Here is a 57671-nt window from a genome sequence, read left to right as displayed (position 1 = left end):
CGCTGCTGCCGGCCTTTTCCGCCAGCCAGCGGCGCAGCGTCTCCAGCGACCAGACGTTGCCGACGCCGGCCGCCTTCTCGACGGTCGCATGCACGTCTGCGATGGTTTGCAGCGTCTCCGGCGAGTACAGCGATTCACCCTTGGGGAACGTGATCAACACGTTGACCGGATTGGCGCCGGTCAGCTTGGCATCTAACCGGTTGCTGGCGGCCACCGCCTGGCGCTTGTCCGGCACCTGGTCGGCGAGCCGGTAGCGCGGCTGAAGATTGGCGTAGATGACGCCGAGGCTGCCGACGAACAGCAGCGCGATCAGGCTGAACAGACCGGGCCGGCCGACCATGCGCACCGCGATCCAGTAGCAGAAATTGCGCAGCGCCTGCACGCCGGCGTCCGCGCTCTGGAACTTGACCGCAAAAATCTTCTCGTTGCGCACGAACAGCACGCCGAACACCGGCACCAGCGACAGCACCGTGATGAGCGCGATGATGGTGGCAGCCAAGCCCGCTTCGCCGAACTTGCGGATCAGGTCGGAGTCCGAGAACTGCAGCGCGATGAAGGAAATGCCGGCGGTGCCATGCGTCAGCACGCAGGCCGGGCCCACCACCAGCACCGCGTTCCTGAACGCGGTGAACTTGTCCTGGCCTGCGATCAGCCGGTCGCGCGCGGCAAAGGTGAGCTGCATCGAGTCCGAGAACGAGATCACCATGATGAGCGGCGTCATCACGTTCAGGAACATGTTCAGATTGAAATTGGCCCAACCGAGCGCGCCAAGTGCGATCAGGATCGCGATCATCGGCGGGAATGCCGCCACCACCATGAACGAGATCTTGCGGAAGAAGATGATGGCGATGATGCAGCCGGCGAGAATGCCGAGGATGTTATAGGTGAGGCCGTCGCGCTCGACCGCGTTGCGGATCTCGAGCTGCATCACCGGAACGCCGGACAGCTGCACACTGAGCCCGGTGTCGCCGAGATCCTCCTTCATCAGCGCGCGGATGTCGCCGACGACCTTGCCGAGCTTGCTGGAGGCGACCACCTGCGGATCGAGCGAGAGCACGATCAGCGCGAGCGTGCCGTCCTCGGACAACAGCTTGCCGCGGATGATCTCGTTGTTCTTGACGGTCTCGATGAACTGGTCATAGGCCGCGCCCTCGGGCAGCTCGGCCGGGAATAGCGCCGCCGGCAGCTTGCCCGGCGCCGGCGCCTGACGCGCCGAGAACAGCGAGACGAGGCCGCGCGTGCCCTCGACCAGCTGCATGTCGGTGACGAAGTCACGGAGCTTCTCGAGGTTATTCCGCGCCAGCAGGGTCTTGCCCTCGACCACGACGAGGACGTCGAACTCCTCGGCCGGGAACTTCTTGGTCACCTCTTCGTACTGGCGGAATTCGCGGGTGTTGGAGCGGAACAGCTGCGACAGCGAATCGTCGATCTTGATCCGCTCGATGCCGAACACGGCGGCGACGATCAGCGCGAGCAGGATGACGCAGGAGACGATCGGCGCCCGGACCGCGATCAGCCCGAGACGCTCCAGCCCGAAGGCGATGGAGGACGCAGGCCCCTGCTCGACCTTGTCGACATGAACCTCATTCTCGCGGTGCTTTTCGAGCATGCCTTTGTCCAGTTCCTCAATCGACTCGGTCTTGAGAGCTTATTGCGCTCCGCGAACGGCTTGAAAACGCCATACCAATGGGAGGCTTGCCCGTTGAAAACGCGCGGAAAATCGCCGGCAGCGGTTTAGCAGGTCAAGCGCCCTTCTCGCAAGCACGCCGGGGGTCTCCGAATCGATCAAGATGCGGCGATTTTGCCGGAATGCCCGTCATTCTGGCACAGCCGTGCCGATTCGACGCGGGGCGCGGTCGGCGCTCTCGTCCTTGAGCGCCACGCCCGTGGCCTGGCGCGCCAGCCCCTCGCGGACCAGCCAGGCGATCTTGAGGGCCGCCTCGTCATAGCTCAAGCCGGCCTTGTGGATGTTCGACACGCAATTGCGCTGGGCATCGGTCAGGCCGGGCTTCGGCGCGAAGGTCAGATAGGCCCCGAGGCTATCGGGCGCTGATAGCCCCGGCCGCTCGCCGATCAGCATCACGATCATGCGGGCACCGATGATAGCCCCGATCTCGTCACCAAGGGCGACGCGCGCGCCTGAGGCGACCACGACATGGCCGATCGCGACCGCCTCCTCTTCGGCGAGGCGCGGCAGCAGGCTTTGCAGCAGCCTGGCCGCATGGGCATGGACCGCAGCAGCCGACAAGCCGTCACCGATGACGATCGCAAGCTGGCACGGCGCTGCGGCAATCCCCTCCAGCGTCGCGGCGGAGGCGGCATCGAGCTGCCGTCCAAGATCCGGCCGGCGCAGATAGTCGCCGCGATCGGCGGCCCGGCTCCGGACCTCGGTGGCGGCAAGGCCGAGCGCCCTCACTTCGGCAACCAGACGCGGCGCGTCGAAGGCGGCATGCACGGCATCGCGGGCGCGGGCATGCGCCAGCGTGAAATCGAGCAGCGGCCTGGTCGGCAGGCTCGCGCCACTGCGCCCGAGCGCAACGCGCGCAGGCGTGAACGATTTGAGGTCGATGATCGGGCGTGCCGGAACGGGCTCGTCGCTCATTCGGCGGGAACGGAAGCTTCGCGCAAGCGGATCGAATAGTTCGAGGCGTTCTGCTTGCCGCTGGTGGCCGCCCGCGCAAAGGTGATGAGATGATGCGCGATCATGGTGCAGCCGATCAGGCCCTCCATGTCACCGCGGCGGATCCGCCCCAGCGCGAATTTCCAGAACACGCGCCTGTAATCGCCGAGCACGCCGACCTTCCAGAAGATGTTGCGCAGCATGACGAGGCCGCGCCGGATGTTGGCCCAGGTCTTCATCTCGTCCGGCACCGGCATCTTGAGGCGGTGCACGTAGACGTGGTCGCATTGATACTGGAAGCGCTCGTAGACCTTCTCGGGCTCGTAGGCGACGCTCATGGCGTGCTTCCAGGACGCGACAACCTCGTCATAAGGCAGCAGGAAGTCGACGTTGGAATCGCGCCCCTCATCGTCGACCAGGCGCCCTTCCCTCTCCAGGCGGTCCCACAACGGCGTCTTCGGCAGGGCCTGAAGCAGGTTGATGGTGAGCAGCGGAATGCGTGATTCCTCGACGAAGGAGAGCAGCGCGTCGGAGGTGTTGGGCTTGTCGGTGTCGAGCCCCATGATGATGCCCGAGACCACCTCCATCCCGTAGGAATTGATGGTGCGCACGCCCTCGAGGATCGGGACCATCATGTTGTGGTCCTTGTGCATGGCCTTCAGTGCGTCCGGGTCCGGCGTTTCGATGCCGCAGAAGATGGTGATGAAATAGGCCTCGCGCATCTTCTTGAGGATCTCGGGACGCTTGGCGATGTTGAGCGTCGCCTCGCAGGCGAGCCGCATCACATAGCCGGTCTTCTTTTGCCATTCGATCAGGTGCGGCAACAGGTCCATCGCGGCCTTGCGGTTGCCGATGAAATTGTCATCGACGAAGTAGACCGTGTCGGTCATGCCGCATTCGCGCAGGCGGTCGAGCTCGGCGATGATCTGCTGCGGCGTCTTGATCCGCGGGTTGCGGCCGTAGAGGCCGGGAATGTCGCAGAACTCGCACTCATACGGACAGCCGCTGGAATATTGGATGCTGCCGAGGAAATAGCGCTTCACGTCGGCGAGCTCATAGGCCGGGATCGGAAATTCCGTCATCGGCACGCGGTCCTTGGTCGTGAGCACGACCTGCTGTTCGGGGCGCGACGTATCGCGCGAAAGAATCTCGATCAGCTGATTGGTGGCATCGCCGAGCTCGCCGACATGCAGATAGTCGAACGAGGGATAATAATCCGGGCAGGCGCTGACCGAGGGACCGCCGAGCGCCACCGGCAGGTCGAATTCATGGGCACGGCGGCAGATGTCGTTCATCTGCTGGCGCTGGATGTGCATGCCGCTGACGAAGACGGCCTCTGCCCATTCGAACTCCTCCTTGCTCGTGCGGCGGAGGTTCTCGTCGACGAATTTGACCTGCCATTCCCTGGGCAGGTAGGCCGCGAGCAGCAACAGGCCCTGCGGCGGCATGAAGGCGCGGACGCCATCGGTCAGCGGATAAGCGTGCTCGAAGGTGCCGAAGGATGAGGTGTAACGCGGAAAGACGCAGAGAATCTTTCGGCTCGTTCCGTTGCTTTCAGCGCGCATCGAACTTCCCCCAACCACGTTCTGCTGACGGTACTGACGAGGTCTCCAGAAACATAGCGTAACGCTGCGACCGGAATTCCTCAATATTGTGGCAGCGAACTAATTCGTGAGACGCGCCAGTGGTTTCCCCGGTTCACGGCGGCGGACAGGGTTTTGCCGATGTTTTCGCATCACGCGATCAGCCGCGAGGCAAAATCGGGCAAGAGGCCCGCATCGCCCGCAAGCCGGAAGTCGACGCCGGCAATGCCTGATCGCACCAGCCAGTCGTCGAACTCCGGCGCGCGGGCCACACCGAAGACGTCGCGCACATAGAGCGCGTCGTGGAAGGACGTGGACTGGTAGTTCAGCATGACGTCGTCAGCGCCGGGCACCCCCATGATGAAGGTGACGCCGGCCGCGGCGAGCAGCGTCAGGAGATTATCCATGTCGTCCTGGTCCGCCTCGGCATGGTTGGTGTAGCAGATGTCGATGCCAAGCGGCAGGCCGAGCAGCTTGCCGCAGAAATGATCCTCCAGCCCCGCCCGGATGATCTCCTTGCCGTCGTAAAGATATTCAGGGCCGATGAAGCCGACCACGCTGTTGACCAGCAGCGGGGCAAAAGCGCGTGCCACCGCATAGGCCCGCGACTCGCAGGTCTGCTGGTCGACGCCGTGATGGGCGCCCGCCGACAACGCGGAGCCCTGGCCGGTCTCGAAATACATCACGTTGCCGCCGACCGTACCGCGCTTCTGCGACAGTCCGGCTGCGTGCGCCTCCTTCAGCAGCGAAAGGTCGATGCCAAAGCTGCGGTTGGCAGCCTCGGTGCCGGCGACCGACTGGAAGACGAGGTCGACGGGCACGCCCTGCCCGATCAGCGACAGCGTCGTGGTGACATGGGTCAGCACGCAGCCTTGCGTCGGGATTTTCAGTCGCGCGATGATCTCGTCCAGCAATCGCAGCAATTGCCCGATCACGGCCGGATCGTCGCTCGCCGGATTGATGCCGATGCAGGCATCACCGGCTCCAAGCAGCAGCCCGTCGAGGATCGAGGCAGTAATGCCCCTGGCGTCGTCGAAAGGATGGTTGGGCTGCAGCCGCGTGCTCATCCGCCCCTTCAGGCCGATGGTGTTGCGGAAGGCGGTCGTGACCTCGCATTTCCGCGCTGCCAGGATCAGGTCCTGGTTGCGCATCAGCTTCGACACCGCGGCGGCCATTTCCGGCGTGATGCCCGGCGCGAGCTTGCGCAAGGTCTCGGGAGTGGCGGCGTCCGATAGCAGCCAGTCGCGGAATGCTCCGACCGTCAGCGAAGAGACCTGCGCGAAGGCCGTGGCGTCATGGCTGTCGATGATCAGGCGGGTGACCTCGTCGGCCTCATAGGGAATGACGGCCTCCTGCAAGAACCGCCCGAGGGGGACGTCGGCCAGCGTCATTCGCGCCGCGATCATCTGCTCGGCGCTCTCGGCAGCAATGCCGGCCAGCCGGTCCCCGGAGCGCGGCGGCGTCGCTTTGGCCAGGAGGTCGCGCAGGTCGGCGAAGCGATAGGTCGTGGCGTCGATGGTGTGGCGATAGACCAAAGGCCCCTCCTGAAATCGTCGGCCAGTGACCGACTCCGGTCGGCGCGAAAGGCGGCGCTGGTGTCAGGGAATACGCGCTTGACGGTCAGTATGCACGCCGATGTTTGGGGCATTCCGGGCGATGCCCGGATCAATCTGCCTGGAACCGATCGCGCGGCACCAAACCACTGAGATAGCTCGCATTTCCCTCGAGCTTCGGCGCACGCGCCGGACTTGGGCGTTAACACTGCGTCCATCTTCATTCTGCATAGTTTTGCGTCAATTTATACGACCGCGCACACCGGCCGCTCCTGGCCATCTGGGCCCGAACAGCATGCAAATCGACCGATCTGGGAATGTCGCCGGCCTCGCAGGCCGTTTCTCGCTTGCCACCAAGCTCTATGCGATCTTCGCGCTGTTCGCCCTGCTCACCGCGGCGATCGCGATGCTGTCCGACTACAACAGCCGCCGCAGTGCCGAGCTGACCAGCGCGATCGAGACGGCGAATGCGGCTGCGTTGAATGTCGAGCGCGTCAACTCGCTGGTCTATGCGGTCGTGATGGAATCGCGCGGCGTCTACATGTCGACCGAGCCGGCGGTGGTGAAGAAATACGGCGAGGGCCTGCTCAAGTTCAACGAGCAGATTCGCGGCGTCGTGAAGGGCTGGGAGAGCATCGTCAAGGCCGATGACGCCGAGCAGTTCGCGACCTTCAAGAAGCGCATCGAGCAGTTCGTCGAGTTCCGCAAGGAGCTGGTCCGCCGCGGCATCGAGATCAATGCAGCCGCGGGACGCGAATGGGGCGACAACGACGCCAACCGCGCGGTGCGCTCGGCGCTGAACAAGGACCTCGAGGCGCTCTCCAAGGTCTATGCCGAGCGCGCCAGGCAGATCACGCTTCAGACCGAGACCAACCGCACGCTGTCCTTGGTGCTGACCTGCCTCGCCGGCCTGGCGCTGGCGCTGGTCGTGATCGGCATCATCATCATCGCCCGCTCGATCGCCCGGCCGCTCGCCGCGATCACCGCGACCATCAAGCAGGTCGCCGACGGCGCCGAGAATGTCGTGGTGCCGCATTCGGGGCGTGCCGACGAGATCGGTGCGCTGGCCCGCGCCATCGAGGTGTTCCAGGACGCGATGGGCCGCAACCGCAACCTCGCCTCGCAGGTCTCGCAGGACTCCGCCGCGCGCGAAGAGCGCGCGCGCCATATCGAGCAATCGGTCGAGGCGTTCCGCGAGGCGATCGGCGCGATCATGCGCGGGCTCAGCGACAACGCCAGTGTCATGCGCGAGACCGCGCAGACCATCACACGCGTCACCGCGGATGCGAGCAACCGCGCCGGAACGGCAGCGAACGCCAGCGAGCAGGCCTCGCACAACGTCACCGCGGTCGCAGGTGCGGCCGAGGAGCTGTCGGCCTCTGTCGAGGAGATCGGCCGCCAGGTGCGTCAGAGCGCAAGCGCGGTCGAGCAGACCGGCCAGCGCACAGAGAAATCGATCGCCGAGATCGAGAGCCTTGCCGCCGCCACGCAGCGCATCGACGGCGTGCTGACCCTCATTCAGACCATCGCCGAGCAGACCAACCTGCTTGCGCTCAACGCCACCATCGAGGCCGCCCGTGCCGGCGATGCCGGCCGCGGCTTTGCCGTCGTCGCGCACGAAGTGAAGGCGCTGGCGGGACAGACGGCGAAGGCGACCGCCGACATCAGCGAGAACGTCGCGATGATCCAGGCCTCCACCCGCAACGCGGTGGAAGCGGTGCGCGAGATCGGTGGCGCGGTGCGCGAGATCAACGAGGTCACCTCGGCGATAGCAGGTGCCGTCGGCCAGCAGGACCAGGCCACGCGCGAGATCTCGTCCAATGCGCAGAGCGCAGCCCAGGGCAACGAGACGCTGGTCGCCAACATCACCTCGCTGCGTGACGCCATCGGCGAGACGGATACGGCGGCATCCTCGGTGCTGTCAGCGGCGAGCAGCCTGACCACGACCGCGGACACGCTGTCGCGGGAGGTGGAAAAATTCTTCCAGAACCTGCGTGCGGACAACCGCATCGCCAAGGCGGGATGACCGCCATCGGCATGATGCCGTCATGGTGGCGGGAAGACCGCCGAACACGATGAGGATGGGCTCGCCTGTGATGCCTCATCATCCGCCGGCGCGCCTGGATCTGCGACGCTCAGGCACCGGCGACCTCAAAGCAGCATGGAGACGATGGCTATCAAGCCGATCGCCGTCAGCCCCCACACCAGCGAATGCAAAGCCCAAGGCTGCATCATCGCACCTCGTCCGCCCGTCCTGCCGAACGCAGGAAACGCCGAGGCGCGGTGCGTCGATTGAGATAGATCAATAGCCGAAAATGAGCACGGAGGCGGCAGCCACGGTGAAAGCAGCGGCCGCAACGAGGACGACACGTATGATCAGCTCGCTGGCCATGGCCAAAGTTAACCTATGATAGCGCAGCGCGTCTGTGCAGTTTGTGCCAAAACCGCAGCTGAAGCGACTGGGACGGTGCTCTCGCGGGACTGATCGAATAGGAGAACACATACGTCAGGACCCACATGACGAGGCTCCGCACGATGCGAGCGGGAAGGCGCGATCACATCGTGCCATCCCGCGGCATTTCCTCGTTGGTCCAGATCAACGAAGCTTCAGCCCACCGGCCCCGGGGTCCAACCATCGCCGGACAGCGGCCTGACCGTGACGTCGGGAATGACGCCAAGCTTCATGCGCGGATCGAAATGGCGCATCGTCCGCTCGTTGAGGTCGATGATGCGGCCGGGCCTGAGCGGCCCCACGTCGTTGATCTTGACGATGACCTTCTTGCCGACAGCTTCGACCAGCGCAAATTTCGGTCTAGCGCCGAATTGGACCCCGCCGAACTTCCGACGCAAGCTCGTCTTGATCGCAGCGGTCCACACCTCGGGATCGTAACGCTCGCCGGAGGCCGTTTTCGGTCCACCCTCCTCCTTGCCGGGCTTGAATGGATTATAGGTCGATGCAGCGCCAACGATCGCTCCCTCGCAGGCTGCCTCGACGACGGCACTTGATTGAACCCCACTTGTTTCACCGCGAGCAACGGTTACTGAAACGACAAGCGCAACCAGGGCGCCGCAAGTTGCGGCGCTCGAGCGGAACACCATTACATCTCCTTTGATTTTCGTGCGGTTCCCGATGTCGCAGGACATGGCCAAGCGAACGCGTCAGCGTTCTTGAACTTGCGCCAGTCTCTTGCGAATTCGCGCCAACCCCTGGCCGCGGAACCGTTGCGAGAACCTAAGCGGCCCCGCGTGTTTTCATTGTCGCTGTCTAAAACAGGGAATGAGTCAGCAACATGACCTCGGTAGTGATCGCTCACATACCCCGGAGTCTTACGCGCTCAGCGGCGAGGCCCCCGCGCAGGCGCCCATGAAACCCGCAGTGGCCGGGAACTCCTGAACACCACGATGTGGCCGCGGCGACGAGGTCGCGCACGGCCTTGTTGCCGCCGCGATTCGTCGGCGGCCCGGCGTCGAGTTGCCGATTGCTATCCGCGCCGCTTCAGCGCGAGGCCGAGGCTGATCCAGCCTGCGCCCGCCATGATCAAATCGATGCCGAGGAACAGGCCGAGGATGTAGACGCTGTTGACCGGCCAGCGCGCCACGATCAACAGGCCGAGCAGCAGCGTGATGGCGCCTGATAACGCGACCCACACCCACGGACTCTCGCGCTTCATGCTGAAGGCGAGAAACAGCCTGACGGCACCGGAGGCGATCAGCGATATGCCCAGAAACAGCGTCAGCAAGACTGCCGCGAACAGCGGGTTGTCGAAGGTGAGGATGCCGGCGATGACGTAGAGCACGCCGAGCAGCACCCAGATCAGGAACTTGCCCCAGCTCTTCATCTGGAAGGCGCCGATGATCTCGACTGCACCGGCGACGATCATCATCGCACCGACCACGAGCACGCTCGCCACCGTCGCCATCACGACGCTGCCGAGCGCGACGAAGCCGGCGATGAGATAGACCGCACCCATGGCGACGATCCAGCCCCATTTGCCATGCAGCGCCGCAACGCCGGAACCGAGGCCGAGATGGGAAGAGGTATCCGAAGTGGACGTCATGACGCACCTCCTGCATGTGATGCCCCAGAGCACATCTCAGGATAGCACGGCACCGGGACCGCAGCCAGCAAATCAGCCAGGCGGCCACCGACGTTGACGCAGATCAAGCGCGCGACCGCTCCATCTCCAGCTCGGCCTTGAGATTATCGAGATCGCGATAAATCGAGGCGACGGCGAGCACCCGGCCATCCTTGCGGTACCGCAACAGGCAATCCCGGTCCTTGATGCTGCCCTCGATCGCGATGTCGTCATAGCTCTCGGCGTGGCCGACATAGTTGATGGGCACATCGTAGTGCTGGCTCCAGAAGAACGGCACGGCGTCGAAACGCTCGCGTCTGCCGAGCATGTTGCGCGCCGCGGTCTGGCCCTGCCGCTCCGCCACCACCCAGTGCTCGACGCGGATGGTCTGCCGCGAATGCGGATCCGGCCACCGCGCGATATCGCCGGCCGCGAAGATTCCAGCGACGCTGGTCTCGAGATATTCGCTCACGCTGACGCCGCGATCGACGGCAAGCCCCGCATGCTCCGCCAGCGCGAGGCGGGGCTTGACCCCGATGCCTGCTATGACGAGGTCGGCCTCGATCATGCCGCCACTCTTCAGCGCGGCACGGGTGCCATCGAGCTTCTCGACGGTGTCGTTGAGATGAAAGATCACGCCATTGTCTTCGTGCAGTGACCGGACGAAGTCACCCATCTCGGGGCCGAGCACCTTCTGCATCGGCCGCTCCTCGGGCGCGACCACGTGAACCTCGATCTTGCGCGCGCGCAAGGAGGCCGCGACCTCGAGCCCGATGAAACTGGCGCCGATCACCAGCGCGCGCTTGGCGCTGCCTGATGCCTTGATGATGGCGCGGCTGTCGGCGACGGAGCGCAAGATGTGGACATGCGGCTGGTCGGCGCCTGGTATCTGCAGCCTGACCGGCTCGGCACCGGTTGCGAGCAGCAGACGATCGAATGGCAGCTTGTCGCCATTGCCGAGCGTGACGCTGCGCGTCTTCGGGTCGATCCCCGAGACGCTGGTATTGAGCCTGAGATCGATGCCGGCGTCCTGATAATAGTCCTCGCCGCGCAGCGGCAGCCAGTCCTCCGGCGCGTTGCCGGCGAGATAGTCCTTGGAGAGGTTGGGCCGGTCGACCGGCATCGCGCCGTCATTGCTGAGCATGGTGATGGCGCCGGCAAAGCCCTCGCGGCGAAGCGTCTCGGCCGCCACGAAGCCGGCCGCACCGCCGCCGACGATGACGAATTTTTCTGACGTCGGCGCGCTGCGATGAGCGATCGAGGGCTTCGGCGCCTCGCGCTTGCGCGCAACGGTGATCCTGTCCCGATCGCGCGTGACGTCCCATACTGCCAGCGCATTCAGCGCCGGCGGCCGCGTGGCTTCGCCTGACCGCAAGGCGAAGCAGGCGTGATGCCAGGGGCAGCGGATGGTGTCGCCGACCACCAGCCCCTCGGCGAGCGGACCATGATAGTGGCTGCAAAGCGGCTCGATCGCAAAGATCTCGCTGCCGGCCTGCACCAGCAGGACGTCCTCCTCGCCGACATGGCCGAGCAGCTTGCCGTCCTTGAAATCACCAATCGCCACGCCCTTGGTCAGATCAGGTCCGCTCGGCTTCTTGTCCTCGGCCATGTGTCATCTCCCTGGCAGTCTCAGGATTGGACGACGGCGACCGCGAAAAGTTCCCGCGGTCGCGAAAATCAGGACGCCGCTTTCCGCACGTCCAGCACGGCCTGCGCCCATTCGGCGGGCCGCTCCTGCGGCAGATTGTGACCGGCGCCGGCGAAGACGCGCCGCTGGTAGAAACCCTCGAATTTCTCCGCATGATGAGCGGTACCCGGGATGACGCCGTCGCTGTCGCCGTCGATCGCGATCGTGGGGACGCGGACCTGTGGCTGCGCGGCGAGCTTCGCCTCGATCGCGGCGTAGGCGGGATCACCTTCGACCAGCGCGAAGCGGTGGCGATAGGAATGGATCACGACGTCGACGAAATCAGGATTGTCGAACGACACCGCACTTCTGTCGAAGGTCGCGTCATCGAATTGCCATTTCGGCGACCACATCGTCCAGAGCTGCCGGGCAAAGCCGCGCCGGTTACGCTCCAGTGCGCGGCGGCCGCGCTCGTTGTGGAAGAAATATTGGTACCACAGCGCGGCCTCATGCGGCGGCGAAGCCGGCTCCATCGCGCGCGCGATGTTCTGGATGTTGTAGGAATTGCCGGAGACGAGCCCGACGACGCGCTCGGGGTGGAGCACCGAGACGATGCAGGCCGCACGGCCGCCCCAATCATAGCCGCCGACGACGGCGCGTTCGATTTTGAGCGCATCCATGAAGGCCAAGAGATCGGCGCCCAGCGCCGCCTGCTCGCCGGAACGCAACGTCTGCGGGAAGCGGAACCGCGTCGGCCCATAGCCGCGCAGCCACGGCACCAGCACCCGTGCGCCCGCTTGGGCCAGGATCGGCGCGGCCTCGGCATAGGCGTTTACGTCATAGGGAAAGCCGTGGCCCATGATGCAGGGCCAGCCATCGCGCGCGCCGTAGTCGAGATAGGCAATCTCCAGAACCTCAGTCGTGACGGATTTGTATTGCATGCTGCGCACCTCGCTACCTCCCGCAGCGTAAATCGAACGCCTCCGGCAATCCATCCGTTTCGGCGCACAGCCTCATGCGGTTCAGAACGCCGAGGCTTGTCGCGCCCGGGCCCGGCCCCTAAAACAAGCCGGTTCATGGAGTGATCCGGATGGCCATGCCCGGCGTTATGGTTGGGACATGTTATCAGAGGCTCCATGACGACCGGTCTTAGCGCTGCGAGCAGGCCCCTGTGGCGCAGCAAGCCTGCAGCAGTTCCCCGGCGGGATTGGCCTCGACGAGTTTCAGGCGAAAGGCCCAAAGAAAGGCCCAAGGCGACAGTGGAATGGGCTGAATTGATCGGACGTGTCGCGGCCCATGGCGATCGGGACGCGTTCAAGCTTTTGTTCGAGCATTTTGCTCCGCGCGTGAAGGGATTCCTGGTCAAGACCGGGATGAATGCCGATGCCGCGGAGGAGATCGCGCAAATGACGCTCCTGACGGTTTGGCGGAAGGCGGCCCGGTTCGACCCGACGTCCGCAGGCGCGGCTGCGTGGATTTTCACGATCGCGCGCAATCTGCGGATCGATTCCGCCAGGGCTGCGACGCGGCTGGCCAAGGCTGCCGTGAGCGCGCAGCAAGATGAGACGCCCGAGGTCGCTGACTCGCCGGAAACCCTGATGACCAGGCGCGACGACATATCGCGCGTATCGGCGGCGCTTCAGCAATTGTCAGACGAGCAATCCACCGTGATCCGAATGTCGTTTATCGAGGAGCAGCCGCATAGCGAGATCGCGGAAAGGCTCGGTATCCCGCTCGGAACGGTGAAGTCTCGCATCAGGCTCGCCATGGCGCGGCTCAGAGATCTCTTGGACGATTGACATGACCATCAACCATCATCCACCCGAAGATCTGCTGGGCGATTTCGCCGCCGGCCGGCTCGACGAAGCCGATCGCCTCGTCATCGGCGTCCATGCCGCGCAATGTCCACGCTGCAAGCGTTTCATCGCCGCGATCGAGCAGCTTGCGGGTGCCGCGCTTGAACAGGCCGCTCCGGTCGCCATGGCGGACGATGCGTTCGCGACGATCATGGCTGCGATCGACGAGCCGGAGACGACATCAACGCATGCGCCGGCCTCTTCGCGGCCGGTGCCGCTGCTTGACGATGACCTGCCCGAGATGCTGCGCAAATGCCGGTTCGCCAAGAGTCGGCGCGTGGCACCAGGCGTCAAGATGCAGCCGATCGTTCTGCCTGGCGCGGACACCTCGCGCGCGTTCCTGCTGTGGTCCGCACCCGGCACGCGCATGCTGGAGCATTCGCATACGGGGACGGAGCTGACCCTGGTGCTCAAAGGCAGCTTCAGCCATCAGGGCGGCGATTTCAGGCCAGGCGATTTCGACTTCGGCGACGGCGAGGTCGATCACCAGCCGATCGTCGGCAGCGACATGCCGTGCCTTTGCCTTGTGGCCATGCGCGGCGACTTGCAGATGCACGGTTGGCTTGGCCGGTTGATCTCGCCCTTCGTTCGGCTTTGAGCATCCCCATGTGATCCAGTCGCATCGCGCCGCCGTTCTCCTGGCAAGCAATGATGGAGGATGAGGGAATGAGCTGCGCCAGACGGACGGCACGGGACCCGACGATCGAACGCCTGAGCGATCTTCTCGCCCGCGTCGGGCGCGGCGACCAGCGCGCCTTCGCCGAGCTTTTCGCCGCGACGCGCAACAAGCTGCGCATGACTGCACGTCCGATTGCGCCTGTGAACGCCGATCTCGATGACCTGCTCCAGGACGCCTATTTGAAGATCTGGAAACATGCGGCCCGCTTCGATCCCGCCCGTTCCTCACCGATCACCTGGATGTGTGCGATCATGCGCCACACCGCGATCGACGCTGTCAGGCTCAAGCAGGTGCCGATGGCGGATTTCGACGAAGCGCTGTCGGTGCCCGAAATCTCCGAGCACGAAAGTGCGTTCGACTACGACCTCGTTCAACCGATCGCGGCTCGCGCCATTCAGCGGCTTCCCGATCAACGCCGTCAACTGCTGTCGCGGGCTTATCTCGATGGCGAAAGCCGGAGGATGCTGGCAGAGCGCTTCGGGGTGCCGGTCGGGACGATCAAGACCTGGCTGCGGCGGACGTTGGATTCCGTTCGGCGCGATTGCATCGAAGGCGCCAGCAGTGGTGCCGTCGCGCAGACCGGTTGAGTTCTATTTCTGCGGTCCGGACAGCGAGATCTCGCGTTCGGCGCGGAACACATTGCTGTAGAGATTGGCGATCCACTGCCGGCCGATCTCGGTCTTGTTGAGATAGCCGATCTCAGTCTGGATGTGCGGTGCGACGCTGTTCCAGTAAAATTGCGGATAGCGGTTCACGATGTCGGCGGGCGAGTCGTAGCCGAGCTGGCGGTTCATGCCGACTTCCTCGAACTCGTAATAGAGCGCGTTGGCCTTGCGCAGATAGTTGGGATCGCCGAGCTGTCCGATGAAATCGGCGGCGCGCAGGATCGAGGCCTCGTGGTCGTATTCCTGGCCCTGGCGGGCCGGAAAGCGCGTCCCCTCGATGGCGCGGGCAACCCGCTCAGAGTCAACGCCACGGATCGGCGGTAACCGCCGCCGCACGAAAAGTTTCGAGCGGTCGACGTGATATATCATCAGACTGGCATCGGACGCACCGCGCGGCAATGACACTTTGGTGCCGGCCTCGTCGATGATGAAACCGTCTTCGTCGTCTTCCGGAAACAGCCCGCGGACATAGCCGATATCGTGCGCAAGGCAGGCGATCAGAACGTGAATGTAATCCTCGGCATCGATATGGGCATGGAGATTGCGGCCCAGCATGATCGCCTGGGCCGCCAGCGTCACCAGCATCGTATGCTCGATGTTGTGATAGAGCGCATCGCTGTTGCCGATGCATTCCATCGCGGTGCGTGTCGAGGCCTCCACGACCCTGGCATAGGTCTCGTCGTACCTGCGACGCATGAACGAGCCCAGCAACTTCTCCAGGGATTCAGCCGCCAGTCGCGGTAACGTCATCATGGATGCAGTCCCGTCTGTCGGTGGTGTCCCACGGCAACTCCCGAGCCTCATTCTGGTCCTCGACGCAGCCGCCAGCATAGCCCAATCTGGGGCGACTGACCAAATCCCGGAACAAAAATACGTAAATGTGTTACTCTCCCGCCGCGCAACATCACGGATGCGGTCACACTGCGATGCACGCCGCAGCAAGGCCGTGCGGCCGCTGTGCCGGCATGTGCAATGGCCGACCGTTCATCTTATGCGGAATGACGTATAGGTACCGGCGGCACCGCTGCGGCGCGGCCAGGGCGCCTCCACCGCATTGCGGACGGATCATTCCACCAGCAGCACGTCCACGGCGACGCCGAGCTTCTGCTTCGGCGAGCCGACGATGATGCCGTCGACCGGGGACACATCGGAGAAATCGCGGCCGACCGCCAGCACGATGTGGTCGTTGGCGACCAGAAGATCGTTGGTCGGATCGAAATCGATCCAGCCGAGCTCGGCCCCGCACCACAGCGACACCCAGGCATGCGTTGCGTCCGCGCCCTGCAAGCGCGCCTGGCCCGGCGGTGGAATGGTGCGCAGGTATCCGCTGACATAAGCCGCAGGCAGGCCGAGCCCGCGCAGTCCCGCGATCATGACATGAGCGAAATCCTGGCAGACGCCGTGGCGCTTGTCGAAGACCTCGTTGAGCGGCGTCGAGATCGCAGTGGCCTTGGGGTCGTAGCGAAACTCGGCGCGGATGCGGTGCATCAGATCAACCGCGCCGGCGAGGATGCCGGTGTCGGGCCTGAAGCTCTCCGCAGCGTAGGCGCTGACGGGGCGCAGAACCGGCACCAGCGGACTGGCAAAGACATAGCCCACCGGCGAGGATGGCCCGAGGCTCGTGGCCTCGAAGGCAATGTCGCGGATACTCTCCCAGCTCGGGCTCGCGGCATCGCGCGCCGGCGGCTTGCGATCGACGGAAACGCGCGAGCGCGAGTCGATGCGCAAATTGCGATGCGCGGTTTCGATGACGATGCTCTCGGTCAGCGTGCCGAAGAAGTCGCGGCGGACGTTGCGCTCGGACGGACGCGGGCGGATCTCGACCTTGTGCGAGATCAGCTCCTGACCGTGGGCGCTGTTCGGCTCGAGCCGCAGCGTGCAGCGGGCGAAGCTGACCGGGTTCTCATATTCGTAGGTGGTGACGTGCTGGATGTCGTAGATCACGCCAGCCCCGTCAGCTTTTCCGGCCGGCTCGCATTCGGACCATGCGGGAAGTAATGCAGCCCGATCGCCTCGGCGAGGCTGAGCAGGTCCTGCTCCAGCGCGAACAGCGCCTTGACCTCGAGCTTCTCGGCCTCCGCAGTCGCCAGCATCGCCTGCACCGCCACCGCAAGCCGCTGCGGCTGTTCGATCAGGCCGTGCTCCTTCAGGCTCGGCAGCGCCGCGATATGCTCGTTCAAGGTCGCGACCTGGAACGCGACCGAGCGCGGATTGTAGCTGTCGAGCACCGCGAGATCGCGCACCGGCGCCAGGATCGGCGCCAGCAGATAGCGCGAGCGATAGGTGATCTGGGAATCGACAAGCGTCAGCAGGATGTCGAGATCCTCATCGCCGGCCTCGTCATAGGCGAACTGCCTCGCGAAGCGCGCGGTGTTGATGGCGCGCTCGGTCCGGCGGCCGATATCGAGGAAGCGCCAGCCGGCGGCGCGGTTCATGTTCTCCTGCGCAAGGCCGGCGAAGCTGGCAAGTTCCTGCAGGGTCAGCTCGGCCGCGCTCAGCACGCTGTCGTCGTCCTCGACCTCGTAGGAGAGACGCTCGGCCATCTCGGTGATGACCTGCCAGGCATCGGGCGACAGCCGCTCGCGCAGGGAGGTGGCGGTGCGCAGCGCCGAGCGCACCAGCGACAGCGCCGAGCCGAAACGCGCCTCGCTCTGCAAGGCTTCTGCGACGATGCGCCCCGGTGCCGCGCGCGAGGTCTGCGAGATCGCCCCCCAGGTCACCAGCAGACGCTGGATCCGTTCGGCCGATTGCAGCGAAGCCGCGGTGCCCTTGTTTGGCCCGCTCGGCGAGCCCAGCGCGCGCACCAGCCGCAGCGTTGCTTCGGCACGTTCGAGATAGCGGCCGAGCCAGAACAGATTNGGCTCGGCAGCACGCCGGCGATGCGGCGGATGCGCACCTTGTCGGTGGCCGGCAGCAGGGATGCGGTCGAGACTTTCTTCTCGGAGACAACCCAGACGTCGGCGGCGCGCGCACCATCGCCCATCGACACCGCACGCGCGTCCGCCTGCTCGGCGATGCGGCAGAAGCCGCCGGGCATGATGGCCCAGCCCTCGGGCGTTGCGGCTGCAAAGACCCGCAGCACGAAAGGCCGCGGCGTCAGCTGGCCGTGTTCCCACACCGGCATGGTGGACAGGCGCACCACCTCCTGGCCGACATAATCCATGCCGCGCGCAGCTATGGAATCGATCAGGCGCTGACGTCCTTTGACATCGAGCTCGCTCGCGAGCACCGGACCGTTGCTATCGAAGCCCGGCACGCCGCGCTGATAGGCGCCTTCGATCGCGACCTCGTCGAGCCGCGACAACACCTCGTCGCGCGCCAATTTCTGGCCGCACCACCAGGTCGCGATATGCGGCATCTTCAGCTCTTCGCCGAGCAGGCGACGGCTCAAGGCCGGCAGGAAGCCGAGCAGCGCCCTTGCCTCCAACACGCCAGAGCCCGGCATGTTGGCGACGACGACGCCGTCCTTGCGCAGCACGTCGATCAGGCCGGGCACGCCGAGATGCGAGGACGCATCGAGCTCGAGCGGATCGAGCGAGTTGGAATCGACGCGGCGCAGGAGCACGTCGAGCCGCTTCAGCCCCGCAACAGTGCGGATGTGGACGCGGTTGTCGCTGACGGCGAGATCGTCGCCCTCGACCAAGAGGAAGCCGAGATAGCGCGCCAGCGTCGCGTGCTCGAAATAGGTCTCGCTGAAACTGCCGGGCGTGAGCACCCCGATGCGCGGCTCGTCGCGGTCTGCACGCGCGCGCAGAGATTCGCGAAATGCCTCGAAGAACGGCGCGACGCGCGGCACGTTCATCGACTTGTAAAGATCGGAGAAGGCGCGCGACAGCACGAGGCGATTCTCGAGCGCATAGCCGGCGCCCGACGGCGCCTGCGTGCGGTCGCCGAGCACCCACCAGCGGCCGTCGGGCCCGCGGCCGACATCGGCGGCATAGAGCGAGAGATAGCGGCCGCCCGGCGGCGGCACGCCGCAGACCGGACGCAGATATTCGGGGCTGCCGGCGATCGCGCCGGCAGGCAGGGCGCCCTCCGCGATCAGCCGGCCCTCGCCATAGATGTCGCGCAGCACGAGCTCCAAGAGCTCGGCGCGCTGGGTGATGCCGGCGCAGAGCTGCTGCCAGTCGGCTTCATCAATCAGCAGCGGCAGATGGCTGAGCATCCAGGGTCGGTCGGCGCTGTCGCCTGGCGCGCGATAGGTGACGCCGGCCTCGCGCAGGTGACGGTCGGCCATGCCGAAGCGCCGCTCGACCTCGTCAGGCGCCAGCGCACCAAAAGCCTCGAAGAACCGGCTCCAGACCGCGCGCGGGGCGCCATCGGGGCCCAGGAACTCGTCGGGGATGCCAGGCAGGCGGCTGTAATCGCGGACCCATTGCGCGAGGCGGCGCTGGCCGTCACGCTGGCCTTGCCCCTTACCTGTCCCCCTGTCCTCTTCGGCTGCGCCCTCGCCCATGCGCCTCTCCCTGCCCCACCATCATACTCATTGCAGGAGCGTGGTTCGCAAGTCGAGGGTCAGGGGAAATTCACTTGTGCGTTCCTCGGGCGGCGGCTGGATCGGCCCCGGCGTATGGCCGTGGTCCTGGAAGCGCGCCAGCCGCCGCGCCTCGGCCTCGTAGGTGTTGACGGGCTTGGTCTCGTAGTTGCGCCCGCCGGGATGGGCGACGTGATAGACGCAGCCACCAAGCGAGCGGCCGTTCCAGCTGTCGATCAGGTCAAAAGTCAGCGGCGCATGGACCGGGATGGTCGGGTGCAGGCCGGAGGCCGGCTGCCAGGCCTTGAAGCGAACGCCGGCCACGGCCTCGGCCGAGCGGCCGGTCGAGGTCATCGGCAGGCGGCGGCCGTTGCAGGTGATAATGTGGCGGCCTTCGACGAAGCCCTCGGCCTTGACCTGGAGCCGCTCGACCGACGAATCGACATAGCGCACCGTGCCGCCGGCCGAGCCTTCCTCACCCAGGACGTGCCAGGGCTCCAGCGCCTGCCGCAGCTCCAACGTCACGCCGCCGTGATGGACGCGGCCGAAGCCGGGGAAGCGGAATTCGAGCTGGGCCAGATACCATTCCGGCTCGAACGCATAGCCGGAGCTTTTCAGCTCGGAGAGAACGTCCTGGAAATCTTCCCAGATGAAATGCGGCAGCATGAAGCGATCATGCAGTGCGGTGCCCCAGCGCACGAACTTGCCTTGTTGCGGCTCGCGCCAGAACTTTGCGATCAGCGCGCGGATCAGCAGCTGCTGCGCCAGCGACATGCGCGGATCGGGCGGCATTTCGAGCGCGCGGAATTCGACGAGGCCGAGACGTCCGGTCGGGCCATCGGGCGAATAGAGCTTGTCGATGCAGATCTCGGAGCGGTGGGTGTTACCGGTGATGTCGACGAGGAGATGCCGGAACAGCCGGTCCACCAGCCACAGCGGCACCTGATAGCCCGGCGGCGGCACGTGCGAGAGCGCGATCTCGAGCTCGTAGATGCTGTCGTGGCGGGCTTCATCGATGCGCGGCGCCTGGCTGGTCGGGCCGATGAAGAGACCCGAGAAGAAGTACGACAGCGACGGATGCCGCTGCCAGTACAAAACGAGGCTCTTCAAGAGATCGGGCCGGCGCAGGAAGGGCGAATCCTGCGGACTCGAGCCGCCGATCACGACGTGGTTGCCGCCGCCGGTGCCGGTGTGGCGGCCGTCGAGCAGAAAACGATTGGCGCCGAGACGGACCTTGCCGGCGTCCTCATAGAGGCCCGAGGTGATCTCGACCGCATCGCGCCAGCTCTGTGCCGGCTGGATGTTGACCTCGATCACGCCGGGGTCGGGCGTCACCTTGATGACCTCGATGCGCGGATCGAACGGCGGTGCATAGCCCTCGACATGGACCTGGAGCTGCATCTCCTCGGCGGTGGCCTCGATCGCCGCGATCAGTTCGAGATAATCCTCGATGCGCTCGACCGGCGGCATGAAGGCGCAGATCACGCCGTCGCGGACTTCGATCGACAGCGCGGTGCGGACGGGAATGGATGTGTTGAGATGCTCGGGCGCGGCGCGCGGCGGCGCTTTCGGACGCTCCGGGAGCGTGAACACCGGCAGCTTGCCGCGCGCCTCCATCGGGTCCTGCTCGACGATGTAGGGATATTGATTGGGCGGGACATAGCCGAGCGAGCCGAGCGGCAACCGCAGGCCGAGCGGTGAATCGCCCGGCGAGAGAAACAGGTGGCCGCGCCGGAGTTGCCAGCGCTCGCTGCGCCAGCGCGGCGGCGCGTTCCAGCGCTGCACCGGCAGCACGAAGCCGCGCGGCGCGCGGAGGCCCTGGTTGAACACCCGCGCCATGCGGGCGCGCGCTTCGGGATCGGACAATTTCGAGTCGGACGGGTCAACGTTGATCGGAAGCTCGGCTTCCTTCTGGAGCCAGTAGACCGTGTCCTCATAGGCCGGAATGATGTAGCCGGGATCGAGCCCGAGCCGTGCCGCCGTGCCCTCGATGAAATCCTCGGCATCCTCGGTCTGGGCCCGCCTGGGATTCTCGATTTTCGCGATGAGGTCGGCGTTCTTCCAGATCGGCACGCCGTCCTTGCGCCAGTAGAGACCAAAGGCCCAGCGCGGCAGGCTCTCGCCCGGATACCATTTGCCCTGGCCGTAATGCAGCAGGCCGCCCGGTGCGAAGCGATGGCGCAGACGGCGGATCAGTTCGTCGCCGAGCGTGCGCTTGGTCGGACCGACGGCTTCCGTATTCCATTCCGCCGCTTCGAGATCGTCGACGGACACGAAGGTCGGCTCGCCGCCCATGGTGAGCCGCACGTCCTGCGCGGCGAGATCGCCGTCGACCTGCTCGCCGAGATCATTGAGGCGCGCCCAGGACTCGTCCGAGAATGGCTTTGTGATGCGCGGCGCTTCGCGGATGCGCTTCACGCTCATGTCGAAGGAGAACTCGACCTCGGCAAAGCCGGCGCCGCCCGAGATCGGCGCGGCCGAGCGGTAATGCGGCGTGGCGGCAACGGGGATGTGCCCCTCTCCGGCCAGCATGCCCGAGGTCGCGTCTAACCCGATCCAGCCCGCGCCCGGCAGATAGACCTCGGCCCAGGCGTGGAGATCGGTGAAATCGTTCTCGACCTCGGGCGGCCCCTCGATCGGATCGATGTCGGGGCGGATCTGGATCAGATAGCCGGAGACGAAGCGGGCGGCGAGGCCGAGATGGCGAAAGGTCTGGATCAGCAGCCAGGCGGAGTCGCGGCATGAGCCGGCGCAGGAGGTGAGCGTCTCCTCCGGCGTCTGCACGCCGGGCTCCATGCGGATGATGTAGCTGATCTTCTTCTGCAGCTCGCGATTGAGCTCGACCAGGAAGTTGACCGTGTTCGGCGCTTCGCGCGGGATCGAGGCCAGATATTTTGCAAAGGCCGGATCAGGCTTGATGGTCTCGAGATACGGCGCCAGTTCGGTCTTGAGATCCCTGGGATACTCGAAGGGGAAGCTGTCGGCATAGGGCTCGACGAAGAAGTCGAACGGGTTGACCGTCGTCATCTGCGCGGTGAAGTCGACCTCGAATTTCAGCTCGGTGGTCTTCTCCGGAAAGACGTAGCGTGCCAGCCAGTTGCCCTGCGGGTCCTGCTGCCAGTTCACGAAATGATTGGATGGCGTGACCTTGAGCGAATAGCTCAGGATCGGCGTCCGCGTGTGCGGCGCCGGCCGCAGGCGGATGGTCTGCGGTCCCAGATCGATCGGGCGGTCGTATTTGTAGTGCGTGACGTGGTGTAATGCGACGTAGATCGACACGGGGTACGGTGCTCCAGCAGCTTTTTTGAGCAGAACACCTGACGTCAATGCGATCAAGCACTAACAACGGGCAGAGGGTGCCTATGAAGTATCCCTCATGTCCCTGTAGCCCGGATGGAGCGAAGCGTAATCCGGGGTTCTTCAGGATGGACCGCCCCGGATTGCGCTTCGCTCCATCCGGGCTACGGGAGCCCGGCGACCTCTGCGGCCGCGCTACGCCGCCGAGGTCAGCCTTTGCAAAAACTGCGTCACCTCGCGCCGGAGAGTCTCGACCTCGCCGTGGACGCGCTCGGAGGCGCTGTTGACGCGGGCTGCGACGCGGCCGGTGTCGGCGGCGGCCTCGCTGATGCCCGTCACATTGGAGGACATCTGCGCGGTGCCGGCCGAGGCTTCCTGAACGTTGCGGGCGATCTCCCGGGTGGCGAGACCCTGCTGCTCGATCGAGGTCGCGATCGAGGCGGTGATGCCGTTGATCTCGGCGATGGTCTGCGCGATCGCCTCGACGGCCGCGACCGAGTTGGTGGTCGATTGCTGCATCTCGCCGACCTTGGCGCTGATCTCCTCGGTCGCCCTGGCGGTCTGGTTGGCGAGGCTCTTGACCTCGGAAGCCACGACCGCAAAGCCGCGGCCGGCCTCACCGGCACGCGCCGCCTCGATGGTGGCATTGAGCGCGAGCAGATTGGTCTGCGAAGCAATCTCGCTGATCAGCTTGACGACGTCGCCGATCCGCAGCGCGGCATCCGCCAGGTTTCGGATCTCGCTGCCGGCGCGGTTCGCTTCAGTCACGGCGCGGCCCGTGCTCGCGGTCGAGCCGGTGACCTGGCGGCCGATCTCGGCGATCGAGGATGCGAGCTGCTCGGCGGCACTGGCGACGGTCGCGACGTTGCGCGAGGCCTGGTCGGAGGCGCTGAGCACGCCGGAGGTCTGACGGCTGGTCTTCTCGGCTGCGGTCGCCATCTGGCCGGCGTCGGATTCGAGATCCGTTGCCGCGCCCATCAGCGTGCCGGCGACGGCGTCGAGATGAGTACCGAACTGTCGTGCGAGATCGCCGATCTCGACCACGCGGCGGCCGAGGCTGTCGGTGCCGGAATTGATGACGGCGGCCGAACGGCGGAACGAGCCGGGCAGACCGCGCGCGAGGATCTTGCGGAAATACTTGCCTCGGCTGGCATAGTCCATCGACGCCGAAGCTTCTCGGACGAAGGCGTCGGTGATGTCGAGCATGTCGTTGACCGATTTCTGGATCGATCCGATCCGGCCGGCCTGACGATCGCTCAGGATACGCGCTTCGAGATCGCCGTGCGAGGCCTTGCGGCAGACATCGGCCACCTCGGCGACGGCCACCGCCGTGCGATGCTGGCACCAGACGGCGTAGCCGAGCAGCGCGACGGTTGCGCCGAGCAATGCCGCAGCGAAAAGTCCGGTCACGCCAAGAAGCGAGAGGACGAGCGCGACCACGGCAAAAACCCACGCGAGCGCGGCCGCTCCCTGCGCCTTAGAGAGAGAGCACAAATTCATCGTAACCGACACCCTGTTGCTTTAGGAGTCCGACCATCGCATCGAAGCTCGCATGCATGCCGTCCTTGGCATTGGCGTGCCGCGCCTCCTCAGTGCACAGCGTCTTGTAGATCGGCTTGATCCGCTCGATCTGGACGGGATCGGGCTTGCGACGGTTGGAGTGATAGCCGACAATATTGCCGCGCTCGTCGAAGGTCGGCGTGACGTGCGCGAATACCCAGTAATGGCTGCCGTCCTTCGCCAGATTGACGACATAGGCGAAGATCTCCTGCCTGGATTGCAGCGTGTCCCACAGCAACTTGAAGACGGCGCGCGGCATCTCGGGATGGCGGATCAGGCTGTGGGGCGCGCCCATCAGCTCCGCGTAGCTGTACTTCGCCATGCGGACGAAGACGTCGTTGGCGTAAGTGATGCGGCCCTTCAGATCGGTCTTCGACACGATCAGCTCTTCCTCGCCGAGGAAACTCTCCACGCCGGTCGGTCGTATCGCACGCGTCATCTCGCCCAATCCCTCGCGAAGGGGCAGCGCCTTGAGGAGTCGAGCCCGCTTCGATTCAGGATTACGGCAGCAAATATTAATCAGCGGTGAGCACGGGAACCCGTGCGATCAAATGACGCCTACGTATGATTACGTAGCCGGCGGCCTGCTGTGTCCAGCTACCGCCGCGCGCGATCACATCGTTGCGCCAAGCACCCAGGGCGCGAACTCGGCGCCGCCGAAATCGAAGCTTTCGCTCTTGGTCGGCTGGCCGGAGGCGGTCTTCAGGATGAGATCGAAGATGCGCTCGCCGCATTGCTGGACGCTCTCCTCGCCTTCGAGGATGGTGCCACAATTGACGTCCATGTCCTCTTCCATGCGCTTGTACATCGGCGTGTTGGTGGCGAGCTTGATCGAGGGCGCCGGCTTGCAGCCGAACACGCTGCCGCGCCCGGTGGTGAAGCAGACGAGGTTGGCGCCGCCGGCGACCTGCCCCGTTGCTGCGACGGGGTCGTAGCCGGGCGTGTCCATGAAGACAAAGCCCTTCTTTGTGACGGGCTCGGCGTAGCGCAGCACCTCGACGAGGTTGGTGGTGCCGGCCTTGGCCATCGCGCCGAGCGACTTTTCCAGAATCGTGGTGAGGCCGCCGGCCTTGTTGCCGGGGCTCGGGTTGGCGTTCATCTCGGCGCCTTCCCGCGCGGTGTATTCGTCCCACCAGCGCATGAGATCGACCAGCTTCTCGCCAACCTCGCGGCTGACGGCGCGGCGCGTCAAGAGATGCTCGGCGCCATAGGTCTCGGGCGTCTCCGACAGGATCACGGTGCCGCCGTGGCGCACGATGAGGTCGCTGGCCGCACCCAGCGCCGGGTTGGCCGAGACACCGGAATAGCCGTCCGAGCCGCCGCATTGCAGCGCCACGGTGAGCTCGCTCGCGGGCACGCTCTCGCGCCTGACCTTGTTGGCGTCGGTCAGCGCCTCGCGCACGAAGGCAATGCCGGCTTCAACGGTCTTGCGGGTGCCGCCGACCTCCTGGATGTCCATCGCGCGCAGGCGGCCGGCGAGCTTCTGCTCTTCCATCAGGCCGCCGATCTGGTTCACCTCGCAGCCGAGGCCGAGCACGATGACGTGGGAGAAATTGACGTGCCGCGCATAGCCGCCGAGCGTGCGGCGGAGCAGCGCGAGCGGCTCGTTCTGCGTCATGCCGCAGCCGGTCTTGTGCGTCAGGGCGACGACGCCGTCGACGTTCGGAAACTCCGCCAGCGGATTGTCGCCCGTGAAGGGATTCTTCTTGAAGACGTCGGCGACGAGGCCAGCGACATGTGCGCTGCAATTCACCGAGGTGAGGATGCCGATATAATTGCGCGTGGCGACGCGGCCGTCCGGACGGCGGATGCCTTCGAAGGTCGCGGGCAGGTCGAAATTGGGCGTCGGCTTGACGTCGGCGCAATAGGCGTAGTCCTTGGCGAAATCCCCCATGCCGATGTTCTGCACGTGCACGTGCTGGCCCGGCGCGATCGCCTTCGTCGCAAAGCCGATGATCTGGCCATAGCGGATCACGGGCTCGCCCACCGCGAACGGCTTGATCGCGACCTTGTGGCCGGAGGGAATGCGCTCGACCGTGGTGACGCCGTCGGCCACCAATGTTCCCGGCGGCAGGATGGCGCGCGCGATCAGCACGCCATCATCGGGATGCAGGCGGATGACGGGGCTGATGGTCATGGGAGTCTCCTTCGGAGGCGAGTAGCGAATGTCGAGTGGCGAATGGAAAAGGGAGCAGCCGTTCGCTACTCCCCATTCGCCATTCGCGAGACTTGTCAGGCCTTGCCGCCGGAATCCTTGCGGGTGGCGTTGACCTGCATCCTTGCATAGGTGGTCATCATGCCGACCTCGTTCGACAGCGTCACGAGCTTGAAGCCCATGTTGATGGCGCGTGCTGCGCCTTCGGCGCCGCTGCAATGGATCCCGGGGTTGAGGCCGCGCTTGCCGCATTCCTTGATGATCTTGTCGTAGATCGCCAGGATCTCGGGCTCGGTGCGGTCGAGCTTCGGCTCCAGGCCGTAGGAGAAGCCGAGGTCGGACGGGCCGACATAGACGCCGTCGATGCCCTCGACGTCGAGGATCGCTTCCATGTTCTCGACCGCGGTCCTGGTCTCCATCATCGGCAGCAGGATGGTGTCGGCATTGGCGGTCTTCTGGTACGAGCCCGCGGTGCCGTACATGCCGGCGCGGATCGGGCCGTTGGAACGGACGCCCTGCGGCGGATATTTCGAATAGGAAACCAGGTTCCTGGCTTCCTGCGGCGTGTTGACCATCGGGCAGATCACGCCATAGGCGCCGCCATCGAGCACCTTGCCGATGATGCCCGGCTCGTTCCAGGGCACGCGGACCATCGGGGTGACCGGGTGCTTGTCCATGGCCTGGAAGCACTGCACCATCGACAGATAGTCCTGCACGCCGTGCTGCATGTCGACGGTGACGCTGTCGAAGCCGCATTGCGCGATCATCTCAGCCGAGAAGCCGGAGGGAATGGCGAGCCACGCGTTGACCACGGCCTTGCCCGACTTCCAGATTTCCTTGACCTTGTTCGCCACGTTGCCTTCCTTCTTGTTGCTTCGACCGCTGTTTCGATCTTCGTCACCATGACGAGCGCCGCGACAGCGCGATCCTGCCTTCCGGTGCCGATTTTGGACGGATCAGCTTGGGCGGCACTTTGAGCGAAAAACGGCGGCAATGTCCATGGCTGTTGCCGCGCTGGCACGCATATCTGGTTTCACTCCTCGGCACTTGCCTCATCGCTCGCGCCAAGCTCCGCAAGGCTCCGCTCGAGCTCTGCAAGCATCTCCTGCAATTCAGCGAGCTTGCGTGCGCCGAAGCGCCGCGTGATCTCGGCATAGATCGCTTCCGAGGATGGCGCAACGGAGGCCATCAGCTTCACGCCCTCTTTCGAGATCGAGACCATGCTGCGGCGCTGGTCGGCCTTCGCCGTCCTGCGCTCGATCAAATTGCGCGCCTCGAGATCGCGCAGGATGCGCGAGAGGCTTGGCCCCAGGAGAAAAGCGGTGCGCGCGAGTTCCGTGACCTCGGCGGCCTCGATGGCGGCCAGCGCGCGCAGGATGCGCCATTGCTGCTCGGTCAGGCCATGTTCGCGCAGCGAGGGACGGAACTGCCGCATCACCGCCTCGCGCGCTCGCAGCAGCGACATCGGCAGCGAACGCGAGAAGTCGCGCATCGGCACTTGCCGGGCGGCGGGCGCGCTTGCGCTGATCGGATCAGCCGGTCTCTTCGCCATGATACCCTTTCAGACCACCAAACGTTTGCAGTGCAGCAAGCCCGATTTGTGTTTGACGCATTCACTTAACATGTTAAGCATCTCCGGGCACCACGTTTTGTAAGATCACGGATGGCGCTTTCCAACGACGATATCCAAGCTTGCGCGGCCCGTCTGCACCAGGCGGAGAAGACCCGCGTGCAGATCCGGCAGCTGTCGCAGGATTTCCCGGAGATCACCATCGCCGATGCCTACGCGATTCAGAAGGCATGGGTCGACATCAAGATCGCCGAGGGGCGGATCGTCAAAGGCCACAAGATCGGCCTGACCTCGAAGGCGATGCAAAGCGCGCTTGACATCAACGAGCCCGATTCCGGCGTGCTGCTCGACGACATGTTCTTCACAGATGGCGGGATCGTTCCGACCGACCGCTTCATCGCGACGCGGATCGAAGCCGAGCTCGCCTTCGTCATGAGCCAACGCTTGGCGGGGCCGGACTGCACGATGTTCGACGTGCTCAACGCCACCGACTTCGTGGTGCCGGCGCTGGAGATCCTGGACACGCGGATCGAGCGCGTCGATGCCAAGACCAAGGCGACGCGCAAGATCTACGACACCATCGCCGACAATGCGGCCAATGCTGGCATCGTACTCGGCGGACGGCCAATCCGTCCGCTCGAGGCTGACCTGCGCTGGATCGGTGCGCTCTGCTTCAGGAACGGCCAGCTGGAAGAGACCGGCCTTGCCGCCGGCGTGCTCAATCATCCCGCAACCGCGGTTGCCTGGCTTGCCAACAAGATCGCGCCGCTCGGCCTTGCGCTCGAGCCCGGCCAGGTCGTGCTCGCCGGCTCCTTCATCCGCCCCATCGAGACCCGCAAGGGCGACACAATTCAAGCTGATTACGGTGCCTACGGCTCGGTCAGCTGCTACTTCGCTTAAGACGACCTAAGGAGTGAAACCGCCATGCCGCATTTCACGATCGAATATTCGGCCAATCTCGATGACCGCCTCGACATCGGCGCGGTGTGCGAGGTCGTGCGCAAAGCGGCGGTCGAAACCGGTATCTTCCCGCTCGGCGGCATCCGTGTTCGCGCCATCAAATGCGAGCATTACGCGATCGCAGATGGCAGGCACGATTACGGCTTCCTCGACATGGTGCTGCGCATCGGCGAGGGCCGCGATCTGCCGACCCGCCAGAAAGCCGGCGAGCACGTCTTCCAGGCGCTCGCAAAGCATCTCGATCCGGTCTTCGCCGCCGGCAAGTTCGCTCTGTCGTTCGACATGCAGATCAACGACAAGGACACCAGCTGGAAGCGCAACAACATCCACGACGCCCTGAAAGTGGAAGCCGCCCATGGATAAGCCCGCTCCAAAAGCCGACGTATTCCAGGCCAATCGCGACCGCGTCGCGCCGCTGCTGAAGAAACTCAGGGCGGACGGCATCGGTCACATGATCGACGGCAAGATCGTGCCGTCGATATCAGGCGAGACTTTTGAGACCAAGTCCCCGGTTGATGGCGCCGTGCTCGCCAGCGTCGCGCGCGGCAATGCCGAGGACATCGATGCCGCGGCTACAGCCGCGGCGCTTGCCTTCAAGTCCTGGCGCGACATGGGACCGGCGATGCGGCGCAAGCTGCTGCATCGCGTTGCCGATGCGATCGAGGACAATGCCGAGGACATCGCGGTGCTCGAATGCATCGACACGGGACAAGCCTATCGCTTTATGGCGAAAGCCGCGATCCGTGCCGCCGAGAACTTCCGCTTCTTCGCCGACAAATGCGCCGAAGCGCGCGACGGCCTCAACACGCCGAGCGACGAGCACTGGAACATCTCGACCCGCGTGCCGATCGGCCCGGTTGGCGTGATCACGCCGTGGAATACGCCGTTCATGCTCTCGACCTGGAAGATCGCCCCCGCGCTCGCCGCCGGCTGCACCGTCGTGCACAAGCCAGCCGAGTGGTCGCCGGTGACGGCGGCCATTCTGGCGCGGCTGGTCAAGGAAGCCGGCGTGCCCGACGGCGTGCTCAACACCGTGCACGGTTTTGGCGAAGAGGCCGGCAAGGCGTTGACCGAGCACCCCGCCATCAAGGCGATCGGCTTCGTCGGTGAGAGCGCGACGGGCTCGGCGATCATGGTGCAGGGCGCGCCGACGCTGAAGCGCGTGCATTTCGAGCTCGGCGGCAAGAACCCCGTCATCGTGTTCGACGACGCCGATCTCGACCGCGCGCTCGATGCCGTCGTGTTCATGATCTACTCCCTCAATGGCGAGCGCTGCACCTCGTCGAGCCGCCTGCTGATCCAGCAGAACATTGCCGAGAAATTCGTTGAGAAGCTGACCGCGCGCGTGAAGGCGCTGAAGGTCGGCCATCCCCTCGATCCCGCCACCGAGATCGGGCCGCTGATCCACGAGCGGCACCTCGCAAAGGTCTGCTCCTATTTCGACGTCGCGCGCCAGGACGGCGCGACCATCGCCGTCGGCGGCAAGGCTTATGACGGTCCGGGCGGCGGACATTATGTCGAGCCGACCTTGGTGACAGGCGCGCACGGCAGGATGCGCGTGGCGCAGGAGGAGGTGTTCGGCCCCTTCCTCACCGTGTTGCCGTTCACGGACGAAGTCGACGCCATCGCGATCGCCAACGACATCCGCTATGGCCTCACCGGCTATGTCTGGACCAACAATGTCGGCCGCGCCTTGCGCGTCGCCGACGCGCTGGAAGCCGGCATGATCTGGCTGAACTCGGAGAACGTCCGCCATCTGCCGACGCCGTTCGGCGGCATGAAGGCCTCAGGCATCGGCCGCGACGGCGGCGATTACTCGTTCGATTTCTACATGGAAACCAAGCATGTCTCGCTGGCGCGGGGTACGCACAGGATTCAGAAACTGGGAATTTAGAACCGCCGTCGTTCCGGGACTACGGGACCGCGCGAGCGCGGCCCGGAGGACCCGGAACCTCGAGATTCCGGGTTCGGTCCTGCGGACCGCCCCGGAATGACGGGGCCTAACGAGGGGAAACGCCAATGCCGGTACCGCAACATATCTTTGAGCCGCCGTTCAACATCATCCGCTCGAGCCACGTCGTGCTCGACGTCACCGATCTGAAGCTGAGCCGCGAGTTCTACGAGATCACCGTCGGCCTGCATGTCGAGGATGCCGACGACAACGTCGTATACATGCGCGCCGCCGAGGAGCATCAGCACCACTCGCTGGTGCTGTGGAAAGCTGCGGCGCCGGCCTGCGCCCGGCTCGGCTTCAAGGTCGGCAATGACGGCGATCTCGACAAGGCCGCGAAGTTTCTGTCCGAAAACGGCCTCGCCCATGCCTTCGTCGATCAGCCGTTCCAGGGCCGCACGCTGCAATTCACCGATCCCTTCGGCTTCCAGATCGAGCTCTATGCCTCGATGGAGCGGCGGCCGCATCTCTTGCGCCGCTACGACCTCTACCGGGGCTGCCACCCGCAGCGGCTCGATCATTTCAACGTCTTCGCCGCCGAAGTGCAGGACACAGTCGACTTCTATGCGCGGCTCGGCTTCCGCCTCACTGAATACGCCGAGGAAGATGGACCGAACGGCCGCATCGCCGCCGCCTGGATGCATCGCAAGGGCAACGTCCATGACTTTGCGATCACGAATGGCAAGGGCCCCCGCCTGCACCATTTTGCGTACTGGACGCCGACGGCGATGAACATCATCCATCTCTGCGACGTGATGGCTTCACAGGGCTTTGTGAAGAACATCGAGCGCGGCCCTGGCCGCCACGGCATCTCGAACGCGTTCTTCCTCTACGTCCGCGATCCCGATGGCCACCGCCTCGAGCTCTACACCAGCGATTATTTCACCGGGGATCACGACCACGAGCCGCTGCGCTGGTCGCTGCGCGACCCGCGCCGCCAGACGCTGTGGGGCGCACCTGCCCCCCGCTCCTGGTTCGAACAGGGCTCGCCGTTCACGGGCCAGGCCGTGCGCGAGCCGAAATTCGTGGCCGACGTGCTGGTGGCGGATTAAGCGATGAAACTCCCTCGCCTCGCTACCTATTCCGTCAAGGGTGAAACCCGCTACGGCGCCGTCCTGGAGGGCGGCATCGTCGATCTCTCGGCGCGCTACGCCAAGGATTATCCGACGCTGCGCGAGGTGATCGCCGCCGGCAAGCACGTGCCCCTCGCCGAAGAGGCCGCCAGCCGTACGCCGGTTCACGCGCTCGGCGAGATCACATGGCTGCCGCCGGTGCCCGCGCCGGAAAAGATCATCTGCATCGGGGTCAACTATCCCGACCGCAACGCCGAGTACAAGGACGGCCAGGAGGCGCCGAAATATCCCAGCATGTTCATGCGCTCGCCCCGCTCCTTCGTCGGCCACGACACGCCGCTGGTGCGCCCGCGCGCGTCCGCGCAGCTCGACTATGAAGGCGAGATCGTGCTGGTGATCGGCAAGGCCGGCCGGCACATCAAGCAGAGCGCTGCGCTCGATCACGTCGCCGCGCTGACGCTCTGCAACGAAGGCTCGGTGCGCGACTGGCTGCGCCACGCCAAGTTCAACGTCACGCAAGGCAAGAACTTTGATTCCAGCGGCAGCCTCGGGCCGTGGCTGGTGCCCTACATCAGGGAAGCGCAGATCGCCGACATCAGGCTGACCACGCATGTCAATGGCGAGCTGCGTCAAGACGACCGTACCAGCCGGCTGATGTTTCCGTTCCGCTATCTCATCAGCTATATCTCGACCTTCGCGACGCTGGTCCCCGGCGATATCATCGTCACGGGCACGCCGACCGGCGCGGGTGCGCGGTTCGATCCGCCGCGCTACCTGAAGCCCGGCGACGTCATCGAGGTCGCGGCCGAGGGTATCGGAGTTTTACGCAACGGCGTCGTCGACGAAGCCTGAGACAACAACACGAATGGAATGATGCAATGACCACCCTGACCGGCGGCGAAGCGATCGTAAGCGGGCTCGTCGCCCATGGCGTCGACACCGTGTTCGGCCTGCCGGGCGCGCAGGTCTACGGCCTGTTCGACGCCTTCCACCAGGCTCAGCTCAAGGTGATCGGCGCGCGGCACGAACAGGCCTGCGGCTACATGGCGTTTGGCTATGCGCGCGCGAGCGGCCGACCCGGCGTGTTCAGCGTCGTGCCCGGCCCCGGCGTGCTCAATGCCAGCGCGGCGCTGCTCACCGCTTACGGCTGCAACGAGCCGGTGCTGTGCGTCACCGGACAAGTGCCGACGCAGTTTCTGGGCAAGGGGCGCGGCCATCTGCACGAGATGCCGGACCAGCTCGCGACCTTGCGCAGCTATGTGAAATGGGCCGATAGAATCGAAGCTCCTGCCAATGCACCGACGACGGTGGCGCGCGCCTTCCAGGAAATGATGTCCGGCCGACGCGGCCCCGCCTCGGTGGAGATGCCCTGGGATATCTTTACGCAGCGCGCGGACACCGCCGCTGCGCAAGTGCTGGAGCCCCTGCCTGCGCCGCTCCCAGACCCCGATGCGATCAAGCAGGCCGCAGCGCTGATCAAGGCCAGCAAAGCACCGATGATCTTCGTCGGCAGCGGCGCGATCGAGGCAGGCGAGGAAATCCTCGAGCTCGCCGAGATGATCGATGCGCCCGTGGTCGCCTTCCGCAGCGGCCGCGGCATTGTCTCCAATGCACACGAGCTTGGCCTGACCATGGCCGCCGCCTACAAGCTATGGGCCAAGACGGACCTGATGATCGGCATCGGCACGCGGCTGGAATTGCCGACGATGTCGCGCTGGCCTTATCGGCCGGACGGATTGAAGAGCATCCGGATCGATATCGATCCGGTCGAGATGCGGCGCTTCATTTCGGACGCTGCCATCGTTGCCGATGCCAAGGCCGCGACCGCCGATCTCGTCGCCGCCGTCAGCAAGGTCAGCCACAGCAGGATCGCCGGCCGCCGCGGGGCGATCCGCGAGGCGACCGCGACGGCGCTGGCAGAGATCCAGCGCGTCCAGCCGCAGATGGCGTATCTCAACATTTTGCGCGAGGTGCTGCCGGCGAACGCGATCGTCACCGACGAGCTGTCGCAGTTCGGCTTTGCCTCCTGGTACGGCTTTCCGATCTACCAGCCGCGGACCTTCATCACCTCTGGCTATCAGGGCACGCTCGGTTCGGGCTTCCCGACGGCGTTAGGGGCCAAAGTCGCCAGTCCCGACAAGCCGGTGGTTGCGATTACCGGCGACGGCGGCTTCATGTTTGGCGTGCAGGAGCTGGCCACCGCCGTGCAGTTCAACATCGGCGTGGTGACGCTGGTGTTCAACAACAACGCCTATGGCAATGTCCGCCGCGACCAGCGCGAACGCTTTGACGGCCGCGTGGTGGCATCCGATCTGGTCAATCCTGACTTCGTCAAGCTCGCGGAGTCCTTTGGCGTGGCATCCGCGCGCGTCACGGCGCCGGACCAGTTCAAGTCCGCGATGGAGAAGGCGCTCGCCCATCGCGGGCCGTATCTGATCTCGATCGAGGTGACCAGGGATTCGGAAGTCAGCCCGTGGGCGTTCATTCACCCGCCGAAGCCGTAGCTCTGTCATTCCGGGCGCGCGAAAGCGCGAACCCGGAATCTCGAGGTTCCGGATTCGATGCTTCGCATCGCTCCGGAACGACCGCTCTTTCACCGCGTCCGGCGGAACGTCAAATTGATCCTGATACGTCCCAGCAGCGCGTGCTCGCCCTCGGCCAGCGGCGCGACGCCGTGATAGGCGAGCCGGCTCGGCCCGCCCCACACCACGACGTCGCCATGCACAAGNGGCTTGTCGGCGCGCGCCAGGCCGCCGAACAGGAAGGTCGCGGGCAGGCCGAGCGACACCGAGACGATCGGCGCCGAATAGTCCAGCTCGTCCTTGTCCTGATGCAGTGAGAGCCGCGTGCCGGGCTCGTAGCGATTGATCAGGCACGCGTCGGGCGCGAAGTGCCTGAAGCCGCCCTGCTCCGCCGCGCGGCGGGCGAGATCGCGAAACACCGGCGGCATCACCGGCCATGGCGCGCCGGTCTTGGGATCAATGGGATCATAGCGGTAGCCGGTGTGATCGGTGATCCAGCCGCGCTCGCCGCAATTGGTCATGGCCACCGACATCTGGTAGCCTCCGGGCGTGGTCATTCGCCGGAACGGCGACTGCAACACGAAGGCGCGCACCGCTTCGACCAGCTCGCCCTCGATCGGCCTGACGAAGCCGCGCAGCAGCACGGCGCCGTCCGCGATCTGCTCGCGCGACGGTTGGGCTTCGGCAACGCTGTCGAACAAATCAGCCGTCAATGGCTCCGCTCATTTGGCATCATGGAAGATCACACCCAGCGTGTGGCGCTGGCCGGACCTGATCCGGCTGACACCGTGGCGCAGATTAACGCGGTAGGTGCCGCGTGTCCCCTGCACCGGGCGATGGTGCACAGCAAAGGCGACGGCGTCGCCCTGCGTCAATGGAACCACCTCGGCGCGGGACTGCATGCGCGGGCGCTGCTCGGTCAGCACGAACTCGCCGCCGGTGAAATCGCCTCCCGGCTCGGACAGCAGGATCGCGACCTGGAGCGGGAACACATGCTCGCCGTAGAGGTCCTGATGCAGGCAGTTGTAATCGCCGGCCTCATACTGCAGCAGCAGCGGCGTCGGCCGGGCCTGCCCCGCCTCATGGCAGCGCTTCAGGAACGCGACGTGCGAGGTCGGATAGCGGATGTCGATCCCCATCGCCTCGTTCCAGCGGTTGGCGACGCCTTGCAGATGCCTATAGAGCGCCGGGCGCAGCTCCGCGATCGGATCGGGCAGCGGATAGGAGAAATATTTGTACTCGCCGCGGCCAAAGCCGTGGCGGCCCATGACGATACGGCTGCGGAAGTGCGCGTCGTCGGAATAGAGCGCGGCGATGGCGCGGCATTGATCGGGCGTCAGCACGTTCTTCAGGACGGCGCAGCCGTGGGAGTCGAGTTCGGCGGTGATCTGGGGCCAGTCGAGGGTGTCGACGTGGGTGGCGAGGTCGGCGGATGGCTTCTGGTGTGATTTGCGAGCGGTCATTGCCATAACAACCAACTTCGCACGCCCACGTTCATCCGACCACCCGATTTCCGATGACCCGTCTCCTCGTCATTGCGAGCGCAGCGAAGCAATCCAGAATCCCTCCGTGGAACCAGTCTGGATTGCTTCGTCGCAAGGGCTCCTCGCAATGACGCGGAGAGAGTTCAGCCCCGCACCGGCAGCGTCACCACCTCGTAGCCGTGCCTGATGGTCCGCTTCAGCACGGGATCCTCCAGCTCGAAGTCGAAGCGCTCCGCAGGGCGGATGCCGCCCTTGGCCGCAAAGGTGCCACCGAACATGGCGCAGCCGTCGGGGAACTTGCCGCCCGCGAAGCCGCGCGCGATGAGCTCGGCCACCGGCAGCATCGCGTCCAGCGTGCCCTCCTGGTAGAGCACGCGCTGGCCGTTGATGGTGGCGTAGGAGCGCAGGATCATCTTGTCCCAGTGGCCGATGACATCCTCGAGCTCCCACAGCGTGGAGGCGATCGGCTTGTCGCACATCTGCTTGGACACGGTGACGCTGTAGGCCTCGACCTTGCGGTCGGTGTGATCCGAGCCGCAGCCCACGAAGACACGGCCCTGCCAGCCGACCAGCACGAACTCGACCTCGCCTGAGGAATCGCCGCCGGTGCATTCGATGCTGTCTTCCTGGGTCAACCGGCGCGCCGAGGCGCGGTAGTAGATCGGCGTCGAGGCCGGCGGGGCGATACCCATCTCCTGCAGCTCGGCAATGTGCTTGTCGCGCGCGACAGGATCGCGGCCGGTCCATCCGGCGATGACCATCTGGTCGATCGCCAAGGTCAGCGGCGTGGTGGTGTCCTGGGCGTCGATGGTGAAAGTCAGGTCAAACACGAATGACGGCCTCCATGCCGGCAGCAAGTTCAAAAATACGGCGGTCCGAGCCGCCCGCTCCGGCAAGCATCAGGCCGACGGGAACCTCGCCCTCGCGATGCGCCGGCAGCGAGATGGCACAGCCGTCGATCACGTTGATCAGCGTGCAATTGCGCAGCGCGCGCAGGTTTTGCGTCGTGAACGCCTTGTCGTCGGCGAGATCTGCGATCTTCGGCGGCGTGTTGGCGGTAGTCGGGAGCACCAGCGCGTCATAGGGTGCAATGCGGGCATTGACGCGGGCGATCAGCGAGCGGCGCTCGTTGAGCAGATCGATGTAGTCGGCCGCGCTCTGCGCCTCGCCGCGCATGATGCGGACGAAGACGCGGGGATCGTAAACATCGCCCTTGGAGGTGATGAGATAGCGATGCCAGGCATAGCTCTCGGACGCCGCAAAGCCACCCTTGGCGTTCATCGGGCCGATGTCGTGGAATTCGGCCATCTCGATGCGCTCGATGATGGCGCCGTGATCGGCGAGCGATTTCAACGCGCGTTCGAAGGTTTCCGCGACCGGAGCGTCGAGATCGTCGAGCGCAACCGTGGTCGGCACGGCCAGCCGCATGCCCTTCACGGGACGCGGCGTGAGCGCCGTGACCGGCTCGTTCGCCAGCACCGCATCGAGAATGGCGCAGCAGCTGACCGAGCGCGCCAAGGGGCCGATGCTGTCGAGCGAGAACGACAGCGGCACGGAGCCATCCAGCGGCACGCGGCGCTGCGTCGGCTTGTAGCCGACGATGCCGTTATAGGCCGCGGGAATGCGGCAGGAGCCGCCGGTGTCGGTGCCGAGCGCGCCATGGGCCATGCCGTCGAGCACGGAGACCGCCGCGCCCGAGGACGAGCCGCCCGGCACGTGCCCCTCGGCGCGGTTCCAGGCGCCTTTAGGCGTCCCATAATGCGGATTGATACCGATGCCGGAATAGGCGAACTCGGTCATGTTGGTGCGTCCGATCACGACAAAGCCGGCCTTGCGCAGCCGCGCGACCGCCGCCGCATCGTGCTCGGCCGGATCGGAATCGTCGAGCGCACGGGAGCCGGCGCGCGTGGTCTGTCCCTTGATGTCGAACAGATCCTTGATCGAGACCGGGATACCGGCATAGCGCGAGGGCGCCGCCTTGACCTTGCGCAGGGCATCCATGGCATCTGCGGTGGTCAGCGCGGCGTCCTTGTCGACATGGATGAAGGTGCGCGGCCCCTCGCCGGCGGGATCGGCGATCCTGGCGATGCACGCCTCGACCAGTTTTCGGGAGGTGGTACGGCCGCTTTCGAGATCGTCGGCCAGTGTGGCGAGGGTCGGGGCGTTCGGCATGTCTGGTTCGCCTGCGTCGGGCGCGGCCAAAACGCTGCCGCGCTATTTCAATCCAAAATAGGCGCGCCGCAGCGCCTCGTTGTCGGTCATCTCGGCAACCGTGCCGGAAAAGCGAATGCGCCCGCCTTCCAGAACAAATACGCGGGTTGCCACTTCAAGGAAACCGATATTCTGCTCGGCGATCAAAAGCGCGATCCCGCGCCCCTGCAGGCCGTTCAGGATACGGATGACCTCCTTGACGAACAGCGGCGACAGCCCGGCCGAAGGCTCGTCCATGACGAGAAGCTTCGGCTCGGCCGCGAGCGCCTTGGCGATCCCGAGCATCTTGCGCTGCCCGCCTGACAGGCTGGAGGCAGCGTCGCGGCGCTTGTCGCGCAGCACGGGAAAGAGGCCATAGAGCTCGTCGAGGCGCCGGCGCGGGTTGGCATGTCCCAGCGCCTGGGCCCCCACCAGGATGTTCTCCTCGATCGACAGGTCAGGAAACACCGCGAGCTCCGACATGTAGGTCATGCCGAGCTTCATGCGGTCGCTGGAGCGCATATGTGCGATATTCTGGCCGCCGAGCGCGATGCTGCCGTGACGGGCCTCGACCAGGCCGACCAGCGATTTCAGGAACGTGGTCTTGCCGGCACCGTTGGCGCCGAGCAGCAGGACCGTCTCGCCGGACTTGACGTCGAGATCGACGCCCCACAGCACCTGCATGGTGCCGTAGCCCGCATCGACGCCTTGCGCCTGGAGAAGAGGCGTTGCTTCAGGCGGCATGCTCGCCTCCCAAAAACACCTCGATCACCTGCGGTTCCTTCACGGCCGCAGCGAGCTTACCCTCGAAGATTTCCCGTCCCGCATTGAGAACGATGACGCGGTCGGTGATGTGCTCGATGAAGCCCATCAGGTGCTCGACGACGATGATCGACATGCCGCCTGCCGCGAGCTGCTTGATCCGCTCGGCAATCCAGTGGAGCTCGGCGGGATTGAGCCCGGCGGCGAGCTCGTCGAGCAGCAGCAGGCGCGGTCGCGTCGCCAGGGCGCGGACCAGATCCAGCATCTTCTGCTGCGCACTGTTGAGATCGGCTGCCGGCCGATCGGCGACCGCGTCCAAACGATATTCGTCGAGCAGCGCATCGAGCGCCGGCGGCGTTCCGCCAATGTGGCCGTAGGCCAGGGCGACCCTGACGTTCTCCCGCACGGTCAGCGACATGAACGGCTTCGGCACCTGGAAAGTCCTGTTGATGCCGCGATGGACCAATTTGTGGGACGCAATGCCGCCGATGGGCTCGCCATCGAAAGCGACCTCGCCGCCATCGGGGGCGTAGAGACCCGAAATCACGTTGATCGCCGTGGTCTTGCCCGAACCATTCGGACCGACCAGCCCCAGCACCTCGCCGGGCGCGGCATGAAAGCTGAGGCCGTCGAGCGCGACGAAACCGCCGAAGCGCTTCACCAGCTTATCGACGCTGAGAATGGGTTTTGTGTCAGGGGACATGCCAGCCTCTCCGCGTCGCCAGCGAGACCAGCCCTGCCGGCAAGAACAACACCAACCCCATGATGAGAAGGCCGTAGATGAGCTGGAAATATTGCGGGGTCGTGAACCCGATCAGATTGTAGACGCCGTACAGGATCAGGACGCCGATGATCGGACCGGAGATCGTCGCGACACCTCCGAACAGCGCGAAGACGATCGCGAAGATGCTGAACTCGCCGCTGAAGACATTGTCGGGATAGAACACGGACACGTACCAGGCATAGATGCCGCCGGCGAGCCCCGCCACCAACGCCGAGGCCAGCCAGGCCGCGATGCGCATCTTGACGACGTTGACCCCCGCCATCGACGCGCTCACCGAATCCTCGCGAACGGCCTGCAGTGCAAGTCCGAAGCTCGAATTCTTCAGGAAGACGACACCGCCCACCGTCAATGTCAGCACCACCAGCGCCGCATCATAGGCGTGCGAGGGGTTGAACGTGCCCGTCAGCGACACGCCATACGGCCCCTTGGTGATGCCCTCCAATGCGGGATTGGCGACCAGGTGCAGCACAGCCAGCGACGCGGCGAGATTGGCAATGGCAAAATAGGCGCCGGAGAGCCGCAACAGCGGTGTCAGCAGCAGGCCGAGCAGCACGCCGACCAGCCCCGCCGCCAGCACGGCCACCAGCGCCGGCGACTGATAATGCATCACCAGCACCGCAAATCCGTAGGCGCCGGCCCCGAAGAAGCCGACATAGCCGAACGGCAGATAGCCGGTGAAGCCGTAGATGATGTTGACGCCCTGCGCGAGGATCAGGAACGTGACGAAATTGAACAACAGCAGATGGTTCTGGTAGAGGCCCGGCAACACCGCAAACACGGCGATCAACGGCACCAGAATGAACAGCACATGCTTGATGGCATTAGGCAACGCGCACCCGCCTTCCGAGCAGGCCGCTCGGACGTAGCAAGAGGATCAGGATCAGCAGCACATAGGGCAGAAGGTCCGCCCATGAGCTGAGATAGGTCTGCACCAGCATGTAGCAGACACCATAGACAACACCGCCGAGGGCCGTGCCGAGCGGATTGCCGAGCGAACCCAGCACGACGATCGCAAATGACGTCACCGTGGCGTCCGCGCCGAAGGCCGGCGTGATCGAGCCGAACATGAACGGCGCAAACACGCCCGCAACGGCAGCAAGCCCGAGTCCGATTCCGAACGCCGCGGCCGAGACACGATCGACATCGATGCCCGAGGCCAGCGCCTCGTCGCGTCGCGACATCACGGCGCGCGTCAAGGTGCCGAGCCGCGTGCGATAGAGATAGACGTAAACGAGACCGATCGCGACCAGGCTGATTCCGGCAGCAATCACCCACGGCGCGGGAAATCCCTGGCCGAGGATGCGGATCGGACCGTTCTGCGGCTTGCCGCCGAACAGCTGGACCTTGATGGTCGAGAACACCGTGCCGAGCAGCCGGCTCTGGATCGAGCGCTCGCTGGTGCCGGCGAAGATCGTGGTGATGGCTTCGACCACCTGCGACAGGCCGAAGAACAGGATGATCGACAGCATCTCGGGATTTGCCGATCCCTGCAGACGCGGCACCAGCACCCAATAAAGCAGCGTGCCGACCAGCAGAAACAGCACGAATGCCAGCGGCACCGCAAACAGCGGGTCGATTCCGGCCAGGGTGACGACGCCCAGCGCCACGAAGGCGCCGAGCATCAAGACGTCGCCATGCGCAAGGTTGACGATGCGCATGACGCCGAAGACGAGATTGAGCCCCATACCGACCAGGCTGAAATACAGCCCGAACAGGACGCCGGCGACCAACGCGTAGGTCAACATCAGCAGCCGACTCCCAGCACTTGCTCAGCGGGGTTTCCCGTCATGGACGCGGATAGACCGGCTTTCCGGTCGCCGTCTCATGGGGATAGATCGAGATGAACTTGAGATGCCCGTGATCGCCAAGCTCGAGCTGGCCGAGCGGCGTGAGCTCACCGATCTGACCGCCCATCTCGTCGAGCGCGAACGTGCCGTCCAGCGTTTGCAGCTGGTTGGACAGGCTGAAGGTTGCCTTGCGCAGCTCGAGCTGATCGAGGCTGGTCGCGACCGACAGGGTCTTTTCGATCACCAGAGCCGTGGTGTAGCCGGCGACCGAGTTGAAGCCGAACTCGACCTTGCCGTCAGGATATTTCTTGTTCCAGGCCGCTTTGTACTCGTCGATGTTCATGCCGAAATTCACCGGATATTTCAGCTCTTGCGGCGGCACGTAGGTGAAGACGTGCTCCAGTCCCTTCTCGCCGACGTTCTTCTCGAGCAGCTCGGTCTCCAGACCGGCGTAGATCGAGAACAGCATCTTGAAATTGACCCCGACGTCCTGAACGTTGCGAAGGAAGGCGATGTCGTTCGGCGCATAGCCGAAGTGAATCACCGCGTCCGGGTTGGTGTTGGCGATGTTGTTGATGATGACGGTGTAGTTGGTCGTCTCGGTGGGAACGCCCTGATCGTAGACGATCTCGATCGGCGCGCCCGATTCCTTGACGAACTTCCGGAAGGCATTGGCCTGCGTGCCCGTGAACTCGTTGGTCGCATAGAGGATCGCGACCTTCTTGATGCCGAGGCCAGGTCCATCATGCGAGACGAAATCGGCGACCGGTTTCGGCCAGACGGTCGACACCGGGTCTGCCATCAGGGCGATGTAGGGATTGTCCTTGGAGAAGAAGCTGGCGCCCGTGCCGGTCTGGTCGAACAGGAACATCTTGTGGTCGCGAGCAATCGCAACCGCAGGCGCGGTCAGCACCGAGCCGGAATCGGCAACCAGAAGATCGACCTTATCCTGGGTGATGAGCTGATTGTACAATGTCGCCGCGGTCGCCGTGTTGCTCTGGTCGTCATAGGCAACGAGCCTGATCGGGATCTTCTTGTCGAACGCCTTCACATAGACGCCGCCTTCGGCGTTCTTCTGTTCGACCCACAGCTTCAGCCCATAGTGAACCGGCATCGAGATCGAGGCATAGCGCCCGCTCGAGGCGTAGAGCGTTCCGATCTTGATCTCGGCCGGCGCATCCGCAGCAAGGGACGGCGCAGCGAAGGTCAGACCTGCAACCAGCGCAACGCCTACTGATCTTAACATGGAATCCTCCCGATCTCTTCTTGTCTCGGCACTTATGTACCGTGCGAACTTACTGGCACACAAGCACGCCGTCAGCAATTGTGCGCATGGTGGAATACGGGGCGTGCAGAGCTCAGTGCTGGACCGTTGACGCGCGATAGTCAATTGGCGCATCAAGATTGAAACACACGAGCATCGAGTTCTCGCCTTTGGGAGGAGCTGCCGACATGGCCGAACCGCAGCGCGCACGACCGAAACCAACGCCGGAGACCCAGCATTTCTGGGACGGCACCAAAGCGGGCGAGCTGCGCCTGCAACGCTGTGATGCCTGTGCGCATGTCTACTTTCCGCCGCGCCCGTTCTGCCCGTCCTGCGCCTCGCGCAAGGTCTCCATCTTCAAGGCGAGCGGCAAGGGTTTCCTCTACAGCTACGTCATCAACCACCGCCCTGCCGCGCCGGGCTTCACGCCGCCTTACGCGATCGCCGTCGTTGAGCTCGACGAGGGACCGCGGATGATGAGCAACATCATCGACTGCCCGCAGACGCCGGAGGCGCTCGCGCTCGACATGAAGCTTGAGGTCGCGTTCCAGCAGCTGGACGACAAGATCACCCTTCCCGTGTTCCGTCCGGCGAAGGGGTAAGCCATGCGCAAGAACCAGGTTGCCGTCGTCGGCGCGGCCGAGACCACCGAACTCGGAATCATCCCCAACGCCTCGCAGCTCCAGCTCCACGCGGATGCAGCACTCAATGCGATCGCCGATGCCGGACTGAAGCTCTCCGACATCGACGGCTTTGCCACCGCGGTCGAAACGCCACAGCAGGTCTGCCACTATCTCGGCATCAAGCCGACCTGGGTGGACGGCACGTCCGTCGGCGGCTGCTCGTTCATGCTGCACGTCCGCCATGCGGCCGCCGCGATCGAGGCTGGTCTTTGCAAGACCGTGCTGATCACCCATGCCGAGAGCGGAAAGTCGATGATCGGCAAGGCGCCGCGCTCGATCCCAGCCGACAGTCTGCAGGGCCAGTTCGAGGCGCCCCATGGCGTCTACGGCCCGCCCAGCATGTTCCCGATCCCCGTGCTGCGCTTCATGAAGACCTACGGCATCACCCATGAACAGCTCGCGTCGGTCGCCGTCGTGCAGCGCGAATGGGCAGCCAGGAATCCGCGGGCGATGATGAAGGATCCGATCACGGTCGCCGACGTGCTGAACTCGCGCATGATCGCCTATCCGTTCCGGCTGCTGCAGTGTTGCCTCGTCACCGACGGCGGCGGCGCGCTGATCCTGACCTCGGCCGACCGCGCCAGGGATTTTCCGCGCAAGCCCGTTTATATCATGGGCACCGGCGAGAGCGTGGAAACGCCGATGGTGAGCCAGATGGAGACGTTCAACTCCTCGCGCGCATTCAAGACCGCGGGACCGCTCGCGTTCAGGGAGGCCGGCATCGCGCACAAGGACGTCGATCACCTCATGATCTACGACGCCTTTGCGCATCTGCCGCTGTTCGGGCTCGGCGATCTCGGCTTCATGCCGTATGAGGAGACTGGCAAATTCATCGCTGATGGCAACACGCGACCCGGGGCTAAGCTTCCGCTCAACACCAATGGCGGCGGCCTCTCCTACATGCATTCGGGCATGTACGGCATGTACGCGCTGCAGGAGAGCGTGCGCCAGATGCGCGGCATCGCACCGGCGCAGGTAGCGAATGCGAAGATTTCCGTGTGCCATGGCGTCGGCGGCATGTTCGCGGCGTCAGGCACGATCGTGTTTACGAATGAGAGGTAACAGCCCGTCATTCCGGGGCGCGATTAGCGCGAACTATGGTGCGCGGTTGCGCACCTGAGAATCTCGAGATTCCGGGTCCTGTGCTTCGCACCATCCCGGAATGACGGACAAAACAGGAGGCACCACATGAGCAAATCACTGCAGGACAAGGTCATCATCGTCACCGGCGCAGGCCGCGGCATCGGGCGCGAGATCGCGCTGCTCTGTGCGGCTGAGGGCGCCAAGGTCGTCGTCAATGATCCAGGCGCCGCCGCCGACGGCGCCGGGTCGAGCGCGACGCCTGCTGAGGAAGTCGTCGAGGAGATCAAGAAGCGCGGCGGCACGGCGGTCGCCAATTTCGAGTCGGTCGCCGAAGCGATCCCCGCCAGCAAGATCGTGAAGACCGCGACCGATGCCTTCGGCAGGCTCGACGGTGTCGTCAACAATGCCGGCATCCTGCGCGACATGATCTTCCACAAGATGAGCGTTGAAGCGTTCGAGGCCGTCATCAAGGTGCATCTGATGGGCTCGTTCTATGTCAGCCACGCCGCGGCACGCATCTTCCGCGAGCAGGAAAGCGGCTCCTTCGTGCACTTCACCTCGACCTCGGGCCTGATCGGCAATTTCGGCCAAGCCAATTACGCCGCCGCCAAACTCGGCATCATCGGGCTGTCGAAATCCATCGCGCTCGACATGGGCCGCTTCAACGTGCGCTCCAACTGCGTGTCGCCGTTCGCCTGGACCCGCATGATCGGCACCATCCCGACCGAGACCGAGGCCGAGAAGGCGCGGGTCGAGAAGATCAAGCAGATGGGCCCGGAGAAGATCGCGCCGATCTGCGCCTATCTGCTCTCGGATGCCGCCAAGGACGTCACCGGACAGATCTTTGGCGCACGCATGAACGAGTTGTTCCTGTTCAGCCAGAACCGCCCGTTGCGCTCGGTCCATCGCAGCGAAGGCTGGACGCCGCAGTCGATCGCCGAACACGGCATGCCGGCGCTGAAGGGCTCGTTCTACAAGCTGGATCGCTCTGCGGATATTTTCCCCTGGGATCCGGTGTAACGCTGCGCCACCGTCATTCCGGGATGGTCCGAAGGACCAGACCACAGGTGCGCAATTGCGCACCGGGGAATCTCGAGATTCCGGGTTCGCCCTTCGGGCGCCCCGGAATGACGGCTACCCCGTATTCCTCAGCCCCGCCGAGATCCCGTTGATCGTCAGCTGAATTCCGCGCAGCACCTGCTCGTCCGGGTTCTGCGCGCGATGCTCCCTGAGCAGCTCGACCTGCACGTGGTTGAGCGGATCGAGATAGGGGAAGCGGTGACGCACCGAGCGCTCCAGCAGCGGGTTGCCCTGCAGCAGGCGGTCCTGCCCCATGATGTCGAGCAGCGTCTCGATGCAGGAATGCCATTCGCGGCGGATGCGGCCGAAGATTTTTTCGCGCAGCGCCTCATCGGGCACCAGCTCGGCATAGCGCGAGGCGATCGCGATCGAGCTTTTCGCCAGCACCATGTCCATGTTCGACAGCAGCATGCGGAAGAACGGCCATTCCCCGTAGAGCTCTTTCAGGAACGGCATGCCCTTGTCCGGATGTTCAGTGATCCACTGCTCGACCGCGCTGCCGAAGCCGTACCAGCCCGGCAGCATCAGCCGGCATTGCGCCCAGGAGAACACCCAGGGGATCGCGCGCAAATCCTCGATCGCGCGGGTCTTCTTGCGCGAGGCCGGACGGCTGCCGATGTTCAGCGTCGCGATCTCGTTGATCACGGTCGAGGACCAGAAATAATCGACGAAGCCCTCGGTCTCGTAGACAAGCCCGCGGTATGCCTTGAAGGCGAGATTCGAAAGCTCGTCCATCGCGATCAGATATTCGCGGCGCGGCGCGCTCTCGCGCGGCCGCAACAGGCTCGCATCCAACGTCGCCGCAGCCAGGATCTCCAGATTGTTGCGTCCGACTTCGGCGTTGGAATATTTCGACGAGATGATCTCGCCCTGCTCGGTGATGCGGATCTGGCCGTTCACGGCGCCGCCCGGCTGGGCGACGATGGCGTCGTAGCTCGGCCCGCCGCCGCGGCCGACCGAGCCGCCGCGGCCGTGGAAAAGGCGCAGCCGCACATGATGACGCTCGAATACCTCGACGAGCCCGATCTCGGCCTTGTAGAGCTCCCAGCCCGAGGTGACGAAGCCGCCATCCTTGTTGCTGTCGGAATAGCCGAGCATGACTTCCTGCACGCTGCCACGGCTGTCGACGAGGCGGCGATAATCGTGCAGCGACAGCATGCGGTCCATGATGCCTGAAGAGGCCTGCAGATCCTCGATGGTCTCGAACAGCGGCACGATGTTGATGGCGCTGCGCCCGGAGGGATGGACGAGGCCGACCTCCTTGAGCAACACCGCGACCTCGAGCATGTCGGACATGCCCTTGCACATCGAGATGATGCATTGGGGAATCGCGTCCGAGCCGAACTTCGCATGCGCCTCCGCAGCGGCATGGAAGACGTTGAGCTCGCCCATGGTCTCATCGCTGTACTTGACGAAGGGCGAGACCAGCGCGCGCGTCGAGCGCAATTCGTTGGTGAGGAGCGAGATGCGCGCCTCCTCGCCGAGCGCGAGATAGGACATTCCGGGGTTGGCGGCGTCGATCAGCTCGGCAATGGTGCGTTCATGCACCGCCGAGTTCTGGCGGATGTCGAGCCGCGCCAAATGGAAGCCGAAGCAATCCACCGCGCGCCGCAGCAGCCGCAGCCGGCCGCGCGCGATGACGCGAGCGTTGTTGGAGATCAGCGAGCGATGCAGCACGTCGAGATCGGCTTGCAGCTCCTTGACGCTCTGATAGGGCGCGCCCTTGCCGACCGGCCGGCGGGTGATCTCGACCTCGAGCTTCTCGGCCGTGGCGGTCAGGCGCGCATAGATGCCTGAGACCGCAAGGCGATAGGGCTCGCCGCTCCGGTGCGGCGAGGTGTCGGGCGAGCGCTCCGCGAGGTTACGCAGCTCCTCGGAGACATCGGCGAGATGGGCGGCGATCGACAATTCCGAGCCGAGCACGTGGAGCTCGTTCAGATAGAATTGCATCACACGGCTCGACTGCAGCCGCAGCGTGCCGCGCATCACGTCGGCGGTGACGAACGGATTGCCGTCGCGGTCGCCGCCGATCCAGCTGCCCATGCGCAAGAACGAAGCGAGCTCGCTGGCGGCCTGCTCGCCGCCCTCCTCCAGCCGGTCTTCCAGCGCGTTCACCAGCCGCGGCACCTCGCGCAGGAAGGTGTAGTCGTAGAACGACAGGCCGTTGGCGACCTCGTCGAGCACGGTGAGCTTGGTGCGGCGGAGCAGATTGGTCTGCCACAGCGTCAGCACCTCGCGGCGAAGCTGCTCGTCGCTGGCGGCGGCCTCGTCCGCGGTCAGCGCGACCCGCTCGCGGCGGTCGAGCAGCGCGGCGATCTCCATCTCGCGGTCCATGGTGCTCTTGCGACGGACTTCGGTCGGATGCGCGGTCAGCACCGGGCTGACCAGCGCGGTCTTGAAGAAGCCGCGCAGCGCGTCGGCGCCGATGCCGGCGGCCTTGGCCTTGGCCAATGTTTGCGCCAGCACGCCGGAGCCGTTGGCCGCGCTGCGGCTGCGCATCTGGCGGATGTTGTTCTGGTCCTCGGCGATGTTGGCGAGGTGGGAGAAATAGCTGAAGGCGCGGACGATCCGAACCGTCTCCGAGGTCGACATGCTGTCGAGGATCTGCTCGAGCTCACGGCGGGCAATCCGGTCCTCGTCGCGGTGGAACCGGATCGAGGTCTGCCTGATGCGCTCGACCAGGTCGAACACGTCGGCACCTTCCTGGTCGCGCACCGTGTCGCCCAGGATGCGTCCGAGCAGGCGGATATCGTCGCGCAGCCGGGCATCGGCCTCCAGGGCCTGTACGTCCTCAGGCCGGTTGGGGCGAAGATCGCCAGCATCGGATGGTACAGTCTGGAGGGACATGGCTCGCTCCTTTTTCTAGAGCTCCCAATGGCTCCCCGGCGGACCGAGTGTGCGATATTTTTCTGCCGCAGTGCAAGACGAAGTTGGGGGCGGTGCACACACACCGCCGCTGGGGCCGGCGGCCCGGCAGAGTCAGGCCGGCACGATCACCTTGCCGATCGGCCACAGCGCGATGCCGGCGAGCTTCAGATGGGCCCAAGCAAAGGGAAGGCCGATGATGGTGATGGCGAAGAGCACGGCGGTCAGGAGGTGGCCGAGCGCCAGCCACCAGCCGGCCAGAACGAGCCAGATGATGTTGCCGATCACGCCGAGGGCACCGGTGCCGATGTCGCTCATGCCGGTGACCTCGTCACGGCTGACCGCGCGCGAGCCGAACGGCAGCAGCGTGTAGATGGCGATGTTGAACGCCGCCCGCGCCCAGGGCAGCCCGATGATGGTGATGGCCATGATCACTGAAGCCACCAGCCAGCCGAAGGCCATCCAGGCCCCGCCGATGAGAATCCAGATCAGGTTGAGCAGGATGGAAACTGGGGACATGAGTTTAAGAACCCTGGGATGATCCGGAGGCCAATGACCCCACTTATATAAGTGGGAAAATCGTCGCTGCGAAGGCGGCACCCACTTCATCGAATTGACGCACGCATTGCCCAGAATGGCACGGCGTTTGAAACATTCGGGGCGCAATGGCATTGCCGTCGCGGCCATCGGGGCCTAGGGGGGGCGCATGTCCGATTTCGTCATCGAGGAAGGCCTGCCCTATCCACTGGGTGCCCATTGGAGCGGCAACGGCACCAACTTCGCGGTATTTTCAGCCAATGCCACCAAGGTGGAAGTCTGCCTGTACGATGGCGATCGCGAGACGCATCGCTTCGAGCTGCCGGAATATACCGATCAAGTCTTCCATGGGTACATCAGCGGCGTCGGCCCCGGCACCTTTTATGGCTACCGCGTCCACGGGCCCTATCAGCCCGACGCCGGTCATCGCTTCAATCCCAACAAGCTGCTGCTCGATCCCTATGCCCGCGCCCATGCCGGGAGCCTGACCTGGAATCCGGCCGTGTTCGGCTACATCATGGAGACGGGCGACGACACGACCTTCGACGAACGCGACAGCGCGCCCTTCATGCCGAAATGCGTCGTGGTCGATCCTGATTTCGACTGGCAGGCCGAGGCGGCGCGCCAGAACGTCCATTGGGACGAGACCATCGTCTACGAGACCCACGTCAAGGGTTTTACGAAGAAGCATCCTGCGGTGCCCGACAACCTGCGCGGCACCTATGCCGGCTTCGCGGCGCCCGAGATGATCGCGCATCTGACATCGCTCGGCGTGACCTCGATCGAGCTGCTGCCGGTCCATTCCTTCATCAACGACGACAATCTTCTGAAGAGGAACCTGGTCAATTACTGGGGCTACAACACCATCGGCTTCTTCGCACCCGACCCGCGCTACGCCTCCGACGTGCCGAATTCCTTGCGCGAGTTCAAGGAGATGGTCTCGAAGCTGCACGGCGCAGGCCTCGAGGTGATCCTCGACGTCGTCTACAACCACACCGCCGAAGGCAACGAGCTTGGGCCGACCCTATCCTTCAAGGGCATCGACAATGCGAGCTATTATCGCCTGCTGCCCGACCGGAAGCGCTATTACATCAACGACACCGGCACCGGAAACACCGTCAACCTGTCGCATCCGCGCGTGATCCAGATGGTGATGGACAGCTTGCGCTACTGGGCCGGCCATATGCATATCGACGGCTTCCGCTTCGACCTCGGCACCATTCTCGCACGCGAGGTCTACGGCTTCGACGAGCAGAGCGGATTTCTCAAGGCAATGGATCAGGATCCGCTGCTGTCGACCGTCAAGCTGATCGCCGAGCCCTGGGACTGCGGACCCGGCGGCTACCAGGTCGGCGGCTTCCCGCCCGGCTGGGCGGAGTGGAACGACAAATATCGCGACACGGTGCGCGATTATTGGCGTGGCGAGGCGCCGCCCTCCGCCCTCGCCTCGCGGCTGCTCGGCTCCGGCGACATCTTCGGCCGCTGGGGCGGCCGTCGCTCATGGGCCAGCGTCAACTTCATCACGGCTCATGACGGTTTTACGCTGAACGATTGGGCGAGCTACAACGACAAGCACAACGAAGCCAATGGCGAGGGCAACCGCGACGGTAATTCCAGCAACCGCTCCTGGAATTGCGGCGTCGAAGGCCCGACGGACAACCAGGAGATCGTCGCCCTGCGCGAGCGGCAGAAGCGAAACATGCTGGCGACCCTTTTGCTCTCGCAGGGAACGCCGATGCTGCTCGGCGGCGACGAGTTCGGCCGCACCCAGCAGGGCAACAACAACGCCTATTGCCAGGACAGCGATATCTCCTGGTTCGACTGGACCATGGGCGAGCATGCGCAGAAGCTGCTCGCCTTCACCAAGCGGGTGATCCAGCTGAGGCGCGACTATCCGATCCTGCGCCGCAGCCGCTTCCTTACCGGCGTGCACGATGCGCAGCTCGACATCCGCGATGTCGTCTGGATCAACGCCAATGGCAGCGAGATGTCGAACGGCGAATGGGAGAGCGGCTGGCTGAAATGCTTCGGCGCCGTGCTTGACGGCCGTGCACGCAAGACGGCCATCCCGCGCCACGGCGAGGACGACAGCGTGCTGATCATCCTCAACAGCTATGAGGGCGAGGTCGACTTCAAGCTGCCGCACACCACGGCCGGACCGTGCTGGTCGCTGCTGCTCGACACCAATGCCGCCGACGGCGCATCCGGCGTCCGGTTCGACTTCGACAGCGTCTACAAGGTGCCGGGCCGGTCGTTCCTGCTGTTCGTCGGCGGAGAGCTGGTTTAGAGGTCAGCCCGTAGCCCGGATGGAGCGCAGCGAAATCCGGGCCTTTGCATCCGGAGAGTTAAGTCCCGGATTGCGCTTCGCTCCATCCGGGCTACAGGGCGTTTAAATCTTCCGCCCCGCCTGCTCCCAATAGGGATCGCGCAGGCGGCGTTTGAAGATTTTTCCGGAGTCCTCGCGCGGCAGGCCCGTGCGGATCTCGATATGCTTCGGGACCTTGTAGTCGGCGAGTGAACTCTTCAATCGCGCACGGATGTCGGCGACACCGAGCGTGACGCCCGGTTGCGGCTCGACCACCGCCATCAGCGCCTCGCCGAACTCGGCATCGGGGATGCCGAACACGGCGCAATCATGCACGCCCGGGATGGCATGCAGCACCGACTCGATCTCGGCCGGATAGATGTTGACGCCGCCTGATATCACCATGTCGCGCTTGCGGTCGCAGATGAAGACGTAACCATCTTCGTCGATATAGCCGACGTCGCCCGAGGTGATGAAACCGTCGCGGTCGATTTCGGCGCGCTTCTCCGGCTTGTTGTGGTAGGTGAAGTCGGCAAGCCCCGCCATGCGGGAATAGATCTCGCCGATCTCGCCGACGCCGAGCAGGCGGCCGTCGTCGCCGATGAAGCGCAGCTCGGCGCCGGGTGAGATCTTGCCGACCGTTCCCGGCTTCCTGAGCGCGTCCTCGGAGGTCGCGAAGGTGACGGCGCTGGATTCGGTCGAGCCGTAGAATTCATAGATCACCGGCCCCCACCACTCGATCATGGCGCGCTTGACGTCCGCCGGACAGGGCGCGGCCGCGTGAATGACGTGACGGAGCGAGGAGACGTCGTACTTCTTGCGGACCTCCTCCGGCAGTTTCATCAGGCGGATAAACATGGTCGGCACCATGAAGATGGTGTCGATCTTGTATCGCTCGATCAGCTCGAGAAACTCTTCCGCCTCGAAGCGCGGCATCAAGACCAGCGCGCCGCCGAGCTTGCCTGCGCGGATACCGAACGAGTTCGGCGCGGAGTGATAGAGCGGACCTGGCAGGATCGCGCGGGCGCCAGGTTTCAACCCGTAGATCGTCGCACGCATACGCTCGCCGGCCGCCTGCTGCTCCGGCGTCGGGGCGTTGCGACGTACACCCTTGGGATGACCTGTCGTGCCTGACGTGTAGATCATGTTCATCGGCTGCGGCACGACCGGGCCGTCATAGGGCTGATACTGCGCGAGCCAGGACTCGAAATCGATTGCGAAGTCCGGCGTCTCGAGGTGATCGGGATCGATCTTGTAGGTCTTCAGGATTTCCGGTGGCGTCGGCACACTGAGCACGGTGACGCCATCAGGAATCGCATCGCGCAAGGCATGCAGCATGTCAGCATGTCCGATCAGTACGGAGGTGCCGGTGTCACCGAGGATGTAGTTGATCTCCTCCGGCTTGAAGTGCCAGTTGATCGGCACGCCGTAGGCCCCAAGCCGCATCGCGGCGTAGGCGGCCTCGAGGAAGGCGATGTCGTTGCGCATCAGCATGCAGACGCAATCACCTTGCTTGACGCCCGACATGGCGAGCCCGGAGGCGATGCGGTCGGCGCGATCGGCGACCTCGGTGTGGGCACGGCGGCGGTCGCCGGAGACGATGCCGAGGAACTTGGACGTTTCGTTCATTCTTGTTTTCCGATCTTTCGTCGGGTTTCGACAGAGGCACAATCATGGTCGTCATTCCGGGGCGATGCGAAAGCATCGAACCCGGAATCCATGTCACGGCAGAGAATGCGGCGGGATGGATTCCGGGCCTGCGGCTGCGGCGCATCCCGGAATGACGAACTCAATCCGCATACTTCGCGGCGCGCTTCTCCAGGTTCGACCGCACCGCTTCGGTCTGGTTCGGGCTGCCGATCAGCTTCTGCTGCTCGACTGACTCCGCAAGCAGCGCAGGTCCTGGATCGACCGAGAGATTGTTCAGCAGTCGCTTGGCGGCGCGGATCGCATCGGGGCTCTTGCCGGCGATCTCACGCGCGACTTCGAGCGCCGCAGCGCGCGGATCGTCGCAGATGCGAGTGGCGAGACCGTAACTCATCGCTTCCTGCGCGGAGAAGATGCGGCCCGTGTAGGTGAGGTCGCGCAGGATGTCGTCGCGCACGAGGCTCGCCAGGATCGGCGTGCCTGCCATGTCAGGCACGAGGCCCCATTTGATTTCCATGATCGACATCCGCGCATCGGCGCTCAGGAAGCGCATGTCGGCGCCGAGCGAGAGCTGGAAGCCGCCACCGAAGGCAACGCCGTGCACGGCCGCAATCACCGGAACCGGAAGCTGGCGCCAGCCCCACACCGCTTGCTGCGGAAAGTTGGCCTGGCCATGCGTGCGCTTGGTGAGATCGCGATTTTCGCCACCCGGAATTCCGTTGCCGCCCTTCTCCTTCATGGCGGCAAAACGTCCCATGTCGAGACCAGCGCAGAAGGCGCGGCCCTCGCCTGACAGCACGACAGCGCGTACGCCTTTTTCCCTCGAAAGACGCTCGGTTGCCCCGACAAGCGCCTCGAACATGGCTTGATCCAGCGCATTCATCTTGTCGGCGCGCACCAGGCGCACGTCGGCAACGCCTTCCGAGATCGAGATCGAGACGCGCTCTTCCATGGATGAATTCTCCCTTGTTCTTGTTCGGTGCCGCTTTACAGAAAGCTGACGGCCGGATTTAGTCAATCGACCAATTAACTGACGATACGTACGGGAGAAACAGCCATGTTCAAGGAAAATCTTCTGGCTGGTCGGCGCATTCTCGTGACCGGCGGCGGCACCGGGCTCGGCAAGTCGATGACGGCGCGCTTCCTCGAACTCGGCGCCGAGGTGCACATCTGCGGCCGGCGCAAGATCGTCTGCGACGAGACGGCGATCGAGCTGATGGGTGAGTATGGCGGCCGCGTCACCAGCCACGGTGTCGATATCCGCAACGCCCTTGCGGTCGAGGAGATGGTCGACAACATCTTTCGCGAGGCGCCGCTGACCGATCTCATCAACAACGCCGCCGGCAATTTCATCTCGCGCACGGAAGAGCTGTCGCCGCGCGGCTTCGATGCGGTCGCCAACATCGTCATGCACGGCACGTTCTACGTCACCCATGCGGTCGGCAAGCGCTGGATCGCGCTGAAGCAGCCCGGCAACGTCGTCTCGATCACCACGACCTGGGTGCGCAACGGCTCGCCCTATGTGGTGCCGTCGGCCATGAGCAAGTCGGCGATCCACGCCATGACGATGTCGCTGGCCACCGAATGGGGACGCCACGGCATCCGCCTCAACACCATCGCACCCGGGGAAATTCCGACCGAAGGCATGAGCAAGCGCATCAAGCCCGGTGACGAGGCCGGCGCGCGCACCAAGGCGATGAATCCGATGGGCCGGGTCGGGACCATGGAGGAGCTGCAGAACCTCGCGGTGTTCCTGATCTCCGGCGGCTGCGACTGGATCAATGGCGAGACCATCGCCATGGACGGCGCCCAGGCGCTTGCGATGGGCGGCAATTTCTACCAGCTCCGCGACTGGAGCGACGACGACTGGAAGACCGCGCGCGAAAGCATCATGGCGCAGAACGAGAAGGACCGGGCGAAGCGGGGGTAATCCTCTCTCTCGTCGTCCTGGCGAAAGCCAGGACGATGGTGGGGCACCACCTTGTCTTCACCCGCGGATGACGCCACACTCCCCAGCCATAAAAACAAAACACCGCGGGAGAAACATGTCTACACAGCCATTGGCTGACCTCGCCGACATGGTGCGCGAGCGCGCCAGGAGCCGCGGCAACGCGATCGCCTTCGAGTTTGAGGGCCGCGTGACCAGCTTTGCCGAACTCGACGTCAACACCAACAAGGTCGCCAACGCGCTTCTCGCGATGGGCGTGAAGAAGGGCGACCGCATCGCCTATCTCGGCAAAAACAGCGATGTCTATTTCGAGCTGCTGATGGGCGCGATGAAAGCCGGCGTGGTGATGGCGCCGGTGAACTGGCGGCTCGCAGGACCCGAGGTCGCCTTCATCGTTTCCGACTGCAAAGCGCCCGTGCTGTTCGTGGGACCGGAATTCATCACGCAAATCCGTCAGATCAGGGACCAAATCCCGGGCGTGCGCACGATCATCACGACCGAGGGCGGCGCGCCGGAGTGGCAGGATTTCACGGCCTGGCGGGACGCGCAGAGCGGCGACGACCCGAAGGTTGCGATCGCTACCCGCGACATCGCGATCCAGCTCTACACGTCAGGCACCACGGGCAAGCCGAAGGGCGCGATGCTGAGCCATGCGAACTTCCTCAACCTCGTGCAGACAGGCAATGCCGAGGACAAGCCGGAATGGAACCGGTGGTCGACCGACGACGTATCGCTGGTCGCGATGCCGATCTTCCACATCGGCGGCTCGGGCTGGGGCGTGATGGGGCTCTATCACGGCGCTCGCGGCGTGATCGCGCGCGAGTTCGATCCGACCAAGGTGCTGGATTTCTTCGAGCAGTCGGGCATCACCAAACTCTTCATGGTGCCGGCAGCGATGCAGTTCGTGGTGCGGCAGCCGCGCGCCAAGACGGTGGATTTCTCCAGGCTGAAATACATGCTGTACGGCGCCTCCCCCATTCCGGCGGCGCTGCTGAAGGAATGCATCGAGGTCTTCAAATGCGGCTTCGTGCAGATGTACGGCATGACCGAGACGACAGGCACTATCGTCGCACTGCCGCCGGAGGACCATATCGAGGGCCTCGAGCGGATGCGCTCGGCCGGCAAGGCGCTGCCGGGCGTCGAGATCGCAATCCTCGATGCCGACGGCAAGCCGCTGCCGCCGCGTCAGGTCGGCGAGATCGCGACGCGCTCCGGCTCCAACATGGCCGGCTATTGGAACTTGCCGGAGGCGACCGCCGCAACACTGCGCAGTGACGGCTGGCTGCGCACGGGTGATGCCGGCTACATGGACGAGGACGGCTACCTCTACATCCACGATCGCATCAAGGACATGATCATCTCCGGCGGCGAGAACATCTACCCCGCCGAAGTCGAGAGCGCCCTGTGCGATCATCCTGACGTCGCCGAAGCCGCGGTGATCGGGGTGCCCGACGACACCTGGGGCGAGGCGGTCAAGGCCGTCGTGGTGATGAAGCCGGGCAAGCAGGCAACCGCCACCGACATCATCAATTTCACCCGGACGCGCATCGCCGGCTACAAGACGCCGAAGAGCGTGGAGTTCTTGCCGGCGCTGCCGCGCAATCCGAGCGGCAAGATCCTGCGGCGGCAGTTGAGGGAGCCGTATTGGGCGGGGAAGGATCGACGGGTGAATTGATCCACAGGAGACGAAACGATCCACGGTCCCTCAACGGTGACATTTCTGGATTGCTTCGCTTCGCTCGCGATGACGGTGTGGAGACAGAGGTGCACCTCTCTCCTCCGTCATTGCGAGGAGCCCTTGCGACGAAGCAATCCAGACTGCCTCCACAACAAGCGGTGCCGTAGGACCTCCTACCCTTCGTCAAGGGTGGGAGTCCCTGACAGATAACTATAGCACCGTGCTCGACGCTATCCAGGACGCTTCGCGCCGGCTTTGCCGGTGCCTATGGCATCCTGGACAGCGTCTGCGCGCGGCGCTCTTGCGTTCGGCAGGTCGGGACGAAGGAACGGTCGCATGCGGCCGAACAAAGGAACGGCTCAGCCTGCTGCCGAGATCTTCGCGCTGTTGTGGTCTGCGTCGTAGGGCGTCTGGTGCTTGAGCGTCGCGCACAAGGCAAAGAGCAGGCGATCTCCCACACCACGCAGCGCACGCGCATGGCCGTGTCCGCGCTGCCGCAAAGCATCATAGCGTCGCCGGGCTGCGGCGTCGTATTGAAGCGCGCCGCGCGACCAGTGATGAACGGCGCTTTGCAGCCGCCTGTTGCAGGCCAGGCGGCGGATCACGAAGCGTTGCTTGCCGCTTTGCCGCGTCACCGGTGCGACCCCTGCCAAGGCGCGCAAGGCGTGGTAGTCTCGTCTGCGCAGAGGCTCGGTGGCCTCGACGAGCAGTGTGGCAAGAACGATCCTGCCGATTCCCGGCCAGGAGCGAAGGATCGCCACGTCACACTGCTCGGGATTCTGCCCCGCGGGGCTCTCCTGTTCTTCGAGCTTGGCGCACAGGCGGTCCAGGCTGTGCTGCGCTTCCTTGATTTGCTGATTGACCAGGCGCAGACGGGCCGCGAGGCTGCGGATATGCACGCACGCAGCCTCCGTCGTGCCCGGTGCCACGAGCAGGGGTGTCTCGCGCAAAGTCTTGAGCACCGTCGCCGCATCGAGGCGGCGGATACGATAGGCGCTGAGGATGCGCGCGATCGCCTTGTCGCTGGCCTTGGCCGCGCTGTCCGGCGTCGGCACCTTTTGCCAAAGTGCCAGGAACCAGTCGTCGGCGACATCGTCGGTCAGCTTGGCCGCTTGGGGATAGTACCGCCACAACTGCTGACGCAGGCGATTGGCAAGCCGCGTGCGCTCCTGCTGCAGCTCCTCCGCCATGCGCGACCACTCGCGCAGCTCGATCACCACCGGATTGTCGGCCGCAAGCTGGCGGAAGGCCGCACAGTCCGTACGCAATGAGCTTCCGAGCACATGAGCGTCGCGGCGATCATCCTTGGCACCGGCCACCGTGAAGCGATCCCGGAAGCGGTCGAGTTGCTTG

At 64.7% G+C, this 57671-nt stretch carries 46 protein-coding genes and 3 pseudogenes (1 of these 49 running past the window's edge); 16 read left to right on the top strand and 33 right to left on the bottom strand.

Translation table 11 applies throughout. From position 1 onward, the window contains the following. From AOQ71_RS26275 to AOQ71_RS26260, 4 genes are all read right to left on the bottom strand, one after another. On the bottom strand, positions 1–1609 hold the 5' portion of the coding sequence (locus AOQ71_RS26275) for an efflux RND transporter permease subunit (RefSeq protein ID WP_057752984.1). It extends 758 nt beyond the left edge of the window; only the first 1609 of its 2367 coding nucleotides appear in the window; its start codon is at positions 1607–1609; its stop codon lies beyond the left edge, outside the window. 207 nt (positions 1610–1816) lie between these two features. Further along, positions 1817–2602 carry an ethanolamine ammonia-lyase subunit EutC gene (gene eutC, locus AOQ71_RS26270; RefSeq protein ID WP_057752983.1) on the bottom strand — a complete coding sequence of 262 codons (786 nt, stop codon included), beginning with the start codon at positions 2600–2602 and terminating at the stop codon, positions 1817–1819. After that, positions 2599–4185: a B12-binding domain-containing radical SAM protein gene (locus AOQ71_RS26265; RefSeq protein ID WP_057752982.1), complete on the bottom strand. Its 1587-nt coding sequence runs from the start codon at positions 4183–4185 to the stop codon at positions 2599–2601. The genes eutC and AOQ71_RS26265 overlap by 4 nt, the downstream gene beginning before the upstream one ends. A gap of 170 nt (positions 4186–4355) precedes the next feature. Continuing rightward, positions 4356–5738, bottom strand: coding sequence for an ethanolamine ammonia-lyase subunit EutB (locus tag AOQ71_RS26260; RefSeq protein ID WP_057752981.1), 1383 nt, complete (start codon positions 5736–5738; stop codon positions 4356–4358). Positions 5739–6051: 313 nt separating this feature from the next. Here AOQ71_RS26260 and AOQ71_RS26255 point away from each other — a divergent pair, with 313 nt between their 5' ends. After that, positions 6052–7782, top strand: coding sequence for a methyl-accepting chemotaxis protein (locus AOQ71_RS26255; RefSeq protein WP_057752980.1), 1731 nt, complete (start codon positions 6052–6054; stop codon positions 7780–7782). A gap of 581 nt (positions 7783–8363) precedes the next feature. Here AOQ71_RS26255 and AOQ71_RS26250 read toward each other — a convergent pair. The 4 genes from AOQ71_RS26250 to AOQ71_RS26235 all read right to left on the bottom strand — a co-directional run bounded on the left by AOQ71_RS26250 (position 8364) and on the right by AOQ71_RS26235 (position 12400). Then, positions 8364–8855, bottom strand: coding sequence for a septal ring lytic transglycosylase RlpA family protein (locus AOQ71_RS26250; RefSeq protein WP_057752979.1), 492 nt, complete (start codon positions 8853–8855; stop codon positions 8364–8366). A 383-nt stretch (positions 8856–9238) separates the two neighbouring features. Beyond that, a complete protein-coding gene (locus AOQ71_RS26245; RefSeq protein ID WP_057752978.1) occupies positions 9239–9814 on the bottom strand; it encodes an HdeD family acid-resistance protein in 576 nt (191 codons plus the stop codon). A gap of 103 nt (positions 9815–9917) precedes the next feature. Continuing rightward, positions 9918–11441, bottom strand: coding sequence for an FAD-dependent oxidoreductase (locus AOQ71_RS26240; protein ID WP_057752977.1), 1524 nt, complete (start codon positions 11439–11441; stop codon positions 9918–9920). 68 nt (positions 11442–11509) lie between these two features. Further along, positions 11510–12400, bottom strand: a complete 891-nt coding sequence (locus AOQ71_RS26235; protein ID WP_057752976.1) for an alpha/beta fold hydrolase — start codon at positions 12398–12400, stop codon at positions 11510–11512. A 318-nt stretch (positions 12401–12718) separates the two neighbouring features. On the opposite strand from AOQ71_RS26235, the gene AOQ71_RS26230 reads away from it, so the two are divergent. The 3 genes from AOQ71_RS26230 to AOQ71_RS26220 all read left to right on the top strand — a co-directional run bounded on the left by AOQ71_RS26230 (position 12719) and on the right by AOQ71_RS26220 (position 14581). Then, complete coding sequence (locus AOQ71_RS26230) at positions 12719–13258, top strand: sigma-70 family RNA polymerase sigma factor (RefSeq protein ID WP_057752975.1); 540 nt, start codon at positions 12719–12721, stop codon at positions 13256–13258. Between the two features lies 1 nt (position 13259). Next, positions 13260–13913, top strand: coding sequence for a ChrR family anti-sigma-E factor (locus tag AOQ71_RS26225; RefSeq protein WP_057752974.1), 654 nt, complete (start codon positions 13260–13262; stop codon positions 13911–13913). A 68-nt stretch (positions 13914–13981) separates the two neighbouring features. Further along, positions 13982–14581, top strand: coding sequence for a sigma-70 family RNA polymerase sigma factor (locus AOQ71_RS26220; RefSeq protein WP_057753101.1), 600 nt, complete (start codon positions 13982–13984; stop codon positions 14579–14581). A 3-nt stretch (positions 14582–14584) separates the two neighbouring features. On the opposite strand, the gene AOQ71_RS26215 is transcribed toward AOQ71_RS26220, so the two are convergent. The 10 genes and pseudogenes from AOQ71_RS26215 to hpaR form a co-directional block, all read right to left on the bottom strand. Then, complete coding sequence (locus AOQ71_RS26215; protein ID WP_057752973.1) at positions 14585–15412, bottom strand: HD domain-containing protein; 828 nt, start codon at positions 15410–15412, stop codon at positions 14585–14587. A 312-nt stretch (positions 15413–15724) separates the two neighbouring features. Beyond that, entirely contained in the window at positions 15725–16603 is an 879-nt protein-coding gene (locus AOQ71_RS26210) for a transglutaminase family protein (protein WP_057752972.1), read from the bottom strand. Next, positions 16600–17517, bottom strand: a pseudogene (locus AOQ71_RS48535) (alpha-E domain-containing protein); the annotation flags it as partial. The pseudogene AOQ71_RS48535 and the gene AOQ71_RS26210, both read right to left, overlap by 4 nt. Position 17518: 1 nt before the next feature. Beyond that, positions 17519–18989: pseudogene (locus tag AOQ71_RS48530) on the bottom strand (circularly permuted type 2 ATP-grasp protein); the annotation flags it as partial. Positions 18990–19142: 153 nt separating this feature from the next. Beyond that, positions 19143–22412: a transglutaminase family protein gene (locus AOQ71_RS26200; RefSeq protein ID WP_057752971.1), complete on the bottom strand. Its 3270-nt coding sequence runs from the start codon at positions 22410–22412 to the stop codon at positions 19143–19145. A gap of 213 nt (positions 22413–22625) precedes the next feature. Continuing rightward, the gene (locus AOQ71_RS26195) at positions 22626–23930 is read right to left on the bottom strand and encodes a methyl-accepting chemotaxis protein (protein ID WP_057752970.1); all 1305 of its coding nucleotides are present in this window, start codon (positions 23928–23930) and stop codon (positions 22626–22628) included. Next, complete coding sequence (locus tag AOQ71_RS26190; protein WP_057752969.1) at positions 23908–24429, bottom strand: PAS domain-containing protein; 522 nt, start codon at positions 24427–24429, stop codon at positions 23908–23910. The genes AOQ71_RS26195 and AOQ71_RS26190 overlap by 23 nt, the downstream gene beginning before the upstream one ends. Positions 24430–24603: 174 nt before the next feature. After that, positions 24604–26127 carry a UxaA family hydrolase gene (locus AOQ71_RS26185; protein WP_057752968.1) on the bottom strand — a complete coding sequence of 508 codons (1524 nt, stop codon included), beginning with the start codon at positions 26125–26127 and terminating at the stop codon, positions 24604–24606. 95 nt (positions 26128–26222) lie between these two features. Next, positions 26223–26999 (bottom strand): HpcH/HpaI aldolase family protein, encoded by a 777-nt coding sequence (locus AOQ71_RS26180; RefSeq protein WP_057752967.1) that lies wholly within the window; start codon positions 26997–26999, stop codon positions 26223–26225. 179 nt (positions 27000–27178) lie between these two features. Beyond that, complete coding sequence (gene hpaR, locus AOQ71_RS26175) at positions 27179–27697, bottom strand: homoprotocatechuate degradation operon regulator HpaR (RefSeq protein ID WP_057752966.1); 519 nt, start codon at positions 27695–27697, stop codon at positions 27179–27181. Positions 27698–27808: 111 nt separating this feature from the next. Here hpaR and hpaH point away from each other — a divergent pair, with 111 nt between their 5' ends. The 6 genes from hpaH (at position 27809) to AOQ71_RS26145 (ending at position 34203) form a co-directional block, all read left to right on the top strand. Further along, positions 27809–28615, top strand: a complete 807-nt coding sequence (gene hpaH / locus AOQ71_RS26170; RefSeq protein WP_057752965.1) for a 2-oxo-hept-4-ene-1,7-dioate hydratase — start codon at positions 27809–27811, stop codon at positions 28613–28615. Between the two features lie 24 nt (positions 28616–28639). Then, entirely contained in the window at positions 28640–29038 is a 399-nt protein-coding gene (locus AOQ71_RS26165) for a 5-carboxymethyl-2-hydroxymuconate Delta-isomerase (protein ID WP_057752964.1), read from the top strand. Then, on the top strand, positions 29031–30569 hold the full coding sequence (gene hpaE / locus AOQ71_RS26160) for a 5-carboxymethyl-2-hydroxymuconate semialdehyde dehydrogenase (RefSeq protein ID WP_057752963.1): 1539 nt from the start codon (positions 29031–29033) through the stop codon (positions 30567–30569). The genes AOQ71_RS26165 and hpaE overlap by 8 nt, the downstream gene beginning before the upstream one ends. 125 nt (positions 30570–30694) lie before the next feature. After that, a complete protein-coding gene (gene hpaD, locus AOQ71_RS26155; RefSeq protein WP_057752962.1) occupies positions 30695–31678 on the top strand; it encodes a 3,4-dihydroxyphenylacetate 2,3-dioxygenase in 984 nt (327 codons plus the stop codon). Positions 31679–31681: 3 nt separating this feature from the next. Continuing rightward, positions 31682–32551 carry a fumarylacetoacetate hydrolase family protein gene (locus AOQ71_RS26150; protein WP_057752961.1) on the top strand — a complete coding sequence of 290 codons (870 nt, stop codon included), beginning with the start codon at positions 31682–31684 and terminating at the stop codon, positions 32549–32551. A gap of 26 nt (positions 32552–32577) precedes the next feature. After that, positions 32578–34203: a thiamine pyrophosphate-dependent enzyme gene (locus AOQ71_RS26145; RefSeq protein WP_057752960.1), complete on the top strand. Its 1626-nt coding sequence runs from the start codon at positions 32578–32580 to the stop codon at positions 34201–34203. 89 nt (positions 34204–34292) lie between these two features. On the opposite strand, the pseudogene AOQ71_RS48525 reads toward AOQ71_RS26145, so the two are convergent. The 10 genes and pseudogenes from AOQ71_RS48525 to AOQ71_RS26100 form a co-directional block, all read right to left on the bottom strand. After that, positions 34293–34427: pseudogene (locus AOQ71_RS48525) on the bottom strand (alpha-ketoglutarate-dependent dioxygenase AlkB); the annotation flags it as partial. Position 34428: 1 nt separating this feature from the next. After that, positions 34429–34934 (bottom strand): alpha-ketoglutarate-dependent dioxygenase AlkB (locus AOQ71_RS26140; RefSeq protein ID WP_245317170.1); only part of this gene is annotated, 506 nt, incomplete at its 3' end. A 9-nt stretch (positions 34935–34943) separates the two neighbouring features. Then, positions 34944–35690, bottom strand: coding sequence for a 2OG-Fe(II) oxygenase (locus tag AOQ71_RS26135; protein ID WP_057752958.1), 747 nt, complete (start codon positions 35688–35690; stop codon positions 34944–34946). Positions 35691–35848: 158 nt separating this feature from the next. Then, a complete protein-coding gene (locus AOQ71_RS26130) occupies positions 35849–36535 on the bottom strand; it encodes a DUF2848 domain-containing protein (RefSeq protein WP_057752957.1) in 687 nt (228 codons plus the stop codon). Next, positions 36528–37877, bottom strand: a complete 1350-nt coding sequence (locus AOQ71_RS26125) for an amidase (protein ID WP_057753100.1) — start codon at positions 37875–37877, stop codon at positions 36528–36530. The genes AOQ71_RS26130 and AOQ71_RS26125 overlap by 8 nt, the downstream gene beginning before the upstream one ends. 42 nt (positions 37878–37919) lie before the next feature. After that, the gene (locus AOQ71_RS26120; protein WP_057752956.1) at positions 37920–38639 is read right to left on the bottom strand and encodes an ABC transporter ATP-binding protein; all 720 of its coding nucleotides are present in this window, start codon (positions 38637–38639) and stop codon (positions 37920–37922) included. Then, positions 38629–39360 carry an ABC transporter ATP-binding protein gene (locus AOQ71_RS26115; RefSeq protein WP_057752955.1) on the bottom strand — a complete coding sequence of 244 codons (732 nt, stop codon included), beginning with the start codon at positions 39358–39360 and terminating at the stop codon, positions 38629–38631. Before AOQ71_RS26115 ends, AOQ71_RS26120 begins: the two co-directional genes overlap by 11 nt. After that, positions 39350–40270, bottom strand: a complete 921-nt coding sequence (locus tag AOQ71_RS26110; RefSeq protein WP_057752954.1) for a branched-chain amino acid ABC transporter permease — start codon at positions 40268–40270, stop codon at positions 39350–39352. The genes AOQ71_RS26115 and AOQ71_RS26110 overlap by 11 nt, the downstream gene beginning before the upstream one ends. Next, the gene (locus AOQ71_RS26105; RefSeq protein WP_083514502.1) at positions 40263–41186 is read right to left on the bottom strand and encodes a branched-chain amino acid ABC transporter permease; all 924 of its coding nucleotides are present in this window, start codon (positions 41184–41186) and stop codon (positions 40263–40265) included. The genes AOQ71_RS26110 and AOQ71_RS26105 overlap by 8 nt, the downstream gene beginning before the upstream one ends. Positions 41187–41226: 40 nt before the next feature. Beyond that, entirely contained in the window at positions 41227–42474 is a 1248-nt protein-coding gene (locus AOQ71_RS26100) for an amino acid ABC transporter substrate-binding protein (RefSeq protein WP_057752952.1), read from the bottom strand. Between the two features lie 206 nt (positions 42475–42680). Between AOQ71_RS26100 and AOQ71_RS26095 the strand changes: the two genes are divergently transcribed. The 3 genes from AOQ71_RS26095 to AOQ71_RS26085 all read left to right on the top strand — a co-directional run bounded on the left by AOQ71_RS26095 (position 42681) and on the right by AOQ71_RS26085 (position 45278). Beyond that, positions 42681–43094, top strand: a complete 414-nt coding sequence (locus AOQ71_RS26095; protein WP_057752951.1) for a Zn-ribbon domain-containing OB-fold protein — start codon at positions 42681–42683, stop codon at positions 43092–43094. Positions 43095–43097: 3 nt separating this feature from the next. After that, positions 43098–44237: a thiolase C-terminal domain-containing protein gene (locus AOQ71_RS26090; RefSeq protein WP_057752950.1), complete on the top strand. Its 1140-nt coding sequence runs from the start codon at positions 43098–43100 to the stop codon at positions 44235–44237. 126 nt (positions 44238–44363) lie between these two features. Then, positions 44364–45278: an SDR family oxidoreductase gene (locus AOQ71_RS26085; RefSeq protein ID WP_057752949.1), complete on the top strand. Its 915-nt coding sequence runs from the start codon at positions 44364–44366 to the stop codon at positions 45276–45278. Between the two features lie 114 nt (positions 45279–45392). On the opposite strand, the gene ppc is transcribed toward AOQ71_RS26085, so the two are convergent. Together ppc and AOQ71_RS26075 are read right to left on the bottom strand one after the other, a co-directional pair. Continuing rightward, positions 45393–48185: a phosphoenolpyruvate carboxylase gene (gene ppc / locus AOQ71_RS26080; RefSeq protein WP_057752948.1), complete on the bottom strand. Its 2793-nt coding sequence runs from the start codon at positions 48183–48185 to the stop codon at positions 45393–45395. Positions 48186–48317: 132 nt separating this feature from the next. Beyond that, complete coding sequence (locus AOQ71_RS26075) at positions 48318–48722, bottom strand: YccF domain-containing protein (protein ID WP_057752947.1); 405 nt, start codon at positions 48720–48722, stop codon at positions 48318–48320. 187 nt (positions 48723–48909) lie between these two features. On the opposite strand from AOQ71_RS26075, the gene glgX reads away from it, so the two are divergent. Continuing rightward, positions 48910–51027 carry a glycogen debranching protein GlgX gene (glgX, locus tag AOQ71_RS26070; protein WP_057752946.1) on the top strand — a complete coding sequence of 706 codons (2118 nt, stop codon included), beginning with the start codon at positions 48910–48912 and terminating at the stop codon, positions 51025–51027. A gap of 102 nt (positions 51028–51129) precedes the next feature. Here glgX and AOQ71_RS26065 read toward each other — a convergent pair whose 3' ends face one another. Both AOQ71_RS26065 and AOQ71_RS26060 read right to left on the bottom strand, forming a co-directional pair. Continuing rightward, positions 51130–52674, bottom strand: coding sequence for an acyl-CoA synthetase (locus AOQ71_RS26065; RefSeq protein WP_057752945.1), 1545 nt, complete (start codon positions 52672–52674; stop codon positions 51130–51132). A 160-nt stretch (positions 52675–52834) separates the two neighbouring features. After that, positions 52835–53644, bottom strand: a complete 810-nt coding sequence (locus tag AOQ71_RS26060; protein ID WP_057752944.1) for a crotonase/enoyl-CoA hydratase family protein — start codon at positions 53642–53644, stop codon at positions 52835–52837. A 105-nt stretch (positions 53645–53749) separates the two neighbouring features. On the opposite strand from AOQ71_RS26060, the gene AOQ71_RS26055 reads away from it, so the two are divergent. Next, positions 53750–54622 (top strand): SDR family oxidoreductase, encoded by an 873-nt coding sequence (locus AOQ71_RS26055; protein ID WP_057752943.1) that lies wholly within the window; start codon positions 53750–53752, stop codon positions 54620–54622. 115 nt (positions 54623–54737) lie between these two features. Next, positions 54738–56315 carry a fatty acid--CoA ligase gene (locus AOQ71_RS26050; protein WP_057752942.1) on the top strand — a complete coding sequence of 526 codons (1578 nt, stop codon included), beginning with the start codon at positions 54738–54740 and terminating at the stop codon, positions 56313–56315. Between the two features lie 362 nt (positions 56316–56677). On the opposite strand, the gene AOQ71_RS43905 is transcribed toward AOQ71_RS26050, so the two are convergent. Next, positions 56678–57671 (bottom strand): transposase (locus AOQ71_RS43905; RefSeq protein WP_083513880.1); only part of this gene is annotated, 994 nt, incomplete at its 5' end.

It is taken from the genome of Bradyrhizobium manausense (assembly GCF_001440035.1).
In the GTDB taxonomy this organism is placed as follows: domain Bacteria; phylum Pseudomonadota; class Alphaproteobacteria; order Rhizobiales; family Xanthobacteraceae; genus Bradyrhizobium; species Bradyrhizobium manausense.
The sequence above is the reverse complement of the archived record's forward strand: the minus strand, read 5'-3'. Positions and strand labels throughout refer to the sequence as shown.

What these genes read in the sequence shown, in the direction of transcription:
- eutC (WP_057752983.1), bottom strand. Translation starts at nt 2,602, where the DNA reads ATGAGCGACGAGCCCGTTCCGGCACGCCCGATCATCGACCTCAAATCG.
- AOQ71_RS26265 (WP_057752982.1), bottom strand. Translation starts at nt 4,185, where the DNA reads ATGCGCGCTGAAAGCAACGGAACGAGCCGAAAGATTCTCTGCGTCTTT.
- AOQ71_RS26255 (WP_057752980.1), top strand. Translation starts at nt 6,052, where the DNA reads ATGCAAATCGACCGATCTGGGAATGTCGCCGGCCTCGCAGGCCGTTTC.
- AOQ71_RS26250 (WP_057752979.1), bottom strand. Translation starts at nt 8,855, where the DNA reads ATGGTGTTCCGCTCGAGCGCCGCAACTTGCGGCGCCCTGGTTGCGCTT.
- AOQ71_RS26245 (WP_057752978.1), bottom strand. Translation starts at nt 9,814, where the DNA reads ATGACGTCCACTTCGGATACCTCTTCCCATCTCGGCCTCGGTTCCGGC.
- AOQ71_RS26240 (WP_057752977.1), bottom strand. Translation starts at nt 11,441, where the DNA reads ATGGCCGAGGACAAGAAGCCGAGCGGACCTGATCTGACCAAGGGCGTG.
- AOQ71_RS26235 (WP_057752976.1), bottom strand. Translation starts at nt 12,400, where the DNA reads ATGCAATACAAATCCGTCACGACTGAGGTTCTGGAGATTGCCTATCTC.
- AOQ71_RS26225 (WP_057752974.1), top strand. Translation starts at nt 13,260, where the DNA reads ATGACCATCAACCATCATCCACCCGAAGATCTGCTGGGCGATTTCGCC.
- AOQ71_RS26220 (WP_057753101.1), top strand. Translation starts at nt 13,982, where the DNA reads ATGAGCTGCGCCAGACGGACGGCACGGGACCCGACGATCGAACGCCTG.
- AOQ71_RS26215 (WP_057752973.1), bottom strand. Translation starts at nt 15,412, where the DNA reads ATGATGACGTTACCGCGACTGGCGGCTGAATCCCTGGAGAAGTTGCTG.
- AOQ71_RS26195 (WP_057752970.1), bottom strand. Translation starts at nt 23,930, where the DNA reads ATGAATTTGTGCTCTCTCTCTAAGGCGCAGGGAGCGGCCGCGCTCGCG.
- AOQ71_RS26190 (WP_057752969.1), bottom strand. Translation starts at nt 24,429, where the DNA reads ATGACGCGTGCGATACGACCGACCGGCGTGGAGAGTTTCCTCGGCGAG.
- AOQ71_RS26185 (WP_057752968.1), bottom strand. Translation starts at nt 26,127, where the DNA reads ATGACCATCAGCCCCGTCATCCGCCTGCATCCCGATGATGGCGTGCTG.
- hpaR (WP_057752966.1), bottom strand. Translation starts at nt 27,697, where the DNA reads ATGGCGAAGAGACCGGCTGATCCGATCAGCGCAAGCGCGCCCGCCGCC.
- hpaH (WP_057752965.1), top strand. Translation starts at nt 27,809, where the DNA reads ATGGCGCTTTCCAACGACGATATCCAAGCTTGCGCGGCCCGTCTGCAC.
- AOQ71_RS26165 (WP_057752964.1), top strand. Translation starts at nt 28,640, where the DNA reads ATGCCGCATTTCACGATCGAATATTCGGCCAATCTCGATGACCGCCTC.
- hpaE (WP_057752963.1), top strand. Translation starts at nt 29,031, where the DNA reads ATGGATAAGCCCGCTCCAAAAGCCGACGTATTCCAGGCCAATCGCGAC.
- hpaD (WP_057752962.1), top strand. Translation starts at nt 30,695, where the DNA reads ATGCCGGTACCGCAACATATCTTTGAGCCGCCGTTCAACATCATCCGC.
- AOQ71_RS26150 (WP_057752961.1), top strand. Translation starts at nt 31,682, where the DNA reads ATGAAACTCCCTCGCCTCGCTACCTATTCCGTCAAGGGTGAAACCCGC.
- AOQ71_RS26145 (WP_057752960.1), top strand. Translation starts at nt 32,578, where the DNA reads ATGACCACCCTGACCGGCGGCGAAGCGATCGTAAGCGGGCTCGTCGCC.
- AOQ71_RS26135 (WP_057752958.1), bottom strand. Translation starts at nt 35,690, where the DNA reads ATGGCAATGACCGCTCGCAAATCACACCAGAAGCCATCCGCCGACCTC.
- AOQ71_RS26125 (WP_057753100.1), bottom strand. Translation starts at nt 37,877, where the DNA reads ATGCCGAACGCCCCGACCCTCGCCACACTGGCCGACGATCTCGAAAGC.
- AOQ71_RS26120 (WP_057752956.1), bottom strand. Translation starts at nt 38,639, where the DNA reads ATGCCGCCTGAAGCAACGCCTCTTCTCCAGGCGCAAGGCGTCGATGCG.
- AOQ71_RS26115 (WP_057752955.1), bottom strand. Translation starts at nt 39,360, where the DNA reads ATGTCCCCTGACACAAAACCCATTCTCAGCGTCGATAAGCTGGTGAAG.
- AOQ71_RS26105 (WP_083514502.1), bottom strand. Translation starts at nt 41,186, where the DNA reads ATGTTGACCTACGCGTTGGTCGCCGGCGTCCTGTTCGGGCTGTATTTC.
- AOQ71_RS26100 (WP_057752952.1), bottom strand. Translation starts at nt 42,474, where the DNA reads ATGTTAAGATCAGTAGGCGTTGCGCTGGTTGCAGGTCTGACCTTCGCT.
- AOQ71_RS26095 (WP_057752951.1), top strand. Translation starts at nt 42,681, where the DNA reads ATGGCCGAACCGCAGCGCGCACGACCGAAACCAACGCCGGAGACCCAG.
- AOQ71_RS26090 (WP_057752950.1), top strand. Translation starts at nt 43,098, where the DNA reads ATGCGCAAGAACCAGGTTGCCGTCGTCGGCGCGGCCGAGACCACCGAA.
- AOQ71_RS26085 (WP_057752949.1), top strand. Translation starts at nt 44,364, where the DNA reads ATGAGCAAATCACTGCAGGACAAGGTCATCATCGTCACCGGCGCAGGC.
- ppc (WP_057752948.1), bottom strand. Translation starts at nt 48,185, where the DNA reads ATGTCCCTCCAGACTGTACCATCCGATGCTGGCGATCTTCGCCCCAAC.
- AOQ71_RS26075 (WP_057752947.1), bottom strand. Translation starts at nt 48,722, where the DNA reads ATGTCCCCAGTTTCCATCCTGCTCAACCTGATCTGGATTCTCATCGGC.
- glgX (WP_057752946.1), top strand. Translation starts at nt 48,910, where the DNA reads ATGTCCGATTTCGTCATCGAGGAAGGCCTGCCCTATCCACTGGGTGCC.
- AOQ71_RS26065 (WP_057752945.1), bottom strand. Translation starts at nt 52,674, where the DNA reads ATGAACGAAACGTCCAAGTTCCTCGGCATCGTCTCCGGCGACCGCCGC.
- AOQ71_RS26060 (WP_057752944.1), bottom strand. Translation starts at nt 53,644, where the DNA reads ATGGAAGAGCGCGTCTCGATCTCGATCTCGGAAGGCGTTGCCGACGTG.
- AOQ71_RS26055 (WP_057752943.1), top strand. Translation starts at nt 53,750, where the DNA reads ATGTTCAAGGAAAATCTTCTGGCTGGTCGGCGCATTCTCGTGACCGGC.
- AOQ71_RS26050 (WP_057752942.1), top strand. Translation starts at nt 54,738, where the DNA reads ATGTCTACACAGCCATTGGCTGACCTCGCCGACATGGTGCGCGAGCGC.